Genomic DNA, 56249 nt, shown 5'->3' on the forward strand with positions numbered 1-56249 from the left:
GAAAGCGCCCAACACGGATCGCCGGGAGTAGTCTCGCTCCATTCGTACGCCGGTTACTCACCAGACGCTTGTACACCCTCGTACACCTGCAATTCTTTGTCCCTTACCACGAAACCAGCAAAACTCTCGATGCAGTGTGCGGTTACGAGTCTGTCTCCCACGCGACGCATCCGATCGGTACGGCCGGTGTCACCCCCGTTTTTACGGGCTCCGAGCGATATTCTATCCGATTGAACCGATCGTGTACGGCATCTCGAAACCGGAGAACGGTCGTTTCGGACGCCGAACCCGAGCTCGGTCCGCTCCGTGGATAGTTACCCGATCTCCCTAGTACCGGTCAGTTTTGCTTGTATCGGCGACGAACCCAGTCAGTGTTACGGAACCGACCGGGTGGCGCTCCTCCGCAGAGCGGGAGTCCGGTGATCGACGGTACTGCTCGAGAGCTTCCCGACCGACATTAGAACAGGACCAGCAGTACCGCGAGAGAGCACACGCTGGTCACGAGAAACGCGAGGAGGACCACGAGTGCGGGCGTCGCACCGGTGGTCCGCAGATCGGCGAGTCGGATCTCGGTTCCGAGGCCGACGAACGCGAGTACGAACAGCCAGTTGTAGGCGTTCTCGATCGACGTCTGCTGGGTCGACGAGAGTACGCCCGCGCTCGCGACGAGCGCCAGCGCGAGAAATCCGAGGACGAACTTTGGGAACTCGTCCCAGAGCGTTCGGAGGGACGGGCGACCGCCGCCGCCGCGACGAGCGTAGTAACTCGCGTACACCAGAACGACGACGCCGATCAGCGCGTTTCGCGAGAGTTTCGTCACCGTCGCCCACTGCCCCGCTAGGTCGGAGTGTGCGAAGCCGACGGCGACGACCGGTCCCGTCGAGAACATGCTGATGCCGGCCCAGATTCCGAAGACGGTTCCGGACAGCCCCAGCAGATCGCCGACGAGCGGGTAGACGACGATCGTGATCGCGTCGAACAGCAACACCGTTCCCGCCGCGTACGCGATCTGTTCTTCTCGAGCCCGGATCGCTCCCGCGACACCGACGACCGCGGAGACGCCGCAGATGCTCGCCCCGGCCGCGAGCAGCGAACCGAGGCGTTCGGAGAGTCCGAAGACGTTCCGGGCAAGCAGTTCGACGGCGACGAGCGAGGTTCCAACCGCGGCGAGCAACAGGACGAGGACGGGTGCACCGACCTCGAGGACGGTTTCGATCGAGATCGACGCCCCCATGAGAACGATGCCGGCGCCCAGCCACAGGTTGTGCGTCGCGATTCCGGCCTCGAGTCGCGCGGGAATCCCGACGACGTTCGCCGCGAGGAAGCCGAGCGCGATCGCGAGAAGCAAGTGGTTGACGCCCAGCGCCGTCGCGAGCGTTCGCGCCACTACCGCGCCGAGACAGAGGGCGAGCAGTCCCGGAAGGAGTCGTCGCACGACCATCTCGTCACCAGGGGATCCGTAGCTCGAGCGCGCCGATCAGCGCGACGATCACGCCGCCGACGACGACGCTCTTCCAGTCGCGTTCGAGTGCTGACCAGCGCGCCGCAAGAAAGTCGACGGACGACCACCACTCATCGCTCGACATATATTCGACCTGCACGGGCCGTCGTAGTTAACGGTTGTCTATCTCGTCGGGGATGGCGGTAATTATAGCCGAGGCCTATTACGGACGGGGCGAACGCGGACACCACCGAGCCGACCGTGGCGGTGCGTACTCGAGCTGATTCCGTCTCCGGTCCCTCGTCTACCCGTGATCGACGAGAATTGCCGCGAGCCGGTACAACGCGCTCTCAGTCGCTCTCCGAGTGGTACTCCGTCCACAGCGCCGCGGCTACGGTGAAATCCTCGGCGGTCGCGTAGCCACGCTTGACGTAGGGCTCGCCCTCGAGCGTACAGACCTCCAGGAAGTTCCCGTAGGGCTCGAGCAGTGCCTCGACGCGTTTGGTCTCCTGTCGAGCGCGGTCGTCGTAGCCGTATCGTCGGAGCCCAACGGCGTACATGAGGCTATTCCAGGGCCAGACGTGATAGTGGTAGTCCCGGTGGAGGAGAAAGAAGGGGTGGACCGCCGCGTGCGAGAACGGTTCGGCGCGCATCACGAGCCCGTATGGTGTCTCGAGGCGCTCGAGCGAGGAGACGATCGCGGCCGCGCGCTCGTCGTCGACGACGCCGAGATAGAGCGGGATGACGTTGGCGTCGCAGGCGAGGACCGACCGACCGCCGCCGCCGCGGTCACGCCGGTTGCCGGAGCCGCGAGCCGCGCCGCGGCGTTCGTCGAAGTATCGGCCGTTCCAGAGCTGCGAGTACAGCGCTGCTCGGATGGCATCCGACTCGCCCGTAAACGTCGTCTCGACGTCCCGTTTCTCGAGCCGTTCGACCGCGGCGAGCAACATCGCGGTGTTGTACGCCTCCCTGGGGCCGGCGACCGAATCCCACCAGGAGCTTCCCGACCCAGTGACGAGTCCCTCGGTGACGAACCGCTCGCGGTGGACGGCCGCGAGGTCGGCGACGGCGTCGGCGTGCTCGCGAAGGCAGCCACACTCCGCGAGCAGCAAGACGAGCGCGGGGAACGTGTCGACGCCCTCCGCCGGCGACGCCGCGTGGAACCGATCGTGAAAGTCGGTGTAGAAGACCGAGCTGTCCGAGAGCTGGTCGACGAGCCACCGTCCGGTTTCGGCGACGGCCTCCTCGTATCCCGCCGCGGAGAGCCCGCGCGCGCTGAACGCGAGGTCTCGCGGCCAGACGCCGCGAAAGTGGCCGCCGGCCTCGAACCCTCGCTCGGCCCGGGTCGCGAGGATCGTCTCGGCCGCGCGCTCGAGCGACCCGTGATCCCGAAACCCGTATCGGCGCTTCTCGACGTAGTGGGCGAGCCGTCGGTGGAGTTCTCGAGCGTAGTACCGGCCGGTCCGAACGGTCTCCATGATCCGTCAATGGGCACGCGTCGGGAAGTGCCGTCCGGCTGCACGGGACGGCGGTCCGGGGGTTCAGTTCCCGCCGTGAGCGGTGTCGATCACGGTACGTACCGGCCGAAAGCGGCGTCCGCTCGGCCATCCACACGCGTCGGCAAGCCGTTCCCGCAACCGAATCCCCTATCAACACGGCGAGCAATACCTCGGGGTATGACAAAGCGGTACGTCTCGCTTCCCGACGAGGCGGAGACGGGAATGCGGGAGTTCATCGACGAGGTCGACCAACGGCTGTCGAGCGACGAGGACACCTGCGCCGTCGTCGAGGACGTCCTGATCGACCTCTCGGGGGATCGCGAGGCCTACGAACGCTGGCAGGCCGGCGAGTCGGTCTCGCCGGCCGAGCGCGTCCGCTTGCAGAGCTACGATCCCTGTAACACCACCCTCGAGAGCGAGTACTACGCCGAGAAGGACGAAGATCGGTTCCGTCGATCGAAACACCTCCAGTGGCTCTGGCGACAGTTCGACAGCCTGCCGATCGCGGACAACGTCGAGTTCGCACTGCGGTTCCGCCGAATGCTCGCGAACCACCTCTTCGAGGAGTGTGGCGACGACTGCCGGTTCTTCAAGGGGATCTCGTTCACGTACGGTCACAACATTACGATCGGGGACAACACCGTCGTCCACGACGACGTCCACCTCGACGACCGCGGGAAACTCACCATCGGCGACCGCGTCTCGGTTTCGGACGGCGTCCACGTCTACAGCCACGATCACGACGTCGTCGACCAGACCGCGGTTCGTAACTATCACACGGTAGTCGAGGACGACGTCCGACTCACGTACGACGCGATGATCCGCGCGGGCTGCAGAGTCGGCGAGAACGCCATCGTCGGCGCGCGCGCCATCGTCCAGCACGACGTTCCCGCCCACCACATCGCCATCGGCATGCCGGCCAAGAGCGTCAAGATCAAACCGGGCTGGGAGGACGCCGCGGTCCCCATCGAGGACGCCGGCGTCAACCGTCAGGAGCAGCGACGCATCGAGTACGATCTCCCCGACGATTTCGAGGTCTTCGACGAGTTCGGCCGCGATCTCTAATCGGGATCAGCGTTTCGCCGACTACAAACGGTCCTCCTGTCACCTCCTGGTGGCATCGTCAGTTATCCACCACGAACGGTATATTCGTCTCAGCACGACTCTCTCCTTGCGGTGATGCAGGGAATATCCAAGTGCCTTGAGAACCTATGTCATGCCGATGGAGCTCTGGGGCTGGCTCATCGGCTACGTGGTGCTGTTCACCCTCTTACACCTGCTACTGTACTACGTGTATGTGAAGGGGGAGGACGGCGAGAACGCCGGCACACCCAGCGAGGGCACCGGATCGCCGTCGTTTGCCGACCCCGACCGCGCGAGTCCCCACAGTTCGCCCGGCCCCGACCGCTACCCCGCCGCAGCGGACGACGTCGACGACCCCGAGGAGTTCGAGGAGGGACAGGACCTCGAGTTCGACGGCGAGACGATTCGGTGTCCACACTGCGGCGCGCGCAACGAGGCCGATCAGACGTTCACCTACTGCTGGAACTGCATCTCGACGCTTCGGCGATGAGCCAGTCAGGGATCAGTCGTCGCGTTCGACAGTACTGCTTCGATTCGCCGAAAGCAGGCGGACGAACGATCACTTTCTGAGATAGTCTCCTTGAGATGAAAAACCTCCAGGATTGATTTGCTACGTTCGGGCGGTAATGAACGATTACGCTTTTACCCTCAGGACACAGAGAGTGACGCGACGACGAACAGGTATGTACAGACAGAACTCCCCGCACGTCTCGCAGTCCCGCTCTCCACCGGTGTATCGCGCGATGCACGACCCGTCCGGTCCGGCGACGCTCAGTACGACAGTCGCTCACGCACTCTCCGACTGTCTTGGCGTCGACGTCACCGACAGCCGACTCTCGCTCTACGACAGCGTCGATCCGGACGCGCTCGACGCCCTCTTTCGACCGCGCCACGACGGCCGCCCGCGACACGGCGGCACGCTCTCGTTTTCCGTCCGCGACCACTCCGTCACGGTCGACAGCGACGGCGAAATTCTGATCGAACCGCCCGTCCGGCGGTAGCGTTCGTCGATTCGACTTCTCGCACGCTTACGCAGAAGAGATCGTGATGATCGCTGAGGGAGCCGCGGCCGCGATCAGTCCTCGAGTTCGTCCGCGAGTCGCTCGAGGTGGTCCACGCCGACGACGGCGACGACGTCGCCCTCGGTGGTCGCTCGAAGCTCCTCGAGGCGGTCGATCATACAGCGCTCGCGGGTCTCGTCGCGGTAGGCCAGCGCGCTGTCGTCCGTCTGGACGCTGCTGAGCAGCGCCTGCACGCCGGCGACGTGTGAGCGCTCGTGGTCGGCCTGTCGCTCCGGCGGGTCGTCGTGATCGCAGTCGTACTCGATCGGATCGTCGCAGGTGACGGTCATCGACGTCGCGTGATTCAGCGTCGCGGCGACCCGGCAGGTCAGCGCCTCTCGCGTCGCGCCGCCGAGACTCGAGATGACGCGTTTGGCCGTCGACGTCGAGACGCGGTCGGCGATCAGCCGCGTCACGAGCTGGCGCAGGAACGACCAGTTCGGCGCGTCGATGCCGACGACGTCGGCGTCCGGCGCGGCGCGGATCGCCGCGCTCATCTCGCCGCCGAACCGCGGCGGCGCGTCGTCCGAGCCGTCGCGAGCGTAGGCGCGGTAGAGGGGGAGGGCGGCCGTCGGTAACTCGAGGGCGAGCGTGTCGGGCGCGACGGACTCGAGGACGCGTTCGACGCGAGCGATGCTTGCGGGGTGGTCGTGGACGACGCCGAGGAGGAGACAGTCACTCGACGGCCCGGCCACCCGCCGACAGAACTGGGCGGTGATCCGGGGGTCGTCGAACGACGCGGCGAAGGAGGGAGATTCGTCCATTGATCGACTGGTAATACGTGACTACCGGCATAACCCTTCTGTTGTCGTCGACTCCTGTCGGCCCCTTCAGACTGGCGTTTTCGGCGGTATGGGGCACATACTCGCGTGAAAGTGGTGTGTTCGACCGTAACTGTTGGATGGGCTATGGGAACGATTTTGCCGGTTTATTGCTCGCCCGTCCCAGTGGTCGGTATCCGGTCCGCACCGACCCGTCGATCCACGACGAACTGCCCGGCTTCGAATCGGTTCGGCGCGTGGACGGACCGCTGGCTCACCAATGACCGAGGAGACGCTCACCAAAGCCGACGAGGGAAAACGAGTGCTGAACGCAGACGGGACCGAAGTCGGTCGACTCGTAGACGTCCACGACAATCGCGGCTACGTCGAACCGGATCCGGGCATCACGACGACGATCAAAGCGAAACTCGGCTGGGCGACGAAGAGCGAGGACGCCCACCCGCTCGACGAGGGTAGTATCGAATCGATCACCGACGATGCGATCTATCTTCGGGGCACGCTCACCCACTGAGCGAGCGCCGCGCTCGCGAATCGGCTCGAGAGTCGAGGAGTGAGCACGGAGAATGACTCGCCGGTGAACTCGCGGAATCGCCAGTCAGGAGATGACGACCGTGTTTAGACGCCCGTACTGTACCGCAGGATGCCGGCGAAGCCGCCGAAGGCGTTGTAGAGCTGTTCGCCCTTCTCGAAGTCCGTCGAGATGAACTTGGTCTCGGTACCGCGCTGTTCGGCGATCTCGATGAGGTGATCGATGGCGTCCTCGCGGTCATCCTCGGACGCCTCGACGTCGGCGCCGCAGTCGGTGCAGCTGTGTGACGGCGTGTTCTTCCGTCGGTCGACGACTTGGCGGTCGGTGTTGCCACACTCGCCGCAGTCGTAGGTGATGACGTCCTTCCGGAGGTCCTCGCTGATCAGGAGTCGATCGACGGCTCCCATCACGAGATTTCGCCGGGTCTGCTCGAAACCGTAGGTCGCGAGGTCGCCCGCGTTGAGCTGCTTGAAGAACTCCTCCATCTGCTGTTTGTCCTTCATCACCTCGGCGTCGGCCAGCGCCTCCTCGGCGTTGTCGACCAGATCCTTCAGGCCGGACTCGTCGGTGTAGGCGACGTCGAACTTCCCCAGAACTTTGTCCTGAATTTCGTGGTGGAGGTAGTCGCCGTCTAAGAACTCGTCTTTGGTGGGCGAGGGACCGCCGACGAGGATGCCGTCGAGTTCGTGGCGCTTGGCGACGAACAGGTCGTTCGCCATCCCGGCGACCTCCTGATAGAAGTTGTCGATGGCCTCGAGGCGCAGCCGGGCGAAACGCTGGGCGGACTGGCCACCCTTTCGCTGCTTGCCGGGGACCAGCGAGGAGGCGGACTTGACGGGCTCGATGCGTTTGCCCTTCAGCCAGCCGACGTTCGCCTCGCGTCGGTCGAGGACGATCAGGCCGTAGAGGCCCTTGTCCGCCAGCATGTTCTCGAGGGGCTCCGTCAGGAAGTCCGAGTCGCAGTGATAGCGGAACGACTCGACGGGTTGTGGCGGGCTCTCGAGGACTCTGGTGACCATCTCGGTTCGGCCGCCGCTGGAGTCGACCGCACCGGAGAACAGGACGAGTCCGTTGTCCGGCGGGTAGGTGTCGTAGTAGCGAAGCCGATCCTTGATACTCGTCAGTGCGTCCTGGACGGCCGTCCGAGTCTGCTTGGACTTGATGTTGGCCGCCTCGCTGTGTTCCTGGGTGACGTGCTGGACGACGTCACTGATCTGTCTATCGTCGGGCACGTAGATCGTTACGAGCTGTGTCCCGGAGCCGTCGAAGTCCTTGAGATCCTCGATAACCTTCCGGAACTCGTATTTTTTCCGGTCGGATTGCTCCTGCTCGCCCTCCTGGCTCATTGTCCGTACAAAACGGTGCTGTGGGTAAGAATCCTTTGACACACCTGTCGACGTGGTACAGCGTGTCGGGAGAACGCGTGGTTACCAGTTCCAGTCGGATGCGTGTCAGTATCCGTTCGACTGCGAGACACAACTCGCGTGCTGACGTGACGATTTAAGGTGCTCCCGTTCTACAGTCCGCACAGTACTTGAGTATGTCTCACGAGACGGTCTATGCTATTGCGAGCGGGAAAGGTGGCGTCGGCAAAACGACGACGACGGTGAACCTCGGTACGGCCCTCGCGGAGGCCGGCGAGCGCGTCGCTGTCGTGGATGCCGACCTCGGAATGGCGAACCTCGCCGGGTTCGTCAGCCTGTCCCCCGACTCGACGACGCTTCACGACGTGTTGTCCGATGGTGCACCGATCGACGACGCCACCTATCGAATCACAGAGAACATCGTCGCGGTTCCGAGCGGCACCAGCCTCGACGAGTACGCCGACACCTCCCCCGAAGGGCTCAGCGACGTCGTCGCGGAGCTCCGGAACAAGTTCGACTACGTCTTTCTCGACGTCGGCGCGGGTGTCAGCCACGAAACCGTCCTCCCGCTCGGGCTGGCCGACGCGGTCATCCTCGTCTCGACGCCCGAGCCCGCGGCCATCCACGACTCGAAGAAGACCCTCGAGTTGACCGAGCGCGCTGGCGGGGAGGTCGCCGGACTCGTCCTCACGCGAACCCGGCCCGAGAGCGACGTCTCCTACGACGAGGTCGCCACTCGGCTGGAGACGCCCCTGCTCGGCACGATCCCCGAGGATCCGTCGGCCCGCGAGAGCGTCTACGCCGGCACGCCGCTGGTCGTCTACCGTCCCGACGGGCCGGCCGCCACCGCCTACAGACGGCTCGCGGCCGATCTGGCGGGGATCGAGATCCCGACCACGTCGACCGAATCGAGTGCGACGCCCGACGGCGATCAGCCGACCGACAGTCTCGCCCAGTCCGACGACACCGATCCCGACAGCTCGAGCGCCAGTTCGACGGCCGACGACGGCGACGACTCCGGCGGCCGAGAGGCCGCTCACGACGACGTCTCGAGTGCGATCACCGAGGCGGAGTCGGATACCTGAGTGCGGAATCCGGATTTTCGCTCGGTTTCACGCTCGCGAACGGTCCCGATCGTCCAGTAAGGGGTTCCTGTCCGATCGTATCGCCGGGAAGACCGCTGGGAGGCAGGCACCGATGACTGTCTCGAAATCACGACATTCTGGCCAGTTAGTCTGTACTGAACGGAGTAACGACCGCCATCCGAAGCCGTCTATCACTGATTCGACGCCGACAGCGCGTCGCTCCCGCCGCCTCACCGATTCTCGTGGGTGAAATCCCATCGTCACGCGCCACAGACTGTAACGAACTGATTACTAATCATATCCGTTATCGATGGCTCGACCATGGAGCGACGAAAAATCCTCCTCGGCAGTGGCGCAGCGCTCGCAACCGCACTGGCTGGTTGTTCCGGCAGCGAAACAAGTGACGGATCGGACGACGATGACGACGGCTCCGATCCGGATCCCAACGGAAACGACAAAGAAAACGGTGACGACAACGGCGACCACGACACCGACGGAACCAACACGGACGACGTGCCCGGCTTCGACGGGAAGAAACTGGACGTCGACAGCGACGCAATCTCGGTCAAAGCGATCGACAAGAAAGGCGACAAACTCGAGGTCCTCGTGGAGACGGACATCACCGACCACGAGAAATTGTACGCCGAACTGAAGTCCCTCGCGGACGACCACGACGACGCGATCGTGGATATCGAGGCGTTCATCGCCGAGATCAAGACCGTCGAGTGGATCATCGAACACAGCGGCACGACGGTCGCCTCGTTCTACGTCAACGTCGACTGGATCGTCAGCTACCTCCAGAACGAACTCTCGAAAGACGAGTTCTACGACAAGGTCAAGCAGACGGCCGAGTGACGGAACGCTCGAGCGAACGTCCACGCGGCCCGATACGGCGACTCGACTTTTTCGAACGACGACCCAATTAGTGGCAGGTACCGACCGAACCGGTTAGCGCCGAGTACCGAACGAAGCGTTCCGTCGACGGCCCGCGCAGACCCGTGTCGTGGCGACTCGACGGTTGGTAGTTGCGCCGGCGTAGTGTTCGAATCGCTCATGAACGCCGCATTCGTGGGCGAGCAGCGTGCAGTGTGGCGGCCGACTTCCGAGCCCTCCATCCGAACGGGAACTCCCGTGAGTAATGCGACCGATCCGCAAAACACAGAAACTACTGCTACATCGAGCGCGGCGGTTCGACGCCGAGGACCGACAGCGCGTTCGCGACCGTGTGTTTCGAAGCCGCTACGAGCGCGAGTCGCGCCTCGCGAACCTCGGGATCGACGTCGTCGGCCAGCACGGGACACTCCCGGTAGAAGGCGTTGAATCGGTCGGCGAACGTGCGCGTGTAGGTCGCGATCTGGTGGGGTTCGAGATCGTCGGCCGCCTCGTCGACGACCGCCGGGAACCGGGCGATTGTCTCGAGCAGGTCACGCTCGGCTTCGGTCGCGAGCAGGTCGGCCTCGAGCGACTCGAGTTCGATATCCTGCGTCGCGAGGCCGGTGTCCGGATCTAGTCCGGCCTCCTCCAGAATGCCACAGCAGCGCGCGTGGACGTACTGGACGTACGGCGCGGACTGGGCCTCGAAGTCGAGGGCCTGCTCCCACTCGAAGGTGATCGCCTTCGTCGGCTGTTTGGAGACGATATCGTAGCGGACCGCACCGATGCCGACCTGGTGGGCGATTCGCTCGATATCGTCCTCGTCTAAGTCGTCGTCGCGGATGCGGTCGTCCAGTCGGTCCTCGACCTCCTGGCGGGCGCGGTCGATGGCCTCGTCGAGCAGGTCGTCGAGGTCGACGCCGGTGCCACGACGCGTGCTCATCTTCCCCTCGGGCAGATTGACGTAGGAGTAGAGCACCTGCTGGAGCCCCTCGGTGTCGTTTCCGAGCAACTCGAGCGTGGTGTCGAGTTGGCGGGCCTGCAGTTTGTGGTCCTCGCCGAGTACCGTCACCGCGCGGTCGTAGTTGTCGAACTTCCACTCGTGGTGGGCCAGGTCGCGGGTCGCGTAGAGGGAGGTCCCGTCTGAGCGCAGGAAGACGAGGTTCTTGTCGATGCCGTGCGCTTCGAGCTCGAGCTGCCAGGCGTCCTCCTCGTAGACGGCCTCGTCGAGCTCTTTCAGGCGGGCGACGAGGTCGTTGGTGTCGCCGTTGCGCATAAAGCGCGTCTCCTTGACGAACTCGTCGAACTCGGCAGGAAGGCGTGCGAGACAGCCCTTCATCCCCGAGAGCACCTGGTCGACGACCTCGCTGACGCGTTCGTAGGCCGACTCGTCGCCGGCCTCGAGCCCCTGCATGATCGACTCGATCTCGGCTTCGGCGGCCTCGCGGTCGGCTTCGGAGGCGTTCTCGAGGTAGGCGTTCCCTTTCCGGTAGTAGCGCACGAGATCGTACTCGATGCGGTCGCGTTCCGGCTCACCGTCGAGGTCGTCCTCGTCGAAGGTCTCGTAGGCCCACGTGAAGACGGCCATCTGCCGACCCGCGTCGTTGACGTAGTAGTGGCGGTCGACGTCGTAGCCGGCGATATCGAGCAGGTTCGCCACCGCGTCGCCGATGATCGGGTTTCGCGCGCGGCCGACGTGGACCGGTCCCGTCGGGTTCGCGCTGGTGTGCTCGACGACGACGCTTTCCTCGCGATCCTCGAGCGCGCCGTAGGACTCGTCCGTGCCGGCCGTCAGCGTCTCCGCGAAGTAGGCGTCGCTCGGCAGGAAGTTGAGGTACGGCCCCTGCGTCTGGATCTCCGAGACGTAAGTCAACTCGTCGGCGTCGATCTCGTCGGCGAGCTGGCCGGCGACCTGGGGCGGCGGCGCGCCGGCTTCGCTGGCGAGTCGAAAGGCCACACTCGAGGCGAGCACGCTCTCGACGTCTTCCGGCGGTTCTTCGATCCCGAGGTCGTCCGTCGGGAACTCGAGTTCGGAGAGCGCCCCCTCGAGGGCGGCCTCGACCTCCGTGCGCAAAGAGAGGAACATACCCGCTCGTATTCAGGGCTCGAGTAAAGGAATGTCGGGTTTCGCTCGCGTCGCGGGATCGGTCGTCTCCGTTGCGAGATCGAATATCTCTGTTTCGGGTCCGTCCGTCACTCCGGGGCGGAATCCCCGATCACTCCGTCCTCGGGCCGTCGAACGACAGTTCGGCGGGGAGTTCGGGGTCGGGGTCGGTCCCGTCGGTCGCGAGTTCGGACTGTACCTTCTCGATCAGCAGGTCGACCGCCATCCGATTCGCCCCTTCGGGGATGATGACGTCCGCGTTCTTCTTCGTCGGTTCGACGAACTGCTCGTGCATCGGCTTGACCGTCCCGAGGTACTGTTCGATCACCCCCTCCAGGTCTCGCCCGCGGTCGATGACGTCGCGTTCGATCCGTCGCAGGATTCGGACGTCCGCGTCGGTCATCACGTACACCCGGAGGTCGAGCATCTCGAGGATGTCGTCGTCGTACAGCGAGAGAATGCCCTCGAGCACGATCACGTCCGTCGGCTCGACGGTCACGCGCTCGTCCTTGCGGTTGTGGATTTCGAAGTCGTACTGTGGCATCTCGACGGCCTGGCCCATGAGTAGGCTGTTGAGGTGCTCCTGCAGGAGCTCCCACTCGAAGGCAGAAGGATGATCGTAGTTGACGTCCGCCCGCTCTTCGAACGCGAGATGCGAGAGGTCCTGATAGTAGTTGTCGAGCGGGATACGGGTGACCGCTTCGCCGACCGTTTCGGCGACGGTCCGCGAGACGGTCGTCTTCCCGGCTCCCGTCCCGCCGGCGATCCCGATGACGAACGACGGTATACTCATCGTCCGATCCTGGGTCGGATGGCTATTGAATCCCCTGATCTCGACTCGATCCGACGGAGACAGTGTACTTCTGATGACACACTGCGAGCTCACTCGATCGCTACTCGAATCACGCCGCAGCCTCGCCGAACCGTCACTCGAACCATACCGCAGCCTCGCGAAACCGCTCCTCGTGAATGGGCCGGAACGTCTCGCCCGACGCGTCGAACTCGGCGGGCGACCAGAACCGCGCCGCGCTCGCGTCGCTGCCGGCTGCCAGTTCGCCCGTCGCGTCGGCCCGATCCGCGACGTAGTGAACCGTCAGCACGTGTTTGTCCTCCCGCGGCGGCATCGTCGTCGCGTCGAGGAGTTCGAGCGCGCCGGGATCGACGACGACGCCGGTCTCCTCCTCGAGTTCGCGGACCGCAGCGGTCTCGGGAGATTCACCGACCTCCATGTGGCCGCCGGGGATCGTCCACTCGCCGACGCCCGGCGGCACGGCTCGCTCGACGCAGAGCACCGCAGGGACCTCGGCCGATCGATCGACGACAGCGACGCTCGCACAGGGGACCGGGTTGTGCCAGACGACGTCTCCGCAGGTCGGACAGCGCTCGCGCTCGCGGCCGTCGAACGCGGTCGTCTCGAGAGACGTGCCACAGTGGGGACAGAACTCAGCTGGACGGCTGACCATCTACGGTGGTGTCCGCACCGGGGGTATCAAAGCGTTTTCAATCCGGGAACGGTCATCGAGCCGAGGGTTAGAGCGTCTTGAGTCCGCTGCCAGTTAGTGGCACGACGACGTCTGCGTCGTCCTCGAGGACGCCCAGCTCTCGGTACTCCTCGAGCGCTGCGGGCGCGACCGCGCAGGTGGGTTCGACGTAGAACCCGCCGCGATGGAGCCGATCGAGTGCCGTTTCGACGGGATCCGAGCCGAGTGCGATGGCGTCGCCGTCGGTCGCCTCGATGGCGGCGAGAATTTCGTCCTTTCGGGCGGGCTTCTCGATCCTGATGCCGTCAGCGATGTCGGCGCCGTCGGCACCGTCGGCGTCCTCCTCGGTCTGTCTTCCGTCGAGTTCGTCGACGATGGGGGTGTATCCCGTCGCTTGTGCGCCCAGAAGCCGAGGCATGCCGTCGATGATACCGGCCTCGTTGAGCAGCGAGAAGCCGCGGTACGCGCCGAGAAAGAGCGTTCCGTGGCCGATCGGGAGCACGACAGCGTCGGGGACGGTCCAGCCCTGCTGGGCGGCGATTTCGAACGCGAACGTCATCGTACCCGCGTAGAAGGCCGGGTTCCAGGCGTGGCTGGCGTACCAGCCCTCGCCGGACTCGACGGCGTCGATACAGGCATCGGTCACGTCCTGGCGGTTGCCGTCGATCCGAACCGGGCGTGCGTCGGCCCGCTGGATCGTCATCAGCTTCGACTGCTTGACGTCGGCCGGAACGTAGATGTCCGCCTCGATGCCGGCGCGGGCCGCGTAGGTCGCGATGGCGGCCCCGGCGTTCCCCGAGGAGTCCTCGATGACCTTGTCGACGCCGAGTTCGACGGCCCGCGAGAGCGTCGTCGTCGCCCCGCGGTCCTTGAACGAGCCCGTCGGGAAGACGTACTCGAGTTTGAACTGAGCGTCCCACTCGGGAGCCTCGACGAGCGGCGTAAAGCCCTCGTGGAAGGTCACGTGTTTCTCGATCGGCAGGAACTCGAAGAACGTCCAGAGCCCCTCGGTGGTATCTAAGCTGTGCAGCGGAAGCGGGTCGCCCTGTGGATGTGGCCGTTCGGTGAACTCGAGGGCGTGGCCGCAGTTACAGCGCCACGGCTCGTTCGGTCCGGCTTCGTAGACGACGTCGCAGTTTGGACAGGTGAGATCTGCAGGCATGTTAGTAGTCGTCGATGTCGGTGGCGACGGAGCAGACGTACTCGCCCGTCGCGACCTGCGGCAGTCGTCGCGTGCGCCAGAGAATACCGGTGCTGTCGGCCGTCACCTCGGCTTTCGGTTCGCCGAAGGGGGTCGTCACCTCGAACAGCGTCTCGCCGCCGCGAACCCGGTCGCCCAGCTCCTTCCGGAACGAGACGAGTCCACCGCTCGGTGCACCGTACTGTTCGAATCCGCGAGCGCGGGTCTGCTCTTCGATGTCGACGCTCCCGTCGAGAAAGCCGTAGTGAGTGAGGACGTTGAAGACGCCGTCGACCCCCTTCTGGATGCTCGCCTCGTCCCAGCCGACGGCTCCGCCGAGTTCGGGGTCGACGGTCGGGACCCCCTCGTCCGGTGCTGCACGGGCGAGTTGGCCGTCCGGTCCCTTCTGATCTAAAATGTGCCCACAGCCGAACACCTTCGCCAGTTCGAGACAGTCCTTGTGGAGTCGGTGGCGTTTGCCACAGCGAACGCGGACCTCGTCGATCATTCGGCTGGTCGATCCCTGGTGGAGATCGAGGATCAGGTCGGCTCGCGTTGCCGCCTCGTACGTCGCGGCCGCGATCCGCTCGCTCGAGGTGCCGGTCTCGTTGCCGGGATAGGCCCGGTTCATCTTCGTGTCGTCGATCGGGTTGCGGTGTTCGGCGATCTGAAACGCGTGGTAGTTGACGATCCCGGTAATCAGGATCGTTCCCGCGAGCTCCGACGGATCGAGTTTCGGAACGACGCGCTGAATTACGCCGACCCCGTTGAGTTCGTCACCGTCGCTCGCCGCCTGCATGTACAGCGTCTTTCCCGGCCGTTCGCCGTTGATTACGGCGACCGGCAGACCGAACGGTGACCCATCCCGGGTCTCCCCCACCTCGAGACGGCCCGTATCGATCTCGCCGGGATCAGCGCTCGCCGTTCCGAGCGTCGTCGTCATGTGCCTGCAGACGGACCCGTTCGTCTTTATTGGTTCGGTGTCCGCCAGCAAGCACTGGGTTCGAACGGTCGTCGCTCTACGAAAACATCTGTCACTTCGCCTCGGTTCGATCGACGGTGAGAGCGGGACGCCTGCGACGAAACGCGTTCGACGCCCTCAGAGGAACAACCGGAAGTAGTACGGGCTCAGGAAGCCCTCGATGACCGCCGCGACCGCGAGCAGGATACCGACGCCGACGAGGACCCAGAACGCGCGCTCGAGTGCGTCAGCAAACTCGGCTCGCGTCGCCCGCCCGCGGAACGCCCGCCAGCCGACACGTCCTAACCAGATGCCGACCGCCGTCGCGATAAAGATGGCCGGAATCTCGAAGATCCCGTGCGGGATCACGAACGCGAGAAGCTCCATCGGTTCGGCCTCGGTGCGGCCGTAGACGCCCATGAAGACGCCGTTGAACAGGAGCGAGGCGACGGCCGGGAGGACGAGCGCGACGCCCGAGAAGGCCGTCGTCAGCGCGACCATCCAGTTGTTTCCGAAGAACTCCAACGCCGCTGCCGGCGGAATGTGACCCTCGAGGCGGGCCGAGATCGACGTCTCGACGGTCCCGGCGAGCGGTTCGGCGGCCTCCCAGCCGACCCAGAAGCTGGCGAACGCGAGGACGACGACGAGCGCGTGCGTTCCGGGCGTCGCGCGGACGAACGCGATCATCTCGTCCCAGCCGCGCCGAGCGCCGGCCCGGAACTGCCCGCGAACCGATCGCTCGGGTTTCGCCGGCGGTCGCAATCGGCCGCGGTAGTCGTTGTAGAGGCCCGTCTTCAGGAGGTCGAGGAAGGGGAAGACGAGCAAGGCGGTGACGAGCGACGTGAACGCCATCACGTCGACGAGCAACAACACGCCCGAGACGGCCGCAATCGCGAGCATCGTTCCGAGCGAGACGGCGTAGTAGAATCCCGCGCCGACCGGCCGGGCGCGGACGAACGCGAGGGTGTTCGAGAGCGAGCCGAGCGCGGTCGTGTCGTCGACGACGACGGCGACCGGTGCGAACGCGAACACCGCTCGAACGGCCGCGAGCGCGACGAACAGGACGAGTACCGCCACGAGCGCGATCAGTCCGGCGACCACCCCCGCACCGGTCGCCGCCAGCGCGATCACGGCGACGATGGACACCATCGTCCCGATCGTGAGCAACACCGCAATCCACGCCAGAAACTCGAGTACGTACAGGCCGAGAAACCGCAGCCAGTAGCGGCGCGCACCGGCGATGCCGGCGGTCAGACCGCGCCTGTCGATCAGTCGGGCGCTACAGGCGGTGAGCTGCCCGGCGCTGACGATCGGGAAGAGGACGAGAAACAGCAGGATCGAGAGCACGATCGTCACGAGGACGAGCGCGGCTATCCCGGGCGTGAACACCTGTTCGAAGACGGGTTCGAAGCCGCTCACCCACTCGTCGAACGCCTCCTGGTCGGCGTCCGGGTCCGGCGGCTGGCTGTCGATTCCGTGCAGTTGCTCCTGTATCGTCGCGAGACGGCCCGTCGCCTCGAGGTAGACGAATCCGACGGCGATCGCGAGAAACGGAACGAGGCGAACGATCGCGGGAACGGCAGCCCCGAGCAGGTACCACGGGAGAAGATCCGACGGCCGGCGACGGAGCGCGGCGATAGCGGCAGTGACCGAATCGGAGAGGGACATACTGACACTTCGATCGTCTTTCAGATAAATGAACCTCTATTGGTCGGGGTGGCGGACGGTGGCGGGAGGCCACGTCGAGAAGTTGGTCGTCGGTCCGTGGTTCAGTTGAACGTTCGGTCGTCGAACGTGTCGTTCGTGTCGTCGTTCGAGCTCCCACCCGAGAGACGCGGGGTGAACCCGCCGGTGAGGATGACGGAGACGACGACCAGTGCGGCCGAGAGGACGACGAAATCCGCGCTCGGATCGTACCCCGCGAGACCGGCGCCGGTCGAGACGACGAAGATGGCGACGGTGAAGACGATGGTCGCGAGGAGCCCGACGACGACGATTCCGACGACGCTGGCCAGCAGCCCGCTCAGTATGTGGCGAATCGAGGACATTCGTTGTAACCGAATTATTCTCGAGCGAACGTAATCATTATGACATCGGTCTCGATCGAGATATCGCCCTCCGGTCGCTCACGGCGTCGATGAACCGGTGTGAGTGCGGAACTGCCAGTCGATAGCAAAGGAGTTGAGAGAACTGCTGCGGTGGGTGGTGTGGCTCACGATCAGCCGAGGAGGTACCGCAGTTGCGGGACCCGCTCGACGATCGGGTGTTCTTCGATGTAGCGGTCCACGCCGAGGATCCGGCCGGCCGCCAGCGCGCCGAGCGTCAGGAAGACGGCGGCGTACACCAACTGATCGTTGACCAGCCCGCCGGCGACGTCCCAGCTGCCGAAGTAGAACAGGACCATCTGGGTCGCTGCTCCGAGCGCGGCCAGTCGGACGAAGACGCCGGCGATCAGCGCGAGGCCGATGAGCACCTGCGTGACCGGAACGATCACGTCGATCGCCCCCATCAGCGCGGCGCTCTCGGCCATCACCCCGAAGAGCCCGCTCGCCGGACTCGCCGGGTCGACGTTCGCGAGGTAGCCGTGGGCGCTGAACTCACCGGTTACCTTCCCCCAGCCCGCCGACAGCATCACCCAGCCCATCAGCAGTCGAAGGCCCAGAATCGCCCACGCGCTGAGGTGGTGCGGTCGCCCCTCGAGCGTCACGCCACCGAGGCGGCTTTCCAACCGGTTTACCGCAGTCGTCGTCATTGTCAGTCACCTCTTACAGCTAGAGGGTGGCTGGCCATTTACTTGAATACGAATTACGATTCCCGTCACGCTGGAGTGCCGCCGGAGTATGCCACTATATGTAGGGTCTATATATTGATGCCGTGACTCTGCCGTGCTGAAGCTTACGTCGTACGGTGGCGTACTGGCGACTATGGTTACGACGCTCTCTGCGGATCGACTCGCGGAACTTATCGACGACGACGCGGCGTTCACCCTCGTCGATACCCGTCCCGAAGACAGCTACGCGGCCTGGCACATCTCCGGAGCACTGCACTTTCCGTTCGGTCCCGAGGAGGAACTGGACGGCCGCCTCGAGGAGTTCGAGGAGCTGGTCGGCGACGCCGATCGCGTGATCACCACCTGCGCGAAGGGGATCTCCTCGGGGAATCTGGCGATCCAGCTCGAGTCGGCAACCGACGCCTACGACGTCCAGGCGGTCGACGGCGGGATGAAGGGGTGGAGCGGCGTCTACGATCACGTGACGATCGACGCTGGCGACGACGAACTGACGATCGTCCAGATCCAACGCCGTGCGAAGGGGTGTCTGGGGTACGTCGTCGGCTGTGATGCGACGGGCGAGGCCGTCGTCGTCGATCCGACCGGCGACGTCGAGGAGTTCGAGACCGCGGCCGAAGAAGCTGGACTCTCGATTACGGGCGTGATCGACACGCACGTCCACGCCGATCACATCTCCGGCGGCTGGGAGCTGGCGGATCGACTCGGGGCTCCCTACTACCTCGGTGCCCGCGCCGCGGAGCGCGGCGTCGAGATCGAATTCATGCCGCTCGAGCGAAACGAGGTACTGGAAGTCGGCGATCTCGCGGTCAAAGCCGTGATCGCGCCGGGGCACACGAGCGAGATGATCAACGTCCTCGTCGACGACGCGGCGCTGCTCACTGCCGACACCCTGCACGTCGATTCCGTGGGTCGGACGGAACTCGAGTTCAGCGACGACGAGGGGGAACGAGGGGCGAAGCTGCTCTACGAGACGCTGCACCGCACCCTGTTGGCCGAACCGGAGGGGATAACTGTCCTCCCGGGCCACGTCACCGTCACGGCCGACGGCGAGTTCGAACACGGCGCGCCAGGCGAGCCGATTTCGACGACCGTTCGCGACGCGCGGACGGGGATCGACCTGCTCGGACTCGAGGAGGACGCCTTCGTCGAGCGGATGGCCGACGCCGGCGAGAAGCCCGCGAACTACGAGGAGATCATCGACCTGAATCGCGGGGTGCGGGAGGAACCGCCCGAAGAGCGAGTCGAACTCGAGTTAGGCCCGAACAACTGTTCGGCCTGAGTCACGATCGGACCGGTTCGTCGATCCCGACGATTCGCGTCGCCCGATAGTCGGCTTTTCCTGAGAACGAGCTTTATACGATTATGACATAGTATACCACGGTGAACGATCCGTGCAGATAACCGCAATACGACAGGTCGAGTGTCCGGAGTGTGCGACCCGAGCAAGCGTTTCAGTCCCCCGCGGCGACGTCGAGCCGAAACCCAGTCGCTCCGTCGCAGCGTTCGGTGAGCAGACGAAAGTGACCTGTTCGAACGGACACACCTACTGGGTACAGTTCTGTTAATTCCTCTTTTTCGAGCCTCGAGCGATCACCTTCGGAGCGCCGACGCTTGAGTCACCGCGAGTAGGTCTCGAGCCTGACGATTTGACCGTCCGCACACTCGAAGAAATCCGCGAACTCGAACAGCACTCGCTCCCCGTCTCGGACGCGTCCGCGGGCAGCGGCCCGCTCGCCGTCGGCGATCACCGCCTCGAGTTCGTGACTGGTGTCGGGATTCGGTCGGTCTTCGCGCATGAATCGGACGAACGACTCTCGGGCCTCGAACGTTCGGTCGGGCCGTCGCTGGACGAAATCGGGCGCGAGGACGTCTTCGAGGACGCCGTACTCGTGCTGGTCGAGCGCGTCGTAGTACTGCCGAACGAGGGCTTCCGACTCCATACGACGACCGTTTCGGTGCGACGGTCAAAAGCGTACAGTTCGATCGGCCGCTCCCGTCCGGGATCGAGAGGGCCGATCCGGGAAGCTGTCAGGATCGTTACCGTAACACGCTTCAGCGAACGCTTACACGTACGTGTGTCGACTGGTCACACATGGCAACGACGGACGACTTTCAGGCGGCCGTTTCGGTGGCCGACTTGGAGGAGACCGGACGCGAACTGGTAAGCATCGACGGGACGCCGCTGGCCCTATTTCACCACGAGGGCGAGATCCGCGCAGTGAACAACCGCTGTCCCCACATGGGGTTCCCGCTGGTCGAAGGGACCGTCGACGACGGCATCCTCACCTGCCACTGGCACCACGCGCGGTTCGAACTCTCCTGTGGCGACACCTTCGACCCGTGGGCCGACGACGTTCGGACGTATCCCACGGAGATTCGGGACGGGACGGTCTACGTGAATCCGAATCCTCCCCGCGAGTTGCCGCCCGACGAACACTGGGCCGAGCGCCTCGAGACCGGTCTCGAGGAGAACCTCCGACTCGTCGTCGCGAAGTCGACGATCGGCCTGCTCGACGCCGGCGTCGACTATCGGGAGCCGATGGCGACGACGCTCGAGTTCGGCACTCGATACCGAGAATCGGGCTGGGGCTCCGGGTTGACGATTCTGGGTTGCATGGCCAACGTGATCGACGACCTCGAACCCGAGGACCGAAAGCGAGCGCTCTACACCGGCGTTCGGCACGTCGCGAGCGACTGCGCGGGCGAACCACCACACTTCGATCAGCCGTCGTTCTCGACCGAGGACGTCGCGTTCGACCGACTGAAGTCGTGGTTCCGCGACTGCGTCGAGGTTCGGGACCGCGACGGGGCGGAACGCTGTCTCCGTACCGCGGTCGCGTCGGGCCGATCCGAAGCCGAACTCGCAGAACTCCTCGTCGCCGGCGCGACCGATCACCCCTACCTCTCGACCGGACACGTCCTCGACTTCGCCAACACGGCCTTCGAGAGCCTCGAGCACGCCGGCTGGGACCACGCCGACCAGGCGCTCGCGAGCCTCGTCGAACCGCTCGTCACCGCCAGCCGAAGCGACGAACGGTCTTCCTGGCGACAGCCGGTGGATCTCGTCGCGCTGCTCGAGGACGTCTACGGCGGCGACGTGAGCGAGACGGTCGGCCTCGAGGAACTCGTTCGGGAAGGGGCGGACAGAATGTGGGGCTCTCCGGACGACTTTCAGGATACCTTGCTCGAGGACGATCCCGAGGCCATCGTCGACACGCTTGCCGACGCCGTTCGGGAGGGGGCGACCAGCGAGGCACTCGCCGCCGAAGTCGCCCACGCCGCGGCCACGCGCGTCGCCCAGTTCGGTACCGCGAACGAGTTCAGCGACTGGAACACCGTCCACCACACGTTCACGTACGCGAACGCGGTCCACCAGTTTACGCGTCGGACGGACGCCCTCGAGTGCTATCGGGGCGTCTTCGACGCGGCACTCAACGTCTATCTCGACCGGTTCCTCAACACGCCGCCCGCGCCGATTCCGGCGGTCGGCGACAACGAGACCGGCCGCGAACCGGACGCGATTCTCGGGGACCTGCTGGAGACGTTCGACACCGAAGGCGAGGTCAACGAGGCCGGTCGACTCGTCGCCGAGTTCTTCGACTGCGGCGGCGATGCTGCGGCGCTGAAACGGACGCTTGGCCACGGACTGCTGCGTGAAGATTCGGGCTTTCACACGCTACAGAACCTCGAGGCGGCGTTCCGACAGTTCGATCTCGTTGACGCCGAGGGCGCCGATGGTTCCGGAACGGCCGTCGACCGCGAGCGTCGACGGCGCGTGCCGATGATCGCAACTGCCCGCTACACGGCGGCACACTTCCCGACGCGTCGGGAGGCCGAGCAGACGTTCACCATTGCCTCGCGGCTCAACCGCGGCGAGGCGATTCACGAAGAAAACGAGTAGGTGGTCGAAGCCTCAGTCGCTGCTGATCGTCCCGCCGCCGTCGGGACCGTAGCGCGAGTCGTCGTCGTACCGAACGCACTTCGCGGTCTGGTCTGACTCTACCTGATAGGTCTCGATCGTTCCGCGCTCACAGGGGGTGGCGAACTCGGTCTCGAGCCGGTCTCGAGCCGCTTCGCGGTCGCCCGCGGTCACCGTCTCGAGCACGTCCGCGAGGACGCGTTCGGCGTCGGCATCCGTTAGCCGGGCCGGGATGTCGTAGGAGTCGCGGATCGCTTCGGGGGTCTTCTCCGCCGTGTCGTCGACGAACGTCACGTCGTCGCCCAACAGGTCGTAGCGGAAGTTTGCGACTGCCCGCCAGTGATCTTGGTCCATCTCGTAGCCTTCCGGCTGGACGAGTTTCGGGCAGCGCGGGTGGAATCGGCAGCCGCTCGGGACGTCGATGGGGTCCGGAACCTCCCCGACGAGTTCGATTCGCTCGCGGTCTTCGGTGGGATCGATCCGCGGCACCGAGGAGACCAACGCCTGCGTGTAGGGGTGTTTCGGGTCGTTGATAATTTGGTCCGCCGGGCCGACCTCGACCAGTTCGCCGAGGTACATGATGCCGATCCGGTCGCACATGTGCTTGAGCAGGGAGAGGTCGTGACTGATGTAGACCGCCGTCAGCCCCAGCTCCGTTTGCAGCCGCTTGAACAGATCGAGGATGCTCGCCCTGATCGAGACGTCGAGCATACTCGCCGGTTCGTCGGCCAGCAGGAACGACGGCTCGAGGGCCAGCGCGCGAGCGATCCCGACGCGCTGGCGCTCGCCGCCGCTCAGTTCGCTCGGATACTCGTGTGCGTAGGCCTCGGCCGGTCGCAGCCCCGCCTGCTCGATGGTCTCGTAGACCCGCGCATCGCGCTCTTCGGCCGTGCCGATATCGTGGACGTCGAGCGGCTCTTTGACCCACTTGTAGACCGTAAACCGCGGATTGATCGACTGGTAGGGGTCCTGGTGAATGATCTGTGCGTCCCGGCGGAACTGGTTCAGTTCGCTGCCGCTCGCGTGGGTGATCTCTTTCTCGTCGAAGTAGATCTTCCCACCCGTCGGCTCGAGCAGCCTGATCGCGCTCTTGCCGAGCGTCGTTTTTCCACAGCCGGACTCCCCGGCGAGGCCGAACGCTTCGCCCTCGCGAATCCCCAGCGAGACGCCGTCGACAGCTTTGACTGCCTTGTTGCTCTCGCCGTGGAGGAGCCGCGAGACGATGCCGCTGTTGACGGGGAAGTGTTTCTCGAGGTTCTCCACCTCGAGTTTGTACGTTTCGTCCGTCTCAGTCGCCGAGTCGTACTCGAGGGCATCAGTCATCGGACTCCACCTCGGCTGTCGCTCGATCCGCGGTGGGATCGTCGGGCCGACCGATCTCCTGCTCGAGCCAGGTTTCTTTCTTTCCAGCTTCCGTCTGTAGGAGCTCGACCTCGTCGGCGCGGTGACATTCGACCTCGTGCCCGTCGCCGTACGATTCGGGTTCCGGCGTCACCTCCCAGCAGGCCTCTTCGGCGAACGGACAGCGCGGAGCGAACCGACAGCCTTCGCCCGGATCGACGAGTTCAGGTGGCGTGCCCGGGATGGAGATCAGCTCCTGATCGTCGTCGTTGATGTCCGGGAACGCGTTCCGGAGGCCGAGCGTGTACGGATGGCGCGGGTTCGTGATGATCGTTTCGGCGTCGGCGATCTCGATGATGCGACCGCCGTAGACCACGGCGATGCGGTCGCAGGTCTCGCTGACGACCGACATGTCGTGGGTGATCATGATCATCGCGCTGTTCAGCTCTTTTTGCATCTTCTTGATCGTCTCGAGGATGCGGTCCTGGATCACCACGTCCAGGGCCGTCGTCGGCTCGTCTGCGAGCACGAGCGACGGCGAGAGCGCGAGTGCGAGCGCGATCATCGCCCGCTGGGCCATTCCGCCGGAGAACTGGTGTGGGTAGTCGTCGACGCGGTCAGGTTCGATTCCGAGTTCGTCGAACAGCGATCGTGCCCGTTCTCGAGCCTCGGCTTTCGAGGTGCCGTCCTCGTGATACCGGATGACCTGTACGATCTGCTGGCCGACGGTGTAGACTGGGTCGAAGCCGTTCATCGCGTTCTGGGGAATCATCGAAATCTCGGACCAGCGGAGCTGTTTTCGCAGTTCCGAGTCGGTGAGCTCCGTGATTTCGGTGCCGTCGAACGCGACGGAGCCGTCGACGATTTCGGCGTTGTCGGGCAGCAGGCGGATGATCGACTTGGCGAGCGTCGTCTTTCCGCTGCCGCTCTCGCCGACCAGGCCGACGGTCTCGCCCCGCTCGATCGAGAGCGACACGTCGTCCGTCGCACGGACCCAGCCGTCCTCGGCCCGATAGTACGTCTTCAGATTGGTGATATCGAGTAGCGTCATTCTTGATGTCTGAGTTCGGGATTGACCACTTCTTCGAGCGTGCGACCGATGAAGAACACCGACATCACGAACAGCATGATGCAGATGCCGGGTGGGAAGACCCACCACCAGGCCTCGCGGATGGCGTTTGCGGTGTACACGTTGTAGATCATCTCTCCCCACGAGAGCATGTTCGGGTCGCCGAAGCCGAGGAACGAAAGGCTCGCCTCGGCGATGACCGCCCAGCCGACCGCGAACGCCGCGTACAGGAACGTAAGCGGCAACACGTTGGGGAGGATGTGTCGGTACATGATTCGCAGGTGACCGGCACCGATGGCCTGTGCGCTCTCGACGTAGGGCCGTTGCTTGTGACTCAACACCTGCGAGCGGATCACGCGGGCCGTCGATCGCCACAGAATCAACACGATCGCAACGATGATGTTGACGAGACTGTTGCCGAGAATCGCCACGAGAACGATCGCGAACGGCAGGAACGGGACGCCGTAAACGATGTCGGTAATCCGCATCAACACGTCGTCGACCCAGCCGCCGAAGTAGGCGCTGACGAGGCCGACGTTGGTCCCGATGAAGACGGCCATAAACGCCGCGAGGCTCCCGACGAGGAGCGTCACGCGAGTGCCGGCGATCACCTGTGAGAGGACGTCGCGGCCCATGTCGGTCGTCCCCAGCGGGTGGGCGGCCGACGGAGACTCGAGACGGCCGCCGACGGCTCGCTCGCCCGGATCGTGAGGCGCAATCCCCGGAATCGTCAGGTTGAGGAACTCGATCGTCGTCGGCCGAGCGAAGATGCCGATCACGAGGAACACGAACAGCGTGGCTAACCCGATCTGGCCGAGTCTATCGCCTTCGAACACCTCGAGTTTGGTTCGAACGTAGTCGATCCCGTTGCCGATGGTGCTTGTCGCGCTATCGATTGGAGACGTCGTGCCAGTGCTCATTCGTACTCAACCCTCGGATCGAGGTAGACGTAGGCCAGGTCGGCGACGAAGTTCATGAGGATCACGACCGATCCCATGAGGAAGAACGCCGCCATCGCGACCGGGTAATCGTTGTTGTTCACCGCACGAACCATCTCGCGTCCCATGCCGGGCCAGTTGAACACCGTCTCGATGACGACCGAACCGCCCATCGCGGCGCCGGTAGCGATCGCCGCCACGGTCACGAGCGGGAGGATCGAGTTCCGCGCGGCGTGCTTGTACAGCACGGTCCGCTCCGGAAGCCCCTCCGCCTTCTTGATCTCGATGAAATCGGCGTTGAGGACGTCGAGCATCGTACTCCGCATCAACAGGGTCGGCGTCGCCAGATAGACGATCGCCCCCGTCAGTGCCGGAAGGAAGAGGTGTCTGAGGAAGTCGAGCGAGCCGTACCTCGCGACGAAGCCGCCACCGAGTTCGCCGCCGGTCGTCCGCATCCCACTCGAGGGGAACCAGCCGAGCCAGAAGACGAACACGGACAGGAGCACGATGCCGACCCAGAACTCCGGCGACGAACGGGCCATCAGCGTCACGATGATCCCGCCGCGTTCGAACCGCGAGTTGCGCCACCAGCCCATAAGGGCGCCGAACGTAACCCCGATGAGGTACGCGAAGACCAGTGCCGTCCCCATCAGTACGATCGTGTTCATGAACCGGATGAGGATGATATCGGTCACCGGCTCACGGTAGATGAACGATTGACCGAAGTCGCCGGTGAGCAGTTGTCTAATGTACTCGACGTACTGGACGTACAGCGGCTGATCCAGGCCGAGTTCTGCGATCCGCTGCTCGCGCTGTTCCGGGGTCATCCCGTCGAGGATGAACATCGAGGTCGGATCGCCGGGCATCATCCGGAAGAGAACGAACAGGAGCGTAAAGAACGCCCAGAAGGTGACGATGAGCTGGAGAAACCGTCGGACGACGTACTCCCTCAGTCCCATCGCACCCTCTCCCCCTTGGTTGTCAAATATGTCATAGTATTGCAGTCAAATACGCTTGTAACGGTCGATCTGTACTGGTTACTGATCTGCGCCGTAGTGGAGACGTCCGTCGTCGTCCCAACCGTAGCCACCTTCAGCCAGTTCCTCTCTGGCAGCGGTGAGGTCCTCGTAGAACTCCTCGACGTCGGGGTTGTGCCAGAACTCGTTGTGTTCGGAGATCGTCGAGTGCGTCACCGTCCCCATGCCGTCGCGAACGAACTCGACGTACTCCTCTTTCGGCACGCCGTACGACAGTGCACGCCGAAGGTGACGGTCGTCGAACGGCTCACGACGCATGTTGTAGGCGATCTTGACGTAGCCGATGTCTTCGAACTCCGCGAGATCGAGATCTTCGTCGTCCCTGACGCGGTCGACGGCCGTCGGCTGCGGGACCGTTCCGACCATATCCAGCTGTCCCGACTCGAGGTCGCCGATGAGCTGTGCGGTGTTCGAACCGGGAACGCGGATGAAGTTGTCGGCGTTGGGCGTCTCGAAGTGATCGTCGAACGCCTCGAGCTGCAGTTCCGACTGGCGCTCCCAGTCGACGAACTGGAACGGTCCGCTGCCGATCCAGTTTTCGTCCTCGAAGTCGGCGAGATCATCCGGATCGACGCCGCCCCAGATGTGTTCCGGGAAGATGTACACCTGGCCGAGGACGTTGGCCGTAAACGGTGCGTACTGTTCGTTCAGGTGGAACGTGATCTCGTTTCCGGAGGTTTCGATCTCCTCGATGTTGTCGACGAGCGAGCCGTAAGTCGGCGAGTCGGCGTACAGCTCGTACGTGAACTCGACGTCGTCGATCGTGAGGTCCACGCCGTCGTGGAAGGTCACGTCGTCGCGGATCTCGACGGTGTAGGTCATGCCGTCGTCTTCGATCTCGGGATCGTCCGTCGCGAGCCACGGCGTCGGGAGCCCGTCCTCACCGATCCGGAACAGCTGGTCGTAGATGAGACGGACGAACTGGCGGTCCGGCGTCGCCAGGTCGAGCATCGGGTTCAGCGAGTTGATCGCTGCGGGATAGCCAAAGCGGACCGTATCGCTGTCGGTTGGCGTCGCCGAGATCATGTTCCAGAACGAGTTGAGCCCTTCACCCAGCGTCGGTTGGATGTCGGTGACTCGAGCGCTCGCGTACGGGTGATAGCCGCCCTCGTTCGCGATGTACGTTCGGGGTTGATCCCGAGCGAGGATCTCCTGGGCTTCGTAGACGGTTTGCTGGCGTTCGTCTTCGTCCGGCTGTGTCACTTGCAGCTCCGCCAGTTCGTCGTACTCGTCGTTTGCGTACCCCGGCGTGTTTCGACCACCCTCTTGCGTGTTCGCGGAGTGGTGCATGTCGTATGTAAATGTGTGAGGGTCGATCCGTTCCGGCGTCCCACCCCACCCGAGGAGTGACGCGTCGAAGTCCTGCTGTACGACTGCTTGATCGACGTGAGCGCCGAACTCGAGTTCGTCGAGGTCGACCTCGAAACCGATCTCTTCCCAGTTTTCGGCGATCATCGAGGCGAGCTCGTTTCGGAACGGGTTGACGCCTGCAGTCGGTGCAAGCAAGTGAATCTCCGGTACTTCACCGGCGAGTTCCTCTGCTCCTTCGACATCCGTTCCGTCGTCCGTGCCGAGACAGCCGGAAATGCCCATCGTGAGTCCGACGACTCCACCAATCCCCGCACCTTTCAATACCGTTCTCCGTGATGTGTTGTTCGCTGCCATTCTACCCCAATAGGTCTTTACCGATACTATATAAATCTCTCGTAGAAGATATACAATCGGAATTATTACAGCAGGTATTTTGAACAGGCAGCCAACAATTAGGTCCACAATTCGTCATAGTTTTATCACATCATCAATCACGTAAAACGGCCGTCTCGAGGAAAACCGCTTTTATAGTGGGGCGTCACTGAAACCGTGTGGAGTGTCACGTCTACTACGAAGGCGACGACGATCCGAAGAAGTGCACCGCGCGTCGCCTCGAGAAGTTCGATAAGGCCACCCTCTACCGACGGATGGAACAGGTGCCCTACGGCGTCGTCCTCAACCCCCACGCCGACCAGGCGCTCTCGCCGGCCGACGTCGCGGACGGACTCGGAACGGTCGTCGCGCTCGACTGCTCGTGGGAGTCCGCCGAAGCCGCCTCGTTCCGAATGAACGGCGTTCACCGGGCGCTTCCCTTTCTCGTCGCCGCGAACCCGGTCAACTACGGCCGGCCGTTCCGGCTCACCACCGTCGAGGCGCTGGCCGCCGCCTGCTGTATCTTCGACGCGTACGACAGCGCCGAGGACCTCCTCGAGCCGTTCCGCTGGGGCGAGACGTTCCTCACGCTCAACGAGGAACCGCTGCGCCGTTACAGCGAGTGTGCCGACTCGAGCGAAATCGTCGCGGTACAGGACGACTATCTGGCCGACGAGGAACCGAGCGATGAACTGCTAGACGAGGGCGCGACGGACGAGTAGGACGCGGCGAACGGCGACTATGCACTCCCGTTCTTACATCGATCTCGAAGGCACCCAGTCACAGGACCACAGCGGTTATATGTGCGACCGATCAACGACCGGTATGGCCAGTTTCGACGCCGCGGAAAAACGAACGCTCGAGAAGATGATCTGCATGCGCTGTAACGCTCGCAACTCACAGAAGGCCAAACGCTGTCGCAAGTGCGGCTACGCGAAGCTTCGACCGAAAGCGAAAGAAGCCCGCGCCGCATAATCGACCCGGCCGGAAACGGCTTTTCGATTCTATCCATTTCACCCAGCGAGAGCACTCAGTCGGTGGTAAACGGTGTCTCCTCCAGTTCGGCACAGCTGTCGAGTAGCGTCGTCAGCCGGGCTGACGGCTGTCGATAACGAACCATCCCGCTTCGGCGGTCGTACTCGACGATATCCCTCGCCGTGAGCTTCGGCAGGTCGACGTGTTTCAAGGCGAGTTTCGTCTCTTCGATCCGTGCGTCGATATCCGTCGACTCTGCGGTGGAACTGGGTTTCTCTGCGACGAGCCTCGCCACCTCGTCGACCGTGGCGACCTCGAGTTCGCGCAGATAGTAGAGTGCGTGCCGGCGGCGGTGTGTCGCGAGAAGACCCAACAGCCGATCCACCTCCTCCCGGTCGCGACCGTCACTGGAACCACCGTCGGTTCGGATTCTGCACTCGGCGCTATCGCTCCCGTGTGCGATATCCGGAACGACCCCCACGTCGTTAGACATACGACTAGACAATTACTATAGCAAATTAGTTGTTATGGCCAGCAGGCGACCACTCTATAATCGTATATAATCAAACACAACTACGCTCGAACGAATGACTATCGTTCGCGTTGCTACTCGTCGGGATACTTCGGCTCCCGCTTCTCGGCCCGCTCGAGCGCCGTCTCAGACCCACCTTTTTCTCGTCGGGTTCGCATCGCGGTGCTCGCTCACCTCTCCTCGAAAAATCTGGACCAAAAAGCCGCTCGCTCCCGACGGTCGCTCGCGGTACAATCACCTACTCGTTCGGATACTTCGGCTCCCGCTTCTCGGCCCGCTCGAGCGCCGTTTCGACCACGTCTCGCACGTCGCCGTGGAAGACGCTGCCATGGCCCGCGTACAGGTGTTCGACGCCCTCGGGCATGGCCTCGAGCAGATCCCGAATGCTCTCGATGAGTCGCTCGCGGGACTGGCCGGCCATGTCGGTCCGCCCGAAGCTTCCGTAGTCGAACGCACCGTCGTCGTGGACGACGACGTCGCCCGAGAACAACGACGACTCGGAGACGAACGAGACGTGGTCCTCGGCGTGGCCGGGCGTGTAGACCACGTCGAACGACTCGCCGCCGATCGTCACCGTATCGCCGTCGGCGAGTTCGTGGGTACCCGTGGGGTGGTCGTCGTAGGCGTAAACGTCGGGATCGAACGCGTCGACGACGGCCTCGAGTTGGGCGACGTGATCGCCGTGCTGGTGGGTCATGACGACGGTGTCGACGTCGTCGGTGTGGGATCGAATCTCGTCGACGACACCATCCCAGGCGCCGGCGTCGACTAGCGTGGTTTCCTCGCCGACTGCCAGGAACGCGTTGCAGGTGAACGTCTCCGCCGCCTCCGTGACGTGATGAACCTCCATAGACGACGACTCGAGGGCCGTCCTCAAAATGGTGCCGTCCGAGACTGTGAGCGCGTGCGGGGTCCGTCGTACGGATGCTGGTGGAATCGTCGGACAGCGAGCCGTTTTCGGCGACAACGGGTCGCACAGACCAGAGGTCGGGCAGCTACCCACGTTCACCTGATTCGTCACACAACAGCTATAGCGACAGCCTGCCGAAACGCACCTCAGCATATGCCCGATGGAGCGAGCGAACGAACAGTCGCGATCTGTACTTCCTGTGGGTCCGCGTACGCGGCTGAGGTGTGGGACGATGAAACGATTCAACCGATCGGAAAACGAACCGGCTGTGATTGTGGCTCGACTGAGTTCCACGTTACAGCGGAGTCAGCTGATACCGCTTTGGGAGATGAGGAACCCGGGTAACAGTCAGTGCGTGGATAGCGCGTGACTCGAGTATTCCAACCAGACCGGAGACGCGCGGTATACCCACCAGAGCGTGCCGGAGACGAACCCACTCGAGAGACCACGAGATTTTTTAGCGGGAAGGTCGTACGACATCCCGTATGGGATTCGGGAGCTACGACGAATCCGAGCAACAGGAAGTCGACGCTGATTTTGACGACGACACGGTACAATCCGGCGAGAACAGCCACGACGGATCGATCGAGTTCGAGAACGGCGCCTCCAGCGACGAACTGCTCGATCGACTCCAGGAGATCAAAGACGAGGACTGATGAAGCCCGGGGTGCGGGCGCTGGGCGTCGCCGAATCGGTTCGCGGTGACGCGAATCGCGACCGAAGCACGCTTGCCGGTGCCGTCGTCCGCGCCGACCGCGTCACGGACGGACTCGCGTACCGCTCGTGTACCGTCGGCGGCACCGACGCGACCGACGCCCTGGTAGCGCTGCTCGAGGACCTCGGTCGGCCCGACGTGCGGTACGTGCTGCTCGGCGCCATCGCCCCCGCCTGGTACAATCTCCTCGATCTCGCTCGAATCGAGGCGGCCGCCGACCGGCCGGTGATCGCCGTCACGTTCGAGGCCAGCGACGGTCTCGAGTCCGGTCTGCGAGACGCCTTCTCGGACGCTGCCCTCGAGCGCCGTCTCGAAATCTATCGGTCCCTACCCGAGCGACGAGCGCTGTCGATCAACGACGAGACCGTCTACGTGCGACACGTCGGCTGCGATGCCGAGACGGCCGCGGCGGTCGTCCGGGCGTTCACGCCCGAGGGCGGTCGGCCGGAGCCGATCCGGGTCGCGAAGGTCGCGGCTCGAGCCGGTGATGCGTATCTCGACTCGCTCGAGTAGCGCCGTGCCCGGAAACCCTCGCAGATCGATACCAGCAACTGCGACCCGAAAGACGTAGTAGTCGGCCGTTTGATCCTCCGATATGGGAACGATGGACGAGTCAGGGCTCTGTGTCAGCGAGTGTTCGCGCTGTCCGGCGCTCGTGGACTCTCGCAGCCGGATCGTCAACGGAACCGGACCCGAGGACGCCGACATGCTGTTCGTCGGCGAAGGGCCGGGGGCACAGGAGGACAGCGAGGGCGAACCGTTCGTCGGTCGCAGCGGCTCTGTTCTCGACGACGGACTCCGGAGCGTCGGTCTGCTGCGCGAGGACGTTCGCATCACCAACTGCGTCCGCTGTCGACCGCCCGAGAATCGCGATCCCACCACCGAGGAACTCGAGAACTGTCGGGGCTACCTCGAACGGGAGATCGATCTGCTGGACCCGGAGATCATCGTCACGCTGGGGAAAGTCCCCAGCGAGCACCTCCTGGGTCGGTCGGTAGCGGTGACCAAAGAGGCGGGCTCGATCGAGGAGGTTCGGATCGACGGGACGCCGCGGCGCGTACTGCTCTGTGTCCACCCGGCGGCGACGTTGTACGACCGGAGTCAGGAGGATACGTTCACCGAGACGCTCGAACGAGCCGCATCCCTCGCCGGCGTCGGCGGGGGCGACGGCGGAAGCGGGCAAACCAGACTTGACGGCTTTTGAGAATTTGTTCGGCTAGTAGCCGCCTTTCCTCATTACTATTTCAGACAATCCGGTTCAGTGGTGTGGGCATCTGACGAAAAACCAGCCACATGTGTTCATACAGACTATTATGGCACGTATCGATGGACGACTACGTAGCTAACATAGAAACTACTAAATAAATTCATGCATAGTCCCTGCTATGTCCGATACCGATCGGTGGGCAGCGGATCGACGAACGGTTTTGAAAAGTGCCGGGGCGGTGGGGATGGCGGGTCTCGCCGGCTGTACAGGTGGTAGCGACGACTCGAACACGATCTCGTGGGTCATGAACCCCGCGGAGGAGAGCGTCGACATCGAAACGCAGTACCAGCCGCTGTTCGAGTATCTCGAATCGGAAGCCGACGTCGAGATCGAGGGCATCCAGACGTCCGACTACAGCTCCACCGTCCTGGAGATGCAGCGGGGAAGCGGCGATTTCGCCGACACGTCCCCGGGCGCCGTCGCTCAGGTACCCGACGACATCGACGTCGTTGGAATGCGTCTCGCGTTCGGTGCCGAGCAGTACTTCTCGCTCATCACGACGACTCCCGACAGCGACGTCGAGGAGCTTGCGGACCTCGAGGGTGAAGAGATCGCGACCGCGGCGTCGACGTCGGTCTCCGGGACGCTCGTACCGATGCTGATGCTCGAACAGGCCGGCCTCGACACCGGCGGCGCTCCCGACGGCAACCCCGTCGACTTCGATCTGGGAACGCACGATCACGACGGCGCTCGCGAACAGCTCATCAACAACCCGGACGTCGTCGCTGCAGGGACCGGTGCGTTCTCGACGGGGCCGCACGTCCCCCAGGAGCAGTTCGACGAGATGTCCGAAGACTACGTCGACATCTCCGTCGAGTACGACGACGCCGGCTCTCGAGAGCCGGAGCTACAGCTGCTGGCGGTGTCGGATCCGATCCCCCGCGCACCGATCGTGGCCCGCGCGGACTGGGACGATCCGATCCGCGAGGAGCTCGAGGAGCTGATGCTCGAGGCCGACGAGGAGGTCTTCCGACACGACCCGGACGAGCTTGCGGACCAGCTCGGCATCGATCCGGAGATCCTCGACAAGGACGAGGACGAGCTCACGGAGGAAGAGGAGGACGACCTCCAGCAGTTCGAGGACCACGAACTCTGGTTCGACGGCATCGAGCCGGCGACGGAAGACGACTACGAACCGATCGTCGACCTCCTCGATGAGCTCGGGCTCAGCCCCGAGGACGTCGAGTAAAGCGTTGACCGAAACGTCTCAACATAGTATGAGCAAGGTTGTAGTCGACGGACTCACCAAGCGGTACGGAGATGTCCTCGCATTAGACGATGTCTCGTTCGAAGTACCGGCCGGTGAGTTCGTCATCATTCTCGGTGTGTCGGGGTCGGGGAAGTCGACGCTCTTGCGGTGTATGTCTGCGTTGACGCAACCGACAGAAGGCGAAGTGCGGATCGAAGGTGAGCCGATGATCGCCCCGCGTCCGGAGGTGGCGATGATTTTCCAACAACACAACATTATCGGCGACATGTCGGCGTATTCGAATGCGCTGTCCGGTAGTATGAATCGCAGTTCGTTCCTCGAGAGTCTGTTGCAGCTCCAGCCCGACGAGGAAAAGTATCGGGCGCTCGACGCGCTCGATACCGTCGGTCTCTTGGACGAGGCCGAACAGAAGGCGCGCCGAATGAGCGGCGGCCAGCAACAGCGGGTCGGGATCGCCCGCGCGCTGGTTCAGGAACCCGAGGTGTTGCTCGCCGACGAACCCGTCGCGAGTCTCGACCCCGGAAGCGCACAGGAAGTGATGCGCTACCTCCAGTCGAGTGCGACCGAACGGGAGCTGTCGACGTTCATCAGCCTCCATCAGGTCAACATCGCTCGCAAGTTCGGCGAGCGGTTCATCGGCCTTCGCGACGGTGAGAAGGTGTTCGACGGCTACCGCGACGAGTTGACGATCGACGCCATCGACGAAATCTACGGCGACATCGACACCGAAGGCATGTTCGTCGGCGTCGACTCCTCCGACGAGAGCGGATCGGAGGTGGCACCGTGAGCCACCCCGACGCATCCGACGACAACGAGGCCGAGACACCCGACGAAAGCGACGTCGACGCGGTCGTTTCGACCGACGGCGGGACCTCACCGGGTGACGCCGCAGGCGGACTGCAAACCGACGAGCGACTGACCGAGAAGTTCGAGAGCATCCGACAGGCGAGGCGACGCCGGGCGATCGGTGGCGGTGTGGTTTTGGCCTTCGTCGGGTTCATCTTCGTACAGGGGCTCAACGCGATCGAGATCTTCACCGAGTATCTGAACTGGGGCTTCTTCGGCGAATCTCTGCGAAACTTCTTCCCGATGCGGGAGTACTTCGGCACCATTCCGTTCGTCGACGTCGGGCGGTACTTCGCCTACATTCGCGACGAGAACCTCCTGTTCAACCCCGAATTCGGCGGATTTATCGACGGGCTCGGTATCTTCGCGATCTTCGGTGAGGCCGGCATTACGCTCGCGATGGGCGTCGTTGGAACCATCCTCGGCCTGCCGTTCGCGCTGCTGTTCGGCGTCCTCGGCTCGGAGCGAGTGACACCGTTCCCGTTTAACTTCATCTTCCGCGGGACGATGTCGTTTATCCGCTCGATTCCGGCGCTCGTCTGGACGCTGATCTTCATCCCGCTCGCCGGTCTCGGCCCCGTCGCCGCGACGCTGGCGATTATGGTCGACACCATCGGAAACCTCGGTCGGCTGTTCGTCGACGAACTCGAGGAGATCTCGGACGGGCCGATCGAGGCGATGGAGACGACCGGCGCGAGCAGACCCCAGACCATCGTCTTCGGGATGTTGAGCCAGGTCAAAACGTCCTTTATCGCCTGGACGCTGTACATCCTCGAGATCAACGTCCGGATCGCGGTCACCGTCGGCGTCTACGGCGCCGGCGGACTCGGACAGGTCGTCGAGGTCCAGCAGAACCTGCTCAACTGGGCGAACATGATGGCGACGCTGCTGTGTATCTTCCTGCTCATCATCACCGTCGAACTGTTCAGCCAACGCCTGCGCGCCCGGCTTCGCTCCGACGAGGAGAAGATGGGCTGGCGGGAGCTGATCTTCGGCTTCCCCAACCGGATGGCCGAATCGGCGATGAAGTAGCGACGGTCAGCCATCCACACCGTTTCGGGAACTCGTTTTCTTCGGCGTTGTTTTCCTTCGTGTGGTCCGATAGATTGCTGTTCTCTGTGCGTGAGCCGGGAGTTTGCTCTCACGTTGGATTCCTCGGGATTTCGCGAAGACTGCGCGGATGGAAACCCACTTGCCGCTCGACTCCCCATCTGCAGCTATGAATGCGACCCAGCAATCTCTCGCGTCCGTCGTCATCGTCGACTACGGACTGGGGAACCTGCGCAGCGTCACCCGCGGTCTCGAGCGTGCGGGTGCCGACGTCGAGATCACCGACGATGTCGAGGCCTTCGCCGCGGCCGACGGTGTCGTTCTCCCCGGCGTCGGGGCGTTCCGCGAGGGCGTCGAGAACGCCGATCCGCTCCGAGAGGACCTCCTCGAGGTCGCCGAGTCCGGCACCCCGCTGTTCGGTATCTGTCTCGGCATGCAGATGCTGCTGACGACCAGCGAGGAGGGCGAGAACGACGGCGAGTCGGCCGTGCAAGGGCTGGACCTGATTCCGGGCACCAACGTCCGATTCGCGGAGGGCCAGAAAGTGCCCCACATGGGCTGGAACGAACTGAACGTCGAACGCGACCACCCCCTGGTCGAGGGCGTGGATGGAGAGTACGCCTACTTCGTCCACTCCTACTACGCCGCGCCTGATGACGATGATGCGACGGTGGCGACGACCGACTACGAACTCGAGTTCCCCTCGATCGTCGCCAACGAGGACGGAAACGTCTTCGGCACCCAGTTCCACCCCGAAAAGAGCGGCGAGACGGGACTGCAGATTCTGCGGAACTTCGTCGAGATCTGCGCCCAAGAGTGATCTTCAGCGTTTGGGTTCGGCCCTCGGACGGTTCGGGCGTGAGAGACCTGTCTTCTCGAGGGTGATTGTCACGAGAGGGTGGTTCGTCGGTGGGTTAGGAAATCGTCTCATCGGTGCGTCAGTTCCCCGAGAGCGCGATTCGTCGGGACGGATTTTGGCTGGAGACACACCCCACGGTGCCGCTGTATGGCTGCGGGAGATCGTTTCTTCTTCGCGTATTCGCCAGGATCGGTAGAACCAGTCGGAACAGTTCTCGAACGTATATCGCTCTCGGAACGTCACTACTAAATACTAGTCCTGTGTCACCGACCACTGAGAGTATTGCACGCGGAGCGACGCCGTCGGTCTTGAACGCGGGTTCGCCGTTCGAGTCGAACTGAACCGTTCTCTTCGCTGGTTTGTATCCGACCGTGACGGATGCTGTGCCGGGTTTTCCACGATCCAACGAGGAATTCACCACCCCACATTCCTCCACACCGATACAGCGGCACTCCGGGGTGTGTGACCCGACATACAGCGGCACCGTGGGGTGTGAAACTATCGGTTCGGCTGCTGTCGAACCCCGTTCGCGCTCATACAGCGGAATTACGGTTTCGCCTCGAGCGGTCCCGACTTTCCTCGTCTATCCCTCGTGGGGGCTGGCCAGGAGTCGGCTGACGTTGAAACTCAGCAGTACTCCGGAATCGAACCACCACGATACAGCGGCACTCCGCGGTGGTCCCTCCCACAATTTCGCCGCACCACGACTGCTATCGCCACGATACAGCGGCACTCCGCGGTTGTCGTCGACCCGATACAGCGGAACCGCGGAGTCCGATACGGTTACTGGCAATCGGCTGCTATACAGCGGAATTGCGGGGTTCGAACGCATTGATACAGCGGAAACGAGGGGTTCAACAGAGCTGATACAGCGGCATCGAGGGGTGTTCGTTACCGTTCTGAGCAGGGTGAGAGCACCAATAGCATGCTATACAGCGGCAACTAGGTTCCGAACAGTTAAGTCGCGACTGTGTGATGTACGTGATAGCTGAATGTCGGATTCGATGGACTACTTCGGAAGCGAGAACGAGATCTTTCAGAACAAGGAACTGCTGCAGGTCTCGCACCTTCCCGACGGCGATCGCATTATCGGCCGCGAGGACGAACTAACGAACCTCGCGAACGCGATCAAACCGGCGACGCGGGGTAACACGCCCAACAACGTCCTCGTCTACGGCAAGACGGGCACCGGAAAATCGCTGTGCTCGAAGTTCATCACGAACCAGGCCGTCGAACGCGCGAAACGGGACGACGTGACGATCGGCGTCGCCTACGTCGACTGCCTGCAGGAGTCGACGGAGACCCAGGCCGTCCAGTCCGCCGGGCACCAACTCAACGAGCAGGACGTGACGGGCATCTCGATTCCCCACTCGGGGCTGAGCACGGCCGAGTACTACCGCCGACTGTGGGAAATCGTCGACAGCCGGTACGACGTCGCGCTCATCATCTTGGACGAGGTCGACAAGATCGAAGACGACGATATCCTGATGCAGCTCTCGAGAGCGGTCGAGTCCGGCAAACTCACCGAGAGCACGGTCGGCGTCATCGGCATCTCGAACAAGGTCCGGTACAAGGATTCCCTCGACGAGCGCATCAAATCCAGTCTCTGCGAGCGCGAGTACGTCTTCTCGCCGTACGACGCGACCCAGATTCGAGAGATTCTGCGCTCGCGCGCCGACGCGTTCCACGAGGGCGTCCTCGAGGACGGCGTCGTCCCCCGGGTCGCCGCACTCGCGGCCCGCGAACACGGTGACGCGCGCAAGGCGATCGACATCCTCCGGTTTGCGGGGGAGATCGCCGAGGAGAACGACTTAGAGCGCGTCACGGAGTCCTGCGTCGATCAGGCTCACGAACGCGAAGAGACGAGCCGACTCGCCGAACTCATCTCCAAGAGTCCGAGCCACGCGAAACTCGTTCTCGAGGCCATGGCGTTGCGCACCCAGCAGACGGGCAACGACGACGCGCCGGTGACGACCAACGAGGTGTACGACCTCTACAAACGGCTCTGTGAGCGAGACCAGTCCGAGCACCTGAAACTCCGCCGCGTCAGGGATATCCTCTCGGAACTCGAGTTCCTTTCGATTATTGACCAGGAGCGCAAGTGGGCCGGGAAGGGGAAGGGAAACTACATGGAGAACCGGCTGATCGACGATCCGGAGGTCATCATCGCCGCGTGTAACGAATCGGACTAGCGATCCTCGTTCAGCCGTTCTCGATTCTGGTTTCGGTAGGAGGTACCCTCGTACAGTACGTACGCATAGTGAACAGGGCTGTTTCGATGCGGATTTGGCCAGAACGAGTGTTGCTGCCGCTGGCGGCGGTGAGTGCCACGTCCTCCCCAACCGATTCGCTCGCGCCAGAGGCGCTCGCTCATCCCTCGCACGGCTACGAACCGCGGCTCACTGTCCGTTTGCCGCGGCTCAGCGCGCGCCACCGCACGTGGTTCAGTCGGGCGGTAACGCCTCAGCCTGTACAGGACGTGTCCCCTACGAGAGAATAGCCGCCAGTGTGGATCTCAGAGCAGTTCTCTGACTTCGGAGTACCACATGTCGTGATAGTCAACGTGGCCAACGCGACGGGCGATGGCGACGGCGAGGGCGTGCCAGCACTGCTCGGTCGGATCGTCGGCGTCGAGGTTGTACTCACTGTCCTTGCAGGTACAGCCGCCGTCCTCGACGATGTACTCGTCGTCGTAGCCGACGACGATCGTGAAATCGCGGTAGGCCTTCACCCGGTTCTCCCCGACGGCTTCGATGGCGCGGACCCCACGGTCGCCGTGAATCTGGGAGATCTGCTCGACGATCTCGGGCGTGAGTTCGCCCGTCTCCTCGAGGTCTGCCTGCCATCGCTCGACTGGGTTGGCCTCCGGCACGACCGGAACTGTGTCCCCAACTGTAAAATCGGTTTGGTTGTCCGGCCGGGTTCCCTCGGAAGGTCGGCGCCTCGAGTGACAGTACTCGCGACCGTTCGACGAACGGTCGCGTCGATCGACGACTCAGGACGACGAACTCGAGTCGACCGACGATTCGGCAGCCGACTCCGTCGTCGCGAGATCGGCGTCGACGGTGGTCTCGATACCAGCAGTAACTCCGGCCTCGGTGGCTCCCTCGAGTCGAACGTTGCGCTGTTCGCGAACGTACTCGAGGAAGTTGTCGAAGAGCCGTTTGGCTTCGCAGGCGGCCTCGTAGGTTTCGGCGTCGATCCCTTCAAGGACGGCTTCGATCCGTTCGGTCTCGAGCTCACCCTCCTTCCCCTCCGTGACCCGTTTCGCCGTCGTCGTGTCGTACTCGGGGTGAAACTGAACGCCGAAGACGCGGTCCCGCTGGAAGCCGTGGATGCCGTACTCGTTTCTGGCGAACACCGTCGCCCCTGGCGGAGCCTCGGCCACCCGATCGGAGTGCGTCGTAAAGACGGTAAAGCGCTCGTCGACGGCGGTCAACAGCCGATTCGATCCGTCCTGTTCGACGGTTCGGTAGCCGATCTCGTACTCGCCCATCCCCTCGACGCGGCCGCCGAGGACGTCTGCGAGCAGCTGATGGCCGTAACAGACGCCCAGAAACGGGAGTCCCGCGTCGACGGCCTCGCCGACCCACTCCTTGAGCGCGCCGATCCAGGGCTCGTCCCAGTAGACGGAGGCGCTCGAGCCGGTGACGACGCAGGCGTCGAACGCGAACGTTTCGGGGAGGTCGCCCGACGGGCAGTGAAATTCGACGAGACCGGCGTCGAGTTCGCGTTCGAAGTTTTGCTGGGTCGTCCCGCGTTTGTGTGCGGCGTTCAGCAGGGCGATTCGCAATCGCCCGGTTCGTTCGTTCGAATCGGTTGGGTCGTCGGACGACGGATCGGTCACGAGCGACTCCGCTCCGTGGAACCGGGCGTGTTCGAGGAACCGAGCGTTCGGAGGCCGGTCCGTGTCAAGAAGTCACAGGGCATCGATATACGAACGGAAGGGCCGCCGGGTACAAAGGGTTTTCTAACGGGTGGCACAATTAGGGGATGATTTCGACCACTTTCTAAACATCGTTTCGGCATTCGCTGGACGGATGATTTCTCCTACTCGGTCGGGCGAATACCGTCGAACTGCTGGTCTGTTGCCGTAAGCGACGACTACTCCATTCGAAATACAGTTCGGAGCGGGTGGTGATAGTGGAAAAACGGTTCGCAATCGAGAGCGTCGGCCTCTCGGAGCGTTATTCGTCTTCGCTGTCTTCGTCGTCGTCCGCCGTATCGGGCGTCGCACCGTCGAGAACGACCGTGATCGTCTCGTCGTCCTCGTCCAGCGTGACCGTCTCTTCGACGGTTTCGAACTCGTCGTCGATGCTCTCGAGGGAGATCGTGTACTCGCCTTCGTACATGAGGGTTGCCATGAGCTGACCGTCCTGAATGTCGTCGCGGTAGTTCGAGGTGTAGTCTTCCTCCTCGCTTTCGATCGTTACCTCGACGCCGGAGGAGACGGGATCGCCGTCCTCGTTTTCCAACTCGAGCGTGAGAGCACCGGGATCTTCCGGTTCGAACAGTTCCGAATCGTCGTCCGCTGAATCGTCGTCGGAGCAGCCTGCAAGACCGATCGTCACTGCACCTGTGAGAGCGACACCAAATCGACGGCGGCTAAGCGATTGTCGGACCATATCACCTCCGAGCCATCAGGCACTGATAAATGTTCAGATATCCTGAACTATCGAGTATTGGTATCACGAATCGGGCGAGGAGTTACCACACGGAAGGAGGTCCGCAGGCCGCTCGCTCGAGCGATCGGTTTCGGTCCACGGTCGCGCGGAGACCACACCGTTTTTCGCAGTCGGCCGCCGACAGCCGGTATGCGCGTCACCGAGGGCGGGGTCGAACTCGAGGTCCCCGGCGAGCAGACGGCAGGCGTCGAGGAGTCGGTGTTCTACAACCCGCGACAGGAGCTGAACCGGGATCTGACGATCGCGACGCTGCGGGCCTTCCGCGAGCGCGAGAACCGCGCCGAGTCGTATCTCGACGCGATGACCGCGAGCGGCATCCGCGGCGTTCGAGCGGCCGACGACGGCTGGCGAGTCACGTGCTGTGATATCGAGGAAGACGCCGTCGACCTCGCGCGAGCGAACCTCGAGCGAAACGGGCTCGAAAACGGCTCCCGGGTCGAACACCGCAACGTCAACGCTCTCGTGCACGAGGCGAAGTTCGACGTGATCGATCTCGACCCCTACGGGACCCCGATGCCCTTCGCCGACGCCGCGTTCGCGCGCTGTCGCGACCTGGTTTGCGTGACGGCGACCGACACCGCGCCGCTGTGTGGCGCACACTTCAACAGCGGCGTCCGCTCGTACTCCGCCGTTCCCAGAAACACCGACTACCACACCGAGATGGGCGTGCGGATCCTCCTCTCCGCGCTCGCCCGCAGCGCCGCCCGCTTCGACGTCGGCGTCCAACCGATCTTCACCCACGCGACGAGCCACTACGTCCGCACCTACCTCGAACTCGATCGCAAGGCGACGGCGGCCGACGCCGCCCTCGACGAACTCGGCCACCTCTCTCACTGCGAGGACTGTCTCCACCGCGAGGCCGAGTACGGCATGACCGCGGATCCCCTCGAGTCCTGTCCCAACTGTGGGAGCGAGCGGATCCTCGTCGCCGGCCCGATCTGGCTCGGCCCGTACCGCGACCGCGAGTTCACCGCCGAAATCCGCGAGCAGATCCCCGATACGTTCGGAACCGCCGAAAAGGCCCGCGAACTCTGCGAGACGCTCGAGGCGGAACTCGACGTACCGACCTACTACGACCAGCACAAGCTGTGTAAGAGCTGGGGACTGCCGGCCAACGCGATGGACGATTTCTTAGCCGACCTCCGGGACGCTGGATACGACGCCTCGTTCACCCACTACGGCGGCACGACGTTCAAGTCGGACGCGAGTGTCGCCGAGATTTTCGAGGCGACCGAAGCCAACCTCGAGTAGCTCAGTCGAGATCGGCGTACAGCCGAACGAATTCGCGCTCGGAACGACGGATACCCTCGTGTGTCGACGTGTTCTTCATACTGAATGTTCCCACGATAACGACGGTGCCTGAAACCTCGGGGAATCTCGAGAAGAGGCGATTGTCTTCAGATTGCAGGCCTGTGCCACACGACCGCATATTGTGCTGGCCGCGGACAGTTCCGAGACGTGATCGATCGTAGACAGGGTCTCGAGTTCGCGACCGCCGCCACGGAGCTCGCCCGAACCCAACAGTTGACGCTGCTGGCGGCCGGCGTCGCCTTCTACGGCTTCATCTCCCTCGTCCCGCTGATGCTGCTCGGATTGGGGATCGCCGCCTCCATCGGCGGGGAAGCGCTTGCGAATCAGCTGACGGCCGCGGCCAGCGACGTCCTCACACCGTCGGCCCAGGAGGTCCTCGCCGACACGGTCCTCGACGATACCGGGCGGCAGGGAGCCACCGTGTTCGGCGCGCTGGGGTTACTATGGGGCTCGAGTCGGGTCCTTCGTGGGCTCGACCGCGCGTTCTCCCAAATCTACGGCACCGCGGCCTCGAAGTCGTTCGTCGACACCCTCTGGGACGCGATGATCGTCTTCCTCGTCATTTCGCTCGGCCTCGCGCTCGTCGCGGCCCTCGAGTTGCTCGTTCGGTTCGTCCCGTTTCTCGGCGTGAGCGTCGTCGGCCCGATCCTCGTTATGCTCGGTCTGACGGTGACGTTCCTGCCGCTGTACGTCATCTTTCCGGACGCGAACGTCGGTCTCCGGGAGGCCATCCCCGGGACGATCTTCGCCGCCGTCGGCTGGTTCGTCCTGAGTCGCACGTTCGGGCTGTACGCCACCGTTGCCGGCGATTACGCCCTCTACGGCGCACTCGGTGCCGTCTTTCTCGTGCTCATCTGGCTGTACGTCGGCGCGATCATCCTCGTCTTCGGCGCCGTCGTCAACGCCGTTCTCGCCGACCGTGAGGTGGATCGGCAGCTACAAAGTCCCGGCGCACGACAGTTTTCCACAGAAGCGATGACCGACGACGCCACGGGTGCCGACGAGGGGGCGACCGAGGACCAGGCAGGGACGGGTGCGCAAACGGCGGAGGCGGGGGCGAGCGCCCGCCGAAGCGCCCGGACTCGAGACCGATCCGACGACCCCGAAGCGCTTCGCGAGGAGATCGAGCGCCTGCGCGATCGGGTCGAGACGTTCGAGGAGGGCGTCGAACGCCGAACTGTCAGAAAGGAGTCCCTCGAGAGCGAACTCAAACGCTACGTCCGTCGCAAGTACCGCCGCGGCCACGCTCGCGACTGGGGACCGTATCTCGTCTTACTGTACGGGACCGCGATGTCCATCGCGGCGTTTTACTTCCTCTCGGGTGGCTGGGCCATCCTGGCGATGTTCGTCGTCTGGACCTCGACGCTGGGCGTCTACGCCCTGATGGTGCTGTTCGGCTTTGGGATCTCCGTGCTCGGTATTCCCGGCCGGATCCGCGACGCGATCGGCGACCGACGCTCCTGAGCCAGTCGGCGCCCACGCCCAGTTTTCCCACCTCGTTCATCCTCGCTCGAGCCCATCACGAGCCGCGACTCGCGCCCTCGACCAGCGTCACCTACTGCGGCGGGACGACCCGCTGTCGGACGAAGTTACGAACGCGGGACGTGTACGTCTCCGCGCGGTGGAGATTACAGATGTGGCCGACGTCCGCGAGCACTTCGATGCGCCCGTCAGTGGCCGCAGCGGCGTGGTCGCGCTCGCCCCGACGCATGATCTTGTCGCGTTCGCCGTTGAGAATCAGCGTCGGGCCGGGATACGTCGACAGTTTCGCGCGGAAGTCGACGCCTGCGACGTCCGGCCCCGCGTCGCCGAACTGCTTCGGGTATATCCCGGCCTCGATGATCTCCCGCTTGACGTCCTCGGGCAGGTCTCGGTTGTTTACCCACCGTTCCCCGAGTCGTTCGACGACGCGCTTGCCGGCGTCGGGTTTCGTTGCGAGCCGAGAGACGCCGCCGACGGCTCGAGTGACGGTCTCCATCCCCCCGACCGGATTCGCGCTGGAACCCGTCAACACGAGTCCGTCGACGTCGCCGGGCTGGCGGTAGGCGTACTCCGTCGCGACGTAGCCGCCCAGCGAGAGACCGACTAGCACCGCCGTCCCGTCGGTGTGCGTTTCGATCACGTCCTCGAGGAGGTCGATCGCTGGATCCATCCGAAACGTCTCGTCCGCGCGAACGCCGTGGCCCGGGAGATCCGGGGCGACGACCCGGTACTCGTCGGCAAGCCCGCGAATCTGGGGCAGCCACATCTTTCGCGTGAACATCGCGCCGTGGACGAACACGATCGCCTGACCGTCGTCGGGGCCGGCGACGTCGATTCCCGAACTACCGTCGTCACTGCTCCGTCTGGACATAGCCGTCATATCACGAGGTGCGACTTAGTACTCCGGCCGGAACACACAGCGATCCGGTTCACCTCGTCTCTCCGTTGGGCTCCGTCGCGGTCGTTCGACGCCGCTCGCTCGCTTACTCGCGGTCGTCGCCGTCTGCGTCCTCGTCGCGATCGGTTCGGCGGTCCTCGCGGCCGTTCCCGAGGTCCACGGCGGCGTCCGTCGACCGGTGATCGTCGTCCGGTTCGACGGCAGCGTCGGTTCGGGAACTGGTGTCGCCGGGATTGAACTCCGCTTCCGGCTCCTGCTGGCCCAGTTCGGTCGGATCGGCCTCGAGCCCGCGGTCTATCTCCCGTTCGCCGACCGACTCCGAGTCGTCTCGAAGCTCCTCGGCGACGTCGGTCTCCTCGAGACCCGCGGACCCCCCTGCGGGTTCGGTCGCCGGCTCCGATTCGCCGTCGCCGTCGTGGATGTCGACGCCCGATTCGGTATCGGCGTCAGCTTCGGATTCGTCGCGCGCCGCCGGCAGGCGGCTCTCGAGTCGGACCGCGTCGTCGGTGATCTCACGAACGGCGTCACTGCTCAGCGGCTGGGTGTCTTCGGCGACGCTGTCCCACCCGATCGAGGATTTGATCGAGTCGACGGCGCCCGTCTCCGGCCTGACGTGGGCGATATCGCCTTCGACCGACGTGACGACGCCGACCTTCTCGCCGGCGTCGTTCACGACGGGCTTGCTGACCTCGTCGTCCGTAAACGTAGCACACATATCCGATCGTACTTCCCGTCGGGACAAGCAGGTGGTGCCTGCAGTCGTCAGGGAGTCGAGTGGTCGAGAAATAACTCCGAACCGATAGTCGAGTCGACGCAGCGTTCGGTTCTGCCGTTCAGTGATCGAGTCCGGGTTCCATGTAGACCGCCATGACGAGCGCGACGACTCCGAAGAACGCGACCAGCATGAGACCGGCCGCGCCGGAGATGATGTTCAGTTCCGGACCGACGGCGAGCAGGCTCGTCTCCTCGTATCCAGCCCAGCCGAACGCCAGCGCGAGGAGGAACAGGACGCCAGAGACGACCGCACACCCGATCTGGAAGGTGGTGTTGAACGGCCCGATGCCGCCCGACTCGCCGGTCGACTCGGTCGCGGCGGCTCCCGACCCGCTTGCGACGCCGGCTTCGGCCGCCGATCCGTCGGCCGATTCGGTCGCCGTTGGGGTTGCCGAATCCGCCCTCGAGAACCCGTCTGCGAGGTGGACGCGGGTGTCTGAAATCTCTCGAACGTCGCTCTCGTCGAGGATGAACGGACCGCCGATCTCGCCCCAGTCGAAGCGGGCTTTGATCTGGTCGACGACGTCGGGTGCCGGTTCGACGTGGGCTCCCTCCGTTTCGATCGAGGCGACCGTTCCGATCACCTTTCCGTCGGTTCGTTCGACGGGCTTACCGACATCATCGTCGGTGAAAGTCGCACACATTAGTAATTCCACGGCCGGGAAAGCCCGTAAAGGCTCTGATTCGTCCCCGCCGTCTTCCCGCCGTTACCGGTGAACGTCGTCCGTACTGACGGGTCTCGGAGTGGGGCGATCACCGTACTCCGAGGCGGGACCCGATGGCTGACCGATCACTCGATCGGGAACCGCAACAGCGCGCCCATCCCGTCGAACGCCTCGACGAACCGATTCCCGTCGGGGAAGTCGCCCGGAACGACGACGGTTTCGCCGCCCTGTGCTTCCGTTCGGTCGCCGAACTCCTGGAGGTCGGGGCCCTCGAGGGCCGTCGAGAGCAACAGCGTCTCGACGGCGTCGTACTCGAGTGCGTCGTCGACCTCGTCGTGGCCGTAGGCGACGGGTTCGTCGTCGCCGATCCGCTCGAAGAACTCGTCGAGCGTCTCGGTGACGGCTTCGCGGTCCCGTTCCTCGATCGCCTCCTGCCCCTTCTCCGCGAGCTGGTGGAGCCCCTGCTGGCTCGAGTATTCGACGGCGAACTCGCCGACGATTCGATCCTCGAGTCGGTGGTCCAGGTCGGCTTCCTCCCGAAAGGTCTCGACGGTGCCCGTCGTCCCGCCAAGGAGGACGCCGTCGACGGGGTCGTCGCCGAGGAACTGCCGCTCGGCGCGCTCGGCGACCTCGTCGAAGAACTCGCGTTTCTGCCGTTCGCGGTCGCGTTCGAACCGCTCGGCGGACTGGCCGCCGGCGCTCGACTTTCCGGGTACCTCGCTCTCGAAGGTGTCGATCGGTTCGACGCCCTCGTCGTCGAGCAGCCCTAACGCAGCGCCGCCGCGTTCGACCACCAGCAGGCCGTGGGTCGACTCGGGTTCGGTGATCGCCTCGAGCGGCTCGAGGTCGAACTCGTTGGCGTGGCGGTAGACCGAGTCGTCGATGGGGACCGGCAGGTCGTCGAAGACCGACGTGAGCAGGTCACCGTCGGCGGCCCCGGCGTAGATCGCGAGGCCGTTCTCCGGGACTTCGTCGTACTCGTTCAATCGACTCCGGACGCTCTCGAGGGCGTCGGTGAGCGGCTTCGGGAACGATTGTTCGTCCAGCTGACTCGCCTCCGCGTAGTCGGTTTCGACGGGCTGGCGGGCCTCGCCGATCGACTCGTCTGGCGGGACGGCGAGCGTGACGAGGATGTCGCGGTCGGCCGAGGCCGAGGCGAGTCGATCGAGTCGATCGTGGAGTTCGTAGTCCGAGAGTGACATGGATACGGTGGAGCGTGTAGTGCCAGACCTGCTGCGAGAGCGGCGTATCGCGGGGTCGGCAAGTACTCCTGCTACGGGGAGTGTTCGGTTGAGCGACCGGCCGGCGCACTCATGCAAAACGGTGCGCTCGAGCCGCGGTGTTCGTTGATTCTTGAAGCGGACGATAGCCGTGTCTGCACCGCTTCGGCGTTTCTCGTACGACGACAACTGAAACGAGACTCCCTCCGACCCTCTTTTTAACTACATTTCAGAGTGAAAATACGATTGCTGGCCGAAGAAAGCGGGTCGCAGTTACGACCGTTGCTGTGAAAAGTAACTACTGCGACCCCCAAACGAGATGTGTTGCGAGACTCGATCAGTCGGATCGGTAGCCGCGCGGTTCCTCCCTCGCTGGCGACTCTTCGACAGCCGGTGTGCGGACGACCCGCTCGGGCAGCAGCGACCGGACGTCGCTCGACTCGCTGCCGATGACGGCGAAGCCGGCGAAGATCGTCAGGAAGCCGACGACCGCCAGCGGGGCGATGGTCTCTCCGAGCAGCGCCCAACCGCCGATCGTCGAGACGACCGGAACGACGTAGAAGACCAGGTTGGCCTGCGTCGCACCGGTCGACTCGAGCAGCCCGAAGTAGGCGATGTACGCGAGGACGCCGGCGACGAGGCTGACGTACGCGAGCGCGACGAGCGCTTCCGTCGTCCACGCGATCGATCCCATCGACTCGCCGGCCGACCAGGCGAGTCCGTGACTGAGCGCCGCGGCGATGGGCAGTCCCCACGCGATGCGAACGGTGCTCGAGAGCGTGGCATTCCCGCCGGAGCGGCGGATGAGCACGGCCCCCAGTGCGGCGCTTGCGGCACCGGCGAACAGGATGGCGCGACCGAGCGCGTCGCCGCCGACCAGCATCGCCGGATCGGGGCTGACCACGAGTGCGACGCCGACGAGACCGAGAACCATTCCGAACGCGCCGCGGTGCGAGAGGCGCTCGTTCGAGAGGAGCACGGCCGCAAAGACCGGCGTCAGGATCGGGTTCAGACTGAAGACGATTGCGCCGACCGCGCTGGTGGCGTACTGCTGCCCGACGAACAGAAGCGCGTTCGAGAGGCCGATCACGAGGCCACCGGTTGCGAGGATGCCGACCACGTCGCCGCGCGTCCGTGGGCGAAGCTCCTCGAACGAGGCGGTGAGTGCGACGTAACCCAGCATGACGAGCGCCGCGATATCGAACCGGATCGCCACGAACAGCAGCGGCGGGAAGTACTCGAGTCCGGCCTTCGCGGCGACGAACGTTCCGCCGAAGAAGACACTCGAGAGGACGAAGAAGACGGCCGTTCGACGGTCGATCACGGTCTCACCTCGGTTGGGGGCGTGCGCGTCGGGGGTACCGAGAGCGCGCCGCGCGTCGTGGAGGAACTCATCTTGTATACGGGTACGGGTCCGACGCATATAGTTTAATTCAGAAAATATTTCACGCGAGGAAACGAAACGGTGCCGAGAAAATCGAACTCGCCAAGAAACTCGTTACTGTTTGTGCCATCTTATCGTGCCGTGAAATAATTTCACGGTGCGAAAGCACTATCAGGGAACGGACGAACACACCCGTATGGAATCGGCACTCGAGGAGATCGAGTTCCTCGCGCTCTCGGCGAACCGCGTCGAGGTGTTGGGACTGCTCGCGGCGGGTGGACACTCCCGAAACGAACTGGCCGCGGAGACGGGAGCCTCGCAGGCCACGCTCGGACGGATTCTGAGCGACTTCCGTGAACGGTCGTGGATCGACCGCGAGGGAAGCGAGTACGTCGCGACTGCGACCGGCCGACTCGTCGCGTCGGGCTTTACCGACCTCCGGGAGATCATCGAGACCGAGCAGCGCCTCCGGGGGGTCGTGGAGTACCTGCCGACCGCCGAGATGACGTTCGACCTGAAGCGACTCTCCGACGCGACCATCACGATGCCCACCCAGACACGGCCGAACGCGCCGCTGTCGCGCCTGCTCGAGTTGCTCGAGAACGCCGACGAGGTGTGGACGGTTTCGCACGCGTTCAACGAACAGACGCTGACGGTCGTCCAGGAACGCGCCGAAACCCACGAGCAGACGTTTAGAGGCGTCTTTTCGCGGAGCGCGATCGACGCGCTCGCAGCGGACACGGAGCTTCGGAACCGACTCGAGAATCTGCTCGCGGCCGACGACGCCTCGGTCCGGGTCCGCGATGGAACCGTGCCGCTCGCGGTCATGCTCCTCGACGACGTCGTCTACATGCTCGTCCGGGACGAGCAGGGCGTCCTGCGCGCCTCGATCGATACCGACGACGAAATCGTTCGTTCGTGGGCACGGGAGACGGTCGAGGACTACTGGGAACGCGCCGAGGCGCTCGAGGACGCCGGCGTTTCCCTCGAGTGAACCCCAGTAGGAGTCGAAAATACGATGCGATCGGTCAGCGGCGGTCCGCTCGAACGTAGTCGGCTGCTTTTTCGGCAATCATCGTCGTCGGCGCGTCCGTGTTTCCGCTCGTGATCGTCGGCATGATCGAGGCGTCGACGACGCGCAGTCCCTCGAGTCCGTGAACTCGTAGGCGGTCGTCGACGACGGCCATCTCGCCGTCACCCATCTTGCAGGTCCCGACGGGGTGGTACAGCGTTTCGGCGGTCTCGCGGATGTAGTCGATCAACTCCTCGTCGCTCTCGACGTCCGACCCCGGCAACACCTCCTCGCCGCGGTAGTCGTCGAAGGGTTCTGCCTGCAAGATCTCACGAACCAGTTTGATCCCCTCGAGCAGAACCTCGAGGTCGTCGCCCTCGGTGAGATACCGGGGATCGATGACCGGTTCGTCGAAGGGGTCGGCCGAGCGGAGCGAGATCCGGCCGCGGCTGTCGGGCCGGAGTCGGAGCGCGCCGAGCGAGAAGCCGTGGCCTTCGGGGTTATCGAACCCGTGTTCGACGAAGAACGTCGGCCCGAAGTGGAACTGGATCTCGGGCACCTCGGCGTCCTCGGAAACGGTCGTGAATCCGCCGGCCTCCGCGACGTTCGAGGTCAGCGGCCCCCTTTTCCGGAGCAGGTATCTGAGCGTGTTCCACAGCGAGTCCGCGTCGGCCAGCGTGACCGGCTTCGTCGACTCGTAGTTGACGCCGACCTGCAGGTGATCCTGGAGGTTCCGACCGACGCCGGGGAGGTCCGCGACGACGGGGATATCGTGCTCGGCGAGGTGGTCGGCCGGACCGACGCCGGAACACAGGAGGAGGTGTGGCGAGTTGATCGCGCCGGCGGAGAGGATCACCTCCTCAGTCGCTTCGACCGTCGCGGAACGACCGGTGGCGTCGTCGCGGGCGTACTCGACGCCGACGGCTTCGCGGCCGTCGAACCGAACGGTAGTCACTCGCGCACCGGTCACCGCGGTCAGGTTCGGCCGCTCGAGGACCGGCTTCAGATACGCGTCCGCCGCGCTGTGTCGTTCCCCGTCCTTCTGGGTCACCTGGTAGTAGCCGACGCCCGCCTGGTCGCCGGCGTTGAAGTCCTCGTTGTACGGCAGTCCGACCGACTGCCCGGCCTCGAGAAACGCCTCGGTGAGTTCGTTCGGCGACCGAAGGTCGGTCACGTTTCGCGGGCCGCCGATACCGTGGTACTCCGAGGGGCCGCGCTCGTTGTGTTCGGCGCGCTTGAAGTACGGTAGCACGTCCTCGTACGCCCAGCCCTCGTTGCCCAGTTCGGCCCAGCGGTCGTAATCCTCGGGCTGGCCGCGGATATAGATCATCGCGTTGATCGAACTCGAGCCGCCCAGCGTCTTCCCGCGGGGCCAGTACAGTTCCCGGTCGTGTAGTTCCGGCTGCGGTTCGGTGTAGTACTCCCAGTCGACTCCCGACTGGAACAGTTCCGAGAACGCCGCCGGCACGCCGATCTCCCGGTTCTCGTCGGGCTCGCCGGCCTCGAGTAACAGCACCTCTGCGTCGCCGTCGGCCGACAGTCTGTTCGCCAGCACGCAGCCGGCCGGTCCCGCGCCGACGATCACGTACTCGTAGGCCCTCCCGTTCCTGGTCATGTTGAGTTATCACATGTCATGGTATCGGTATAGTCGTATCCCCGCGTTGCGCTCACGGATACCGGCTCGCCGCGCGTCGCCGTCGGGCGACACCACCGCGGAGCCGTTCCTCGAGTACGTCCGAAACGAGACCGAGCGCGTCGACCGATACCGCTCGGCTCGAACCCGTCACGGACATCGCGCTGTTATCGGCGCGTGAGTTGATCAGTCGTCGGCCGGCGTCTCGAAGTGGCTGCGACCGCGTTCGACGAACTCCTCGCGAGAGATATCGCCCTCGAGTAGCGCCTCGAGGTCCTCACCGACGCGTTCGGCGGCGATCGTATCCGGATAGATAACCCCGGCGACACCGCGTGCGAGGAACTCGTCGGCGGTCTCGGTCGAGTCGACGCGGACGACCCGCGGAACGTCCGCCTCGAGGTCGACGACCGTTTCGGCGCGGTCGTGCTCCGGCGTGAGCGAGACGACGAGTGCGGCGTCCTCGAGCCGCGCCAACTCCCAGACGCGTTCGTTCGAGACGTCGCCGTAGACGTAGTTGTCACACTCGTCGCGGATCGCCTCGAACAGGACGGGGTTGTCCTCGACGACGAGCGTCGGCCGGTCGAGGACCGAGCACGCGTCGAGGACCTGCCGACCGCCGTGTTCGAAGTCGACGATGATGACGTGGTCCTCGAGCTCCTCAGCAACCTGCGTGCGATCGCCCAGCGGCTCACCGAGGAGCCGGATCAGGCCGCGCTCGCGCAGCCAGCGGTTGATGTCGCCCGCGTGACGACCCGTGTACGTCGCGACGATCATCGTGACGGCGGCCGCGAGGACGATCGCGTCGAACACCGGGGGTGCGATCTGATCGGCCGCGAACGCCTCGAGCGCGATGAAGAGGCTGAAGATGCTCACCTGATCGAGCGTGAGACCGGTCAAGATCGCCGTTCGACCGTCGAACCCGCTTCTGAGCAGGATGAAGGCGACGAGCAGCGGGTTGAGAAGCAGGACCGCGACGACCAGCGTGAAGGTGTAGCCGATCGTCTCGAGCGTCGGAATCGTCAGCAACGCGCCGAGCGTGACGAAGAAAATCGGCGAGAAGAAGTCCTCGAGGTCGTCGACGGTGTCGACTAGCTCGAGCGAGTGGGGGTAGTCGTCGGCGATGGCGATGCCGGCGGCGAACGCGCCGACGACGATCGAGAGGTCGGCTGCCTCGGCGAGCGCGATGAACCCGACGACGAAGGAGATGCCGAGCAGCATCATCACCTCCGGGTCGCCCTGGAGCCGCGCGGTCAGTCGGTGGAAGAGCAGATACCGAATTCCGAGTGCGAGCGCGAACAGGCCGCCACCGACGGCGATCTGCTCCCAGGCGGGAGCCGCCGTGTAGACGAACGCGCTCAGACCGAGCACGGCGAGCACGCCGAGGAGGTCCTCCGTGAAGTGGATCGACTCCGCCAGCCGTTCGTACGTCGGCTGGGCGCCGCTCTCGTCGTCCAGATAGCTGGTCGCCACGAGCGACGAACTCAACGCGGCGGCGATTCCCAGATAGCCGGCGTTCAACGGATCGAGCCCGAACGCGAGTCCGAGACCGAACGTCAGTGCTCCCACGATCGAGGCCTGCAGCAGGCCGACGGTGACGCTGATCCGTCCGGTCGACCGGAACGCCTCCACGTCGACGTGGATCCCGAAGAGGAAGACGAGGAAGGCGATCCCCCACTGTGCGAGGTCGAGCAGCTGTGTTTCGTCGATCGCCGCCCCGGCCAGCGCTCCCGCGAGCAGGTAAAACGGGATCACCGACAGCCCCTTCTGGGCGGCGACGAGCAGCAAGACGGCTGCGAGGACGAAGATGAGCGTCAGTGCGAATAGGATCTCATACATCGGTGTCACCTCCGGTCGTGTCGGCGTCGTCCGATCGGCACGACCCGCTGGACTCCCCACCGTCGCCGGCGTCGTAGTGGATATCCTCTCGGCCGAGGTCGAGCGTCTCGTCCGCCCGCTGCGAGCGGTCTCGAGCCCGTGCGTTCAGTTCCTCGAGCCGCCGTTCGAACGCCTCGCGGTCGTCGATCGTCTCGAGTAAGTTCGCGAGTTCGTCGCCGACGATTCCCCGTTCGAGGACGACGTAGTCGGCCCCGTTCTCGAGGAGCACCGCCGCCTCGTCCTCGGTCGTCGCGGTAACGATCGAGAGCGTGTCGGGGCTGTCCTCGACCAGACGGAGGTTGACGTCGGCTCGCTGGGCGACGCTGACGAGCACCTCGGCGCCGGAGAGGTTCGCTTCCTGGCGGATATCGCCGTGTCTGGCGTTGCCGAAGATGAAGCCGTGTTCGGCGTTCATCAGTTCCCCGACGTACTCGGCGCGGTCCTCGACGAAGACGATCTCGTCGACGTCGTCCTCGAGCACCGCTGCGAGTTCACTGGAGAGCCGACTGTAGCCGATGATCACTGCGTGATCAGCGTACTCGACCGGCTGAGCCTCGACGGTGTCCTCGCGCTCGAGTCGCTCGAGATAGGGCCTGACGAAGGCGTAGATCTGTCTGTTGTAGATGACGTAGTACGTCGAGATCGGCATCGTGATCAGCGCCATCAGGCTGAGGAAGCCGAGGATCCCCTCGTCGATGAATCCTTGATCGACTGCGAGCGCGCCCAGCACCAGCGAAAACTCGCTCACCTGGAGCATCGAGATCGTGCCGAGGAAGGAGGTCTCGATGTCGAAGCGCTGGCTGTAGAACAGCCCGAAGACGATGAAGAAGTTGATCACGATCAGGAGGAACGCCGCGGCGATCGCCTCCTGCCAGTAGGCCAATAGCTGGTCGACCTCCATCTGGAGGGCGATGCTCGCGAAGAAGATCGCGATGAAGAAGTTCGTCGCCGGACGCATTCGTTCCTTGAGCTCCGTGCTGTAGGGAAGCTGTGCGAGCGCGAGGCCCGCGAGGAACGCGCCGATCTCGATGGAGAGGTCGAGGCTCTCGGCGGCGAAGATGAAGAGGAACGCCCAGGCGATGCCGACGGTGAAGAGGGTGCTCTTGTTGGCGGCGCTGGCCCGGAGCAGTGCGGGGAGGAGGTAGTTGCTCGCGAGGTAGGCGACGACGCCGATGACGCCCATCAGGAGGAGGACGCGACCGATGCTGAACGCGATCTCGCCGACGTTGTCGACGGCGCCGACGGAGAGGATCGCGAGCGCCATGACGAGGTAGATGTCCTGGAAGATGAGGATCCCGACGTCGACCTTCCCGTACAGTTCCTTCAGATCGTCCTTGTCTCCGAGCACTTTAACGATGATCGGCGTCGCACCGAACGTCGTCGCGAGCGCGATCATCAGCGACTGATAGAGCGTGAAGCCGAGCAAGAGGGCGACGCCCGTGGATGCGATCGCCTGCAACACGGCCTGCCCGAGCGCGATCGCCCCGACGGGGCGCATGATCTCTCGAATGTCGTCGAATCGCATCTCGATGCCGAGCAAGAACAGCAGGAAGCCGAGACCGAGTTCGGCGACGATCTCGATCAGTTGGTCCTCGGCGACGATGCCGAGTCCGATCGGCCCGACGACGACTCCCGTCAGGACGTAGGCGACGATCGTCGGCTGTTTGGTCAGTCTGGCGGCGTAGCTGAGGACGGCCGCGGCCACGATGAGCAACGCGAAATCCGTTGCCAGTGCGATTCCTCCGAGAGACATGATCCAACCGATATCGTAGTTGCGACGACTCGACGCCGTTCAAATCGGGATACCCGATACTGTCGGAAAAGCGTTGGCGCTGCACACATCCCGCGTGAAAACTGGAATACCGTAGCCCGCATCCCGCCGTCGCGACGTCTACGCCGCGCGGGGGAAGTTGTCGATCGTCTCCGCGCGGAACGCCTCCTCGTCGAACTCGTACTCGCCGTCGAGGAACTCGAGGACCTGCTGTGTGTCCTGGAGCGCGTTTTTCAGACACGTCGACGCGCCCGGCGACGGCGTAATGTTGAAGATGATATCGTCGCCGACGAGTTTCGCCTCGCCCATGTCGAGGGACTTCGTCTTCGTGTCGACGATCTGGGGACGGACGCCACCGTACCCTTTGGCGCGCTGAATATCCTCGAGTTCGACGCTCGGGACGACCTTCTGGACGTGGGGGAGGAACTGTCGCGGGCCGACCTCCGGGACGTCGTAGACGAGGTTTCGCAGCACGTACGGGAGGAGAATGCGATCGGAGAGAATGTTCCCGTAGCTGAGAAACGCCGCCGCGTTCAGCCCGAACACGTCGAGGAAGTCCTTCACGGTCGAGATGCGGCCGCGCTCCAGCGTCGGGACGAGTTTCGCGGTCGGCCCGAATCGGGTGACGCTGGGGTCGTGAACGTCGGCGTCGCCGTGAACCGCGGCGAACGGCAGCTTCTTCATCTGGAGCGTGTACACCTTCCCGTTCAGGAGATCGTTCGCCAGGAAGAAACTCCCGGCGATGGGGAGCAACACCTTATCCTGCCCGTAGCCGAGTTCCTTCGCGATCTGGAGGCTGTGCGAACCGGCGGCGACGACGGTCGTGTCACAGTCGAACCGCCCGTTGTTCGTCTCGATCGTGTAGCCGTCGAGCGTGGGCGTGATATCTTTGACTTCGGTTCCGGTGAAAACGTCCACGTTCGGTTCCTCGTCGGCCTGCTCGACGAGCGAGCG

At 64.0% G+C, this 56249-nt stretch carries 57 protein-coding genes (2 of these 57 running past the window's edge); 22 read left to right on the plus strand and 35 right to left on the minus strand.

What is annotated here, in order from left to right; genetic code table 11:
• From BLT08_RS00730 to BLT08_RS00740, 4 genes are all read right to left on the minus strand, one after another.
• A protein-coding gene (locus tag BLT08_RS00730; RefSeq protein ID WP_090302893.1) for a PstS family phosphate ABC transporter substrate-binding protein crosses the window boundary here: on the minus strand, positions 1-42 show its beginning. Its footprint begins 942 nt before the window's first position; only the first 42 of its 984 coding nucleotides appear in the window; its start codon is at positions 40-42; its stop codon lies beyond the left edge, outside the window.
• 415 nt (positions 43-457) lie between these two features.
• Positions 458-1441 carry a YeiH family protein gene (locus tag BLT08_RS00735; protein WP_090302894.1) on the minus strand — a complete coding sequence of 328 codons (984 nt, stop codon included), beginning with the start codon at positions 1439-1441 and terminating at the stop codon, positions 458-460.
• Positions 1442-1445: 4 nt separating this feature from the next.
• Positions 1446-1586, minus strand: coding sequence for a hypothetical protein (locus BLT08_RS22795; protein WP_175529205.1), 141 nt, complete (start codon positions 1584-1586; stop codon positions 1446-1448).
• 205 nt (positions 1587-1791) lie between these two features.
• Entirely contained in the window at positions 1792-2919 is a 1128-nt protein-coding gene (locus BLT08_RS00740; RefSeq protein ID WP_090302895.1) for an MGH1-like glycoside hydrolase domain-containing protein, read from the minus strand.
• 198 nt (positions 2920-3117) lie between these two features.
• Here BLT08_RS00740 and BLT08_RS00745 point away from each other — a divergent pair, with 198 nt between their 5' ends.
• The 3 genes from BLT08_RS00745 (at position 3118) to BLT08_RS00755 (ending at position 5024) form a co-directional block, all read left to right on the plus strand.
• Positions 3118-4005 carry an acyltransferase gene (locus BLT08_RS00745; protein WP_090302896.1) on the plus strand — a complete coding sequence of 296 codons (888 nt, stop codon included), beginning with the start codon at positions 3118-3120 and terminating at the stop codon, positions 4003-4005.
• 157 nt (positions 4006-4162) lie between these two features.
• Positions 4163-4513, plus strand: coding sequence for a DUF7577 domain-containing protein (locus BLT08_RS00750; RefSeq protein WP_090303891.1), 351 nt, complete (start codon positions 4163-4165; stop codon positions 4511-4513).
• Between the two features lie 193 nt (positions 4514-4706).
• The gene (locus BLT08_RS00755) at positions 4707-5024 is read left to right on the plus strand and encodes a HalOD1 output domain-containing protein (RefSeq protein WP_175529206.1); all 318 of its coding nucleotides are present in this window, start codon (positions 4707-4709) and stop codon (positions 5022-5024) included.
• A 74-nt stretch (positions 5025-5098) separates the two neighbouring features.
• Here BLT08_RS00755 and BLT08_RS00760 read toward each other — a convergent pair whose 3' ends face one another.
• Entirely contained in the window at positions 5099-5848 is a 750-nt protein-coding gene (locus BLT08_RS00760) for a TraB/GumN family protein (protein ID WP_090302898.1), read from the minus strand.
• Positions 5849-6125: 277 nt separating this feature from the next.
• On the opposite strand from BLT08_RS00760, the gene BLT08_RS00765 reads away from it, so the two are divergent.
• The gene (locus tag BLT08_RS00765) at positions 6126-6377 is read left to right on the plus strand and encodes a hypothetical protein (protein ID WP_090302899.1); all 252 of its coding nucleotides are present in this window, start codon (positions 6126-6128) and stop codon (positions 6375-6377) included.
• A 104-nt stretch (positions 6378-6481) separates the two neighbouring features.
• Here the strand turns inward: BLT08_RS00765 and prf1 are convergent, their stop codons facing one another.
• Positions 6482-7741 (minus strand): peptide chain release factor aRF-1, encoded by a 1260-nt coding sequence (gene prf1, locus BLT08_RS00770; protein ID WP_090302900.1) that lies wholly within the window; start codon positions 7739-7741, stop codon positions 6482-6484.
• Between the two features lie 194 nt (positions 7742-7935).
• Between prf1 and minD the strand changes: the two genes are divergently transcribed.
• Both minD and BLT08_RS00780 read left to right on the plus strand, forming a co-directional pair.
• Positions 7936-8844 (plus strand): cell division ATPase MinD, encoded by a 909-nt coding sequence (gene minD / locus BLT08_RS00775; RefSeq protein ID WP_090302901.1) that lies wholly within the window; start codon positions 7936-7938, stop codon positions 8842-8844.
• A gap of 321 nt (positions 8845-9165) precedes the next feature.
• On the plus strand, positions 9166-9699 hold the full coding sequence (locus tag BLT08_RS00780) for a hypothetical protein (protein WP_090302902.1): 534 nt from the start codon (positions 9166-9168) through the stop codon (positions 9697-9699).
• Between the two features lie 316 nt (positions 9700-10015).
• Here BLT08_RS00780 and argS read toward each other — a convergent pair whose 3' ends face one another.
• From argS to BLT08_RS00820, 8 genes are all read right to left on the minus strand, one after another.
• Positions 10016-11803: an arginine--tRNA ligase gene (argS, locus tag BLT08_RS00785; protein ID WP_090302903.1), complete on the minus strand. Its 1788-nt coding sequence runs from the start codon at positions 11801-11803 to the stop codon at positions 10016-10018.
• Positions 11804-11933: 130 nt separating this feature from the next.
• Positions 11934-12614: a uridine kinase gene (udk, locus tag BLT08_RS00790; RefSeq protein ID WP_090302904.1), complete on the minus strand. Its 681-nt coding sequence runs from the start codon at positions 12612-12614 to the stop codon at positions 11934-11936.
• A 133-nt stretch (positions 12615-12747) separates the two neighbouring features.
• A complete protein-coding gene (locus tag BLT08_RS00795) occupies positions 12748-13284 on the minus strand; it encodes an NUDIX hydrolase (RefSeq protein WP_090302905.1) in 537 nt (178 codons plus the stop codon).
• A gap of 67 nt (positions 13285-13351) precedes the next feature.
• A complete protein-coding gene (locus BLT08_RS00800) occupies positions 13352-14464 on the minus strand; it encodes a pyridoxal-phosphate dependent enzyme (protein WP_090302906.1) in 1113 nt (370 codons plus the stop codon).
• A 1-nt stretch (position 14465) separates the two neighbouring features.
• Complete coding sequence (locus tag BLT08_RS00805; protein ID WP_090302907.1) at positions 14466-15425, minus strand: succinylglutamate desuccinylase/aspartoacylase family protein; 960 nt, start codon at positions 15423-15425, stop codon at positions 14466-14468.
• A gap of 156 nt (positions 15426-15581) precedes the next feature.
• Positions 15582-17111 carry a stage II sporulation protein M gene (locus BLT08_RS00810; protein ID WP_090302908.1) on the minus strand — a complete coding sequence of 510 codons (1530 nt, stop codon included), beginning with the start codon at positions 17109-17111 and terminating at the stop codon, positions 15582-15584.
• 101 nt (positions 17112-17212) lie between these two features.
• Positions 17213-17491: a hypothetical protein gene (locus tag BLT08_RS00815; RefSeq protein WP_090302909.1), complete on the minus strand. Its 279-nt coding sequence runs from the start codon at positions 17489-17491 to the stop codon at positions 17213-17215.
• Positions 17492-17661: 170 nt separating this feature from the next.
• Positions 17662-18195: a DoxX family protein gene (locus BLT08_RS00820; RefSeq protein ID WP_090302910.1), complete on the minus strand. Its 534-nt coding sequence runs from the start codon at positions 18193-18195 to the stop codon at positions 17662-17664.
• Positions 18196-18367: 172 nt separating this feature from the next.
• Here BLT08_RS00820 and BLT08_RS00825 point away from each other — a divergent pair, with 172 nt between their 5' ends.
• Both BLT08_RS00825 and BLT08_RS23805 read left to right on the plus strand, forming a co-directional pair.
• Positions 18368-19513 carry an MBL fold metallo-hydrolase gene (locus BLT08_RS00825; RefSeq protein WP_090302911.1) on the plus strand — a complete coding sequence of 382 codons (1146 nt, stop codon included), beginning with the start codon at positions 18368-18370 and terminating at the stop codon, positions 19511-19513.
• Positions 19514-19625: 112 nt separating this feature from the next.
• On the plus strand, positions 19626-19799 hold the full coding sequence (locus BLT08_RS23805; protein ID WP_449406628.1) for a hypothetical protein: 174 nt from the start codon (positions 19626-19628) through the stop codon (positions 19797-19799).
• Positions 19800-19850: 51 nt separating this feature from the next.
• Here BLT08_RS23805 and BLT08_RS00830 read toward each other — a convergent pair whose 3' ends face one another.
• Entirely contained in the window at positions 19851-20174 is a 324-nt protein-coding gene (locus BLT08_RS00830; protein WP_090302912.1) for a nuclear transport factor 2 family protein, read from the minus strand.
• 152 nt (positions 20175-20326) lie between these two features.
• Between BLT08_RS00830 and BLT08_RS00835 the strand changes: the two genes are divergently transcribed.
• Positions 20327-22135 (plus strand): Rieske (2Fe-2S) protein, encoded by a 1809-nt coding sequence (locus BLT08_RS00835; protein WP_090302913.1) that lies wholly within the window; start codon positions 20327-20329, stop codon positions 22133-22135.
• A gap of 12 nt (positions 22136-22147) precedes the next feature.
• Here BLT08_RS00835 and BLT08_RS00840 read toward each other — a convergent pair whose 3' ends face one another.
• The 5 genes from BLT08_RS00840 to BLT08_RS00860 all read right to left on the minus strand — a co-directional run bounded on the left by BLT08_RS00840 (position 22148) and on the right by BLT08_RS00860 (position 28131).
• Positions 22148-23476 carry an ABC transporter ATP-binding protein gene (locus BLT08_RS00840; protein ID WP_090302914.1) on the minus strand — a complete coding sequence of 443 codons (1329 nt, stop codon included), beginning with the start codon at positions 23474-23476 and terminating at the stop codon, positions 22148-22150.
• Positions 23469-24545 carry an ABC transporter ATP-binding protein gene (locus BLT08_RS00845; protein ID WP_090302915.1) on the minus strand — a complete coding sequence of 359 codons (1077 nt, stop codon included), beginning with the start codon at positions 24543-24545 and terminating at the stop codon, positions 23469-23471. Before BLT08_RS00845 ends, BLT08_RS00840 begins: the two co-directional genes overlap by 8 nt.
• Positions 24542-25483, minus strand: coding sequence for an ABC transporter permease (locus BLT08_RS00850; protein ID WP_090302916.1), 942 nt, complete (start codon positions 25481-25483; stop codon positions 24542-24544). Before BLT08_RS00850 ends, BLT08_RS00845 begins: the two co-directional genes overlap by 4 nt.
• The gene (locus BLT08_RS00855) at positions 25480-26460 is read right to left on the minus strand and encodes an ABC transporter permease (RefSeq protein WP_090302917.1); all 981 of its coding nucleotides are present in this window, start codon (positions 26458-26460) and stop codon (positions 25480-25482) included. The genes BLT08_RS00850 and BLT08_RS00855 overlap by 4 nt, the downstream gene beginning before the upstream one ends.
• 78 nt (positions 26461-26538) lie before the next feature.
• Complete coding sequence (locus BLT08_RS00860; protein WP_394328190.1) at positions 26539-28131, minus strand: ABC transporter substrate-binding protein; 1593 nt, start codon at positions 28129-28131, stop codon at positions 26539-26541.
• 269 nt (positions 28132-28400) lie between these two features.
• Here BLT08_RS00860 and BLT08_RS00865 point away from each other — a divergent pair, with 269 nt between their 5' ends.
• Both BLT08_RS00865 and BLT08_RS00870 read left to right on the plus strand, forming a co-directional pair.
• A complete protein-coding gene (locus BLT08_RS00865) occupies positions 28401-28943 on the plus strand; it encodes a DUF367 family protein (protein ID WP_090302919.1) in 543 nt (180 codons plus the stop codon).
• A gap of 103 nt (positions 28944-29046) precedes the next feature.
• Positions 29047-29196, plus strand: a complete 150-nt coding sequence (locus BLT08_RS00870) for a 50S ribosomal protein L40e (protein WP_019991865.1) — start codon at positions 29047-29049, stop codon at positions 29194-29196.
• A gap of 55 nt (positions 29197-29251) precedes the next feature.
• On the opposite strand, the gene BLT08_RS00875 is transcribed toward BLT08_RS00870, so the two are convergent.
• Positions 29252-29689, minus strand: a complete 438-nt coding sequence (locus BLT08_RS00875; RefSeq protein ID WP_090302920.1) for a DUF7344 domain-containing protein — start codon at positions 29687-29689, stop codon at positions 29252-29254.
• Between the two features lie 277 nt (positions 29690-29966).
• A complete protein-coding gene (locus BLT08_RS00880; protein ID WP_090302921.1) occupies positions 29967-30578 on the minus strand; it encodes an MBL fold metallo-hydrolase in 612 nt (203 codons plus the stop codon).
• Between the two features lie 545 nt (positions 30579-31123).
• Between BLT08_RS00880 and BLT08_RS00890 the strand changes: the two genes are divergently transcribed.
• From BLT08_RS00890 to BLT08_RS00925, 8 genes are all read left to right on the plus strand, one after another.
• Positions 31124-31294, plus strand: coding sequence for a DUF5786 family protein (locus BLT08_RS00890; RefSeq protein ID WP_006089939.1), 171 nt, complete (start codon positions 31124-31126; stop codon positions 31292-31294).
• Complete coding sequence (locus BLT08_RS00895) at positions 31294-31866, plus strand: endonuclease dU (protein WP_090302923.1); 573 nt, start codon at positions 31294-31296, stop codon at positions 31864-31866. Before BLT08_RS00890 ends, BLT08_RS00895 begins: the two co-directional genes overlap by 1 nt.
• A gap of 82 nt (positions 31867-31948) precedes the next feature.
• The gene (locus BLT08_RS00900) at positions 31949-32557 is read left to right on the plus strand and encodes a uracil-DNA glycosylase (RefSeq protein ID WP_090302924.1); all 609 of its coding nucleotides are present in this window, start codon (positions 31949-31951) and stop codon (positions 32555-32557) included.
• Positions 32558-32738: 181 nt separating this feature from the next.
• Positions 32739-33809 carry a substrate-binding domain-containing protein gene (locus BLT08_RS00905; protein ID WP_090302925.1) on the plus strand — a complete coding sequence of 357 codons (1071 nt, stop codon included), beginning with the start codon at positions 32739-32741 and terminating at the stop codon, positions 33807-33809.
• 28 nt (positions 33810-33837) lie between these two features.
• Complete coding sequence (locus BLT08_RS00910) at positions 33838-34617, plus strand: phosphonate ABC transporter ATP-binding protein (RefSeq protein WP_090302926.1); 780 nt, start codon at positions 33838-33840, stop codon at positions 34615-34617.
• Positions 34614-35708 carry a phosphonate ABC transporter, permease protein PhnE gene (gene phnE / locus BLT08_RS00915; RefSeq protein ID WP_245724123.1) on the plus strand — a complete coding sequence of 365 codons (1095 nt, stop codon included), beginning with the start codon at positions 34614-34616 and terminating at the stop codon, positions 35706-35708. Before BLT08_RS00910 ends, phnE begins: the two co-directional genes overlap by 4 nt.
• A 187-nt stretch (positions 35709-35895) precedes the next feature.
• A complete protein-coding gene (gene hisH / locus BLT08_RS00920) occupies positions 35896-36546 on the plus strand; it encodes an imidazole glycerol phosphate synthase subunit HisH (protein ID WP_090302927.1) in 651 nt (216 codons plus the stop codon).
• Positions 36547-37577: 1031 nt separating this feature from the next.
• Complete coding sequence (locus BLT08_RS00925; RefSeq protein ID WP_090302928.1) at positions 37578-38777, plus strand: Cdc6/Cdc18 family protein; 1200 nt, start codon at positions 37578-37580, stop codon at positions 38775-38777.
• Between the two features lie 323 nt (positions 38778-39100).
• On the opposite strand, the gene BLT08_RS00930 is transcribed toward BLT08_RS00925, so the two are convergent.
• The 3 genes from BLT08_RS00930 to BLT08_RS00940 all read right to left on the minus strand — a co-directional run bounded on the left by BLT08_RS00930 (position 39101) and on the right by BLT08_RS00940 (position 41210).
• On the minus strand, positions 39101-39457 hold the full coding sequence (locus tag BLT08_RS00930) for a hypothetical protein (RefSeq protein ID WP_090302929.1): 357 nt from the start codon (positions 39455-39457) through the stop codon (positions 39101-39103).
• Between the two features lie 123 nt (positions 39458-39580).
• Positions 39581-40432 carry a type 1 glutamine amidotransferase gene (locus tag BLT08_RS00935; protein WP_090302930.1) on the minus strand — a complete coding sequence of 284 codons (852 nt, stop codon included), beginning with the start codon at positions 40430-40432 and terminating at the stop codon, positions 39581-39583.
• A gap of 340 nt (positions 40433-40772) precedes the next feature.
• Complete coding sequence (locus BLT08_RS00940) at positions 40773-41210, minus strand: S-layer protein (protein ID WP_245724124.1); 438 nt, start codon at positions 41208-41210, stop codon at positions 40773-40775.
• A 189-nt stretch (positions 41211-41399) separates the two neighbouring features.
• Between BLT08_RS00940 and BLT08_RS00945 the strand changes: the two genes are divergently transcribed.
• Entirely contained in the window at positions 41400-42521 is a 1122-nt protein-coding gene (locus BLT08_RS00945; RefSeq protein ID WP_090302932.1) for a tRNA (guanine(26)-N(2))-dimethyltransferase, read from the plus strand.
• A 207-nt stretch (positions 42522-42728) separates the two neighbouring features.
• Positions 42729-44045: a YihY/virulence factor BrkB family protein gene (locus BLT08_RS00950; RefSeq protein WP_090302933.1), complete on the plus strand. Its 1317-nt coding sequence runs from the start codon at positions 42729-42731 to the stop codon at positions 44043-44045.
• Positions 44046-44136: 91 nt separating this feature from the next.
• On the opposite strand, the gene BLT08_RS00955 is transcribed toward BLT08_RS00950, so the two are convergent.
• The 5 genes from BLT08_RS00955 to BLT08_RS00975 form a co-directional block, all read right to left on the minus strand.
• A complete protein-coding gene (locus tag BLT08_RS00955; protein ID WP_245724125.1) occupies positions 44137-44934 on the minus strand; it encodes an alpha/beta fold hydrolase in 798 nt (265 codons plus the stop codon).
• Between the two features lie 112 nt (positions 44935-45046).
• Positions 45047-45676 carry a hypothetical protein gene (locus BLT08_RS00960; RefSeq protein WP_090302935.1) on the minus strand — a complete coding sequence of 210 codons (630 nt, stop codon included), beginning with the start codon at positions 45674-45676 and terminating at the stop codon, positions 45047-45049.
• 118 nt (positions 45677-45794) lie between these two features.
• Positions 45795-46379 (minus strand): hypothetical protein, encoded by a 585-nt coding sequence (locus tag BLT08_RS00965; RefSeq protein ID WP_090302936.1) that lies wholly within the window; start codon positions 46377-46379, stop codon positions 45795-45797.
• A gap of 146 nt (positions 46380-46525) precedes the next feature.
• The gene (locus BLT08_RS00970; protein ID WP_090302937.1) at positions 46526-47602 is read right to left on the minus strand and encodes a Vms1/Ankzf1 family peptidyl-tRNA hydrolase; all 1077 of its coding nucleotides are present in this window, start codon (positions 47600-47602) and stop codon (positions 46526-46528) included.
• Between the two features lie 355 nt (positions 47603-47957).
• On the minus strand, positions 47958-48944 hold the full coding sequence (locus BLT08_RS00975) for a DMT family transporter (RefSeq protein WP_090303893.1): 987 nt from the start codon (positions 48942-48944) through the stop codon (positions 47958-47960).
• Between the two features lie 256 nt (positions 48945-49200).
• On the opposite strand from BLT08_RS00975, the gene BLT08_RS00980 reads away from it, so the two are divergent.
• Entirely contained in the window at positions 49201-49998 is a 798-nt protein-coding gene (locus tag BLT08_RS00980; RefSeq protein WP_090302938.1) for a helix-turn-helix transcriptional regulator, read from the plus strand.
• Between the two features lie 34 nt (positions 49999-50032).
• Here BLT08_RS00980 and BLT08_RS00985 read toward each other — a convergent pair whose 3' ends face one another.
• From BLT08_RS00985 to BLT08_RS01000, 5 genes are all read right to left on the minus strand, one after another.
• On the minus strand, positions 50033-51631 hold the full coding sequence (locus BLT08_RS00985; RefSeq protein ID WP_090302939.1) for a GMC family oxidoreductase: 1599 nt from the start codon (positions 51629-51631) through the stop codon (positions 50033-50035).
• A 52-nt stretch (positions 51632-51683) separates the two neighbouring features.
• Positions 51684-51809 carry a hypothetical protein gene (locus tag BLT08_RS23535; protein WP_281245239.1) on the minus strand — a complete coding sequence of 42 codons (126 nt, stop codon included), beginning with the start codon at positions 51807-51809 and terminating at the stop codon, positions 51684-51686.
• Positions 51810-51835: 26 nt separating this feature from the next.
• Complete coding sequence (locus tag BLT08_RS00990) at positions 51836-53485, minus strand: cation:proton antiporter (protein WP_090302940.1); 1650 nt, start codon at positions 53483-53485, stop codon at positions 51836-51838.
• Positions 53478-55277, minus strand: a complete 1800-nt coding sequence (locus BLT08_RS00995) for a cation:proton antiporter (RefSeq protein ID WP_090302941.1) — start codon at positions 55275-55277, stop codon at positions 53478-53480. The genes BLT08_RS00990 and BLT08_RS00995 overlap by 8 nt, the downstream gene beginning before the upstream one ends.
• Positions 55278-55415: 138 nt before the next feature.
• On the minus strand, positions 55416-56249 hold the 3' portion of the coding sequence (locus BLT08_RS01000; RefSeq protein WP_090302942.1) for an FAD-dependent oxidoreductase. The gene runs 507 nt beyond the window's last position; only the last 834 of its 1341 coding nucleotides appear in the window; its start codon lies beyond the right edge, outside the window; its stop codon occupies positions 55416-55418.

Source organism: Natronorubrum texcoconense (assembly GCF_900100335.1).
GTDB lineage: Archaea > Halobacteriota > Halobacteria > Halobacteriales > Natrialbaceae > Natronorubrum > Natronorubrum texcoconense.

Coding starts and splice junctions, on each gene's coding strand:
- BLT08_RS00735 (WP_090302894.1), bottom strand. CDS start 1,441: ATGGTCGTGCGACGACTCCTTCCGGGACTGCTCGCCCTCTGTCTCGGC.
- BLT08_RS22795 (WP_175529205.1), bottom strand. CDS start 1,586: ATGTCGAGCGATGAGTGGTGGTCGTCCGTCGACTTTCTTGCGGCGCGC.
- BLT08_RS00740 (WP_090302895.1), bottom strand. CDS start 2,919: ATGGAGACCGTTCGGACCGGCCGGTACTACGCTCGAGAACTCCACCGA.
- BLT08_RS00745 (WP_090302896.1), top strand. CDS start 3,118: ATGACAAAGCGGTACGTCTCGCTTCCCGACGAGGCGGAGACGGGAATG.
- BLT08_RS00750 (WP_090303891.1), top strand. CDS start 4,163: ATGGAGCTCTGGGGCTGGCTCATCGGCTACGTGGTGCTGTTCACCCTC.
- BLT08_RS00755 (WP_175529206.1), top strand. CDS start 4,707: ATGTACAGACAGAACTCCCCGCACGTCTCGCAGTCCCGCTCTCCACCG.
- BLT08_RS00760 (WP_090302898.1), bottom strand. CDS start 5,848: ATGGACGAATCTCCCTCCTTCGCCGCGTCGTTCGACGACCCCCGGATC.
- BLT08_RS00765 (WP_090302899.1), top strand. CDS start 6,126: ATGACCGAGGAGACGCTCACCAAAGCCGACGAGGGAAAACGAGTGCTG.
- prf1 (WP_090302900.1), bottom strand. CDS start 7,741: ATGAGCCAGGAGGGCGAGCAGGAGCAATCCGACCGGAAAAAATACGAG.
- minD (WP_090302901.1), top strand. CDS start 7,936: ATGTCTCACGAGACGGTCTATGCTATTGCGAGCGGGAAAGGTGGCGTC.
- BLT08_RS00780 (WP_090302902.1), top strand. CDS start 9,166: ATGGAGCGACGAAAAATCCTCCTCGGCAGTGGCGCAGCGCTCGCAACC.
- argS (WP_090302903.1), bottom strand. CDS start 11,803: ATGTTCCTCTCTTTGCGCACGGAGGTCGAGGCCGCCCTCGAGGGGGCG.
- udk (WP_090302904.1), bottom strand. CDS start 12,614: ATGAGTATACCGTCGTTCGTCATCGGGATCGCCGGCGGGACGGGAGCC.
- BLT08_RS00795 (WP_090302905.1), bottom strand. CDS start 13,284: ATGGTCAGCCGTCCAGCTGAGTTCTGTCCCCACTGTGGCACGTCTCTC.
- BLT08_RS00800 (WP_090302906.1), bottom strand. CDS start 14,464: ATGCCTGCAGATCTCACCTGTCCAAACTGCGACGTCGTCTACGAAGCC.
- BLT08_RS00805 (WP_090302907.1), bottom strand. CDS start 15,425: ATGACGACGACGCTCGGAACGGCGAGCGCTGATCCCGGCGAGATCGAT.
- BLT08_RS00810 (WP_090302908.1), bottom strand. CDS start 17,111: ATGTCCCTCTCCGATTCGGTCACTGCCGCTATCGCCGCGCTCCGTCGC.
- BLT08_RS00815 (WP_090302909.1), bottom strand. CDS start 17,491: ATGTCCTCGATTCGCCACATACTGAGCGGGCTGCTGGCCAGCGTCGTC.
- BLT08_RS00820 (WP_090302910.1), bottom strand. CDS start 18,195: ATGACGACGACTGCGGTAAACCGGTTGGAAAGCCGCCTCGGTGGCGTG.
- BLT08_RS00825 (WP_090302911.1), top strand. CDS start 18,368: ATGGTTACGACGCTCTCTGCGGATCGACTCGCGGAACTTATCGACGAC.
- BLT08_RS00830 (WP_090302912.1), bottom strand. CDS start 20,174: ATGGAGTCGGAAGCCCTCGTTCGGCAGTACTACGACGCGCTCGACCAG.
- BLT08_RS00835 (WP_090302913.1), top strand. CDS start 20,327: ATGGCAACGACGGACGACTTTCAGGCGGCCGTTTCGGTGGCCGACTTG.
- BLT08_RS00840 (WP_090302914.1), bottom strand. CDS start 23,476: ATGACTGATGCCCTCGAGTACGACTCGGCGACTGAGACGGACGAAACG.
- BLT08_RS00845 (WP_090302915.1), bottom strand. CDS start 24,545: ATGACGCTACTCGATATCACCAATCTGAAGACGTACTATCGGGCCGAG.
- BLT08_RS00850 (WP_090302916.1), bottom strand. CDS start 25,483: ATGAGCACTGGCACGACGTCTCCAATCGATAGCGCGACAAGCACCATC.
- BLT08_RS00855 (WP_090302917.1), bottom strand. CDS start 26,460: ATGGGACTGAGGGAGTACGTCGTCCGACGGTTTCTCCAGCTCATCGTC.
- BLT08_RS00860 (WP_394328190.1), bottom strand. CDS start 28,131: ATGGGCATTTCCGGCTGTCTCGGCACGGACGACGGAACGGATGTCGAA.
- BLT08_RS00870 (WP_019991865.1), top strand. CDS start 29,047: ATGGCCAGTTTCGACGCCGCGGAAAAACGAACGCTCGAGAAGATGATC.
- BLT08_RS00875 (WP_090302920.1), bottom strand. CDS start 29,689: ATGTCTAACGACGTGGGGGTCGTTCCGGATATCGCACACGGGAGCGAT.
- BLT08_RS00880 (WP_090302921.1), bottom strand. CDS start 30,578: ATGGAGGTTCATCACGTCACGGAGGCGGCGGAGACGTTCACCTGCAAC.
- BLT08_RS00890 (WP_006089939.1), top strand. CDS start 31,124: ATGGGATTCGGGAGCTACGACGAATCCGAGCAACAGGAAGTCGACGCT.
- BLT08_RS00895 (WP_090302923.1), top strand. CDS start 31,294: ATGAAGCCCGGGGTGCGGGCGCTGGGCGTCGCCGAATCGGTTCGCGGT.
- BLT08_RS00900 (WP_090302924.1), top strand. CDS start 31,949: ATGGGAACGATGGACGAGTCAGGGCTCTGTGTCAGCGAGTGTTCGCGC.
- BLT08_RS00905 (WP_090302925.1), top strand. CDS start 32,739: ATGTCCGATACCGATCGGTGGGCAGCGGATCGACGAACGGTTTTGAAA.
- BLT08_RS00910 (WP_090302926.1), top strand. CDS start 33,838: ATGAGCAAGGTTGTAGTCGACGGACTCACCAAGCGGTACGGAGATGTC.
- hisH (WP_090302927.1), top strand. CDS start 35,896: ATGAATGCGACCCAGCAATCTCTCGCGTCCGTCGTCATCGTCGACTAC.
- BLT08_RS00925 (WP_090302928.1), top strand. CDS start 37,578: ATGTCGGATTCGATGGACTACTTCGGAAGCGAGAACGAGATCTTTCAG.
- BLT08_RS00940 (WP_245724124.1), bottom strand. CDS start 41,210: ATGGTCCGACAATCGCTTAGCCGCCGTCGATTTGGTGTCGCTCTCACA.
- BLT08_RS00945 (WP_090302932.1), top strand. CDS start 41,400: ATGCGCGTCACCGAGGGCGGGGTCGAACTCGAGGTCCCCGGCGAGCAG.
- BLT08_RS00955 (WP_245724125.1), bottom strand. CDS start 44,934: ATGTCCAGACGGAGCAGTGACGACGGTAGTTCGGGAATCGACGTCGCC.
- BLT08_RS00960 (WP_090302935.1), bottom strand. CDS start 45,676: ATGTGTGCTACGTTTACGGACGACGAGGTCAGCAAGCCCGTCGTGAAC.
- BLT08_RS00965 (WP_090302936.1), bottom strand. CDS start 46,379: ATGTGTGCGACTTTCACCGACGATGATGTCGGTAAGCCCGTCGAACGA.
- BLT08_RS00970 (WP_090302937.1), bottom strand. CDS start 47,602: ATGTCACTCTCGGACTACGAACTCCACGATCGACTCGATCGACTCGCC.
- BLT08_RS00980 (WP_090302938.1), top strand. CDS start 49,201: ATGGAATCGGCACTCGAGGAGATCGAGTTCCTCGCGCTCTCGGCGAAC.
- BLT08_RS00985 (WP_090302939.1), bottom strand. CDS start 51,631: ATGACCAGGAACGGGAGGGCCTACGAGTACGTGATCGTCGGCGCGGGA.
- BLT08_RS23535 (WP_281245239.1), bottom strand. CDS start 51,809: ATGTCCGTGACGGGTTCGAGCCGAGCGGTATCGGTCGACGCGCTCGGT.
- BLT08_RS00990 (WP_090302940.1), bottom strand. CDS start 53,485: ATGTATGAGATCCTATTCGCACTGACGCTCATCTTCGTCCTCGCAGCC.
- BLT08_RS00995 (WP_090302941.1), bottom strand. CDS start 55,277: ATGTCTCTCGGAGGAATCGCACTGGCAACGGATTTCGCGTTGCTCATC.